Here is a 55,316-nt window from a genome sequence, read left to right as displayed (position 1 = left end):
GCACTTCCCGGACGAGCGAGCGCTTTTCACTGCCTGCACGGAGCATTGGATCGCCGACAACCCACTGCCCGATCCCTCACCGTGGACCCGAGTTGCGGATCCTGGAGAGCGGTTGAGGAGCGCACTGGCCGAGGTATACGCCTATCACAGCCGCACCGAACGGATGATAGCCAGGGTGATCCGTGACCGGCAGGTACATCCTCTAACGCGCGAGTTCAGCGAACCGTACTTCCAGCACTGGGAGAGGATGCGCGACGTTCTCTCCGTCGGATGGGGTGCGCAGGGCAAGCGGAGACAACTGCTACTCGCCGCCATAGCTCACGCGCTTGACTTCCAGACCTGGTACTCGCTCGTGCGCCAGCAGGGGCTCGATGACGAACAGGCGGTGGAGGTCATGGCGGGCATGGTGCGATGCCTGATGAATGATTGACTCTGTAGCGGTCTTTCTCGCGCCGAGACGTAGAGTATCTATAGAACCATAAAACATAACAACTACCTATCTGATCGTCTGGATCTTATGGCCTCCTGGTGTCCCCGGTTAGCCTCCGCTCGATCAGCGCTTTCATCGACCGCCGGCCGTACAGCCCTTTCACCGCCTGCCGCAGTCGGTCTGGCCGCAACCGGGAAGCGGGTAGCCTACTCCCGGCGCCCGCGACCTCGACGTGCCGGGCGACCTCGAGCTGGTCTCGTCCGAACGGTACGACGCAGACGGTCACCCCCCGCGCCAGAGCCTTCTGTGTGATGCCTATGCTCCCGCGGCAGAAGACGCAGACGGCGCGATCCAGCGCTGGACCGTGCGTCAGAATTTCACGAGCATCAGCCGCCCGGCCGGCTCCGGCCTCTCTAGCGCGAGCCTCTGCGCGACGAAACCTCCGAGCTGGGTCTTCAGGACGTGTGTCTTTCTGATGTGCAGATGTTCGAGCAACCCCGCCAGCTCCTTTGCCCCGCCGCTCATGGCCCGCTCACCGCGGGCGTCGAAGGTGATGTAGCTGCGGATCAGTCTCCAGTCGGGATGTCCCCGACGAGCACCCCGAGTTCGTCGAGCACCCAGCGCAGATCCTCAGGGTCTCGGCAGACCCGGAACGCCCCGGCCCGGATGAGCTCGTCCTCGCCGTAACCGCCGCTCAGGAGCCCGATGCCGAGCATCCCGGCCCTCCTCGCCGCTAGCAGGTCCCACACGGCGTCTCCGACCACGTAGCACTCTGCGCTCTCGACCCCGAGCCGCTTCTGGCAGGCGAGGAAGAGGTCCGGCTCCGGCTTTGCTCTTCTGACGTCCCCGCTGTGCACGACCACCGTCTCCGGCCCAACCTCGAGGGCCTCGAGGCTCGCGTCGATCTCAGGATGGCGCCCGGAGGTGGCAATGCCGTGCACCACCCCGTTCTCCCTCAGGTGCCTCAGCAGCTCGACAGCACCGGGTAGCGGCCTCCTCTCGGGCAAAAACTCCTCGAAGAGCTCCCCGTGACGCCGCTGCAGCGCCTCCACCTCCTCGGGGCTCATCCTGCGCCCTATCTCCCGCGCCACCGCCCGCGTGAAGAGCCCGCCGCTCATCCCTATCCGGCGGTGTATGCGCCACCCGTCGATCGCGATCCCCACCTCCGCAAACGCCCGCTGCCAGGCGAAGACGTGAGCATACACCGTGTCGACCAGCGTGCCGTCGAGGTCGAAGATCAGTGCTCGCAAATACGCTCCCTCCTTCTACACAACAACCTCTCACTATTCCTCCAGCCCCCTCCCGGAAACACCCTCTCAAACTATATTCTAAAAACACTTAGATGTACTATACATTCAGAACGGATGGAGATTCAAGGGCGGGGGATTGCAGGCTGCGAGTTTGACGTGGATTTACGCGGTCCCGGTAGTCGGGTATAAGAAAAAAGGTTGAGAGTCGACTCTTGCAGGGTGGTGAGAGATGAAGACGATAGACAGGGAGCGGTTGAAAGAGAAGATGGATCGGGGAGAGGAGATGGTGCTCCTCGAGGTTCTGGGCGAGCAGGCGTACAGGCAGGGGCATCTGCCTGGGGCCATAAGGTTTCAGGATGCGAAGGAAGCCCGGGACGTGATCCCCGACAAAGAGACCCTCGTCGTGGCCTACTGCTCGAACTACAACTGACACGCCTCGACGAGGATCGCCCGGGAGCTGGCGGCCATGGGCTACACCAACGTCTACGACTACGAGGGGGGCAAGCAGGACTGGGTCGAAGCCGGCTACCCGCTCGAGCGCGGCGGCTGAGAGTCAACGGCCAGAGCAGGTTCTGGTAAACTCATCCCTGACGGAGAGGTGTCCGAGTTGGCCTAAGGAGCGCGACTGGAAATCGCGTAGGCGGTGTAGAGCCGCCTCGAGGGTTCGAATCCCTCCCTCTCCGCTTCTTTCCTGGCTGCCTTTCTGAGTCGAGAAATTTTGGTGATGGGCGGAGTTCGTCTGCTAAACTTAAATGGCCGCGCTAAGCGGGGAGCTGGCGATGCCCTGTACCTGCGATCGCCTTAGCAGGGCCTAGATCCCCGCCCGAGGCGGCCCGGGTTCGGTGGAGGCCGGTGACTGCGGCGTCGATGGCCGGGTCCCGGGCAATGAGGCCCCGTGAACCGTGTCAGGGCCGGGAGGCAGCAGCACTAAGCGGGTAACCTCATGTGCTACGGGGCGGCCCGACCGGAGCCAGCGGCCGGATGCTCGCCGGGTCTGAGTCCGTCGACGGCGGGGTGCGCGGCATTTTATTTTGCCCTCTTGCGGGGGCACACCTCCTTATATACTAGGAGCATGGAGGAATCCTTCTTCGAGGCTTCTTGCCGGTGAGCCGGGCCGCACTATATCGCAGGTGGCGCCCGCGTCGTTTCAGCGAGATCGCCGGGCAGGAGCCGGTGGTCCGCACGCTGGTACGCGCGATAGAGACCGACAGGGTCGCGCACGCCTATCTCTTCTCCGGCCCGCGCGGGACGGGGAAGACCTCGACGGCCAAGGTGCTCGCCATGGGGCTCAACTGCGTCCACGGGCCGACGCCCGAGCCGTGCGGCGGGTGCGAGAGCTGCCGGGGGATCATCGAGGGTTCCTCGCTCGACGTGGTCGAGATGGACGCGGCCTCCAACCGGGGGATAGACGAGATCCGGGACCTCCGGGACCGGGTTAACCTCTCACCCGCGCAGGGGCGGATGAAGGTCTACATCATAGACGAGGTCCACATGCTCACTGCGGAGGCATTCAACGCTCTCCTGAAGATGCTCGAGGAACCTCCCTCCCACGTAGTCTTCGTCCTGGCGACCACCGAGAAGCACAGGGTCCTGCCGACGATAGTGAGCCGCTGTCAGAGCTTCGAGTTCCGCAGGCCAGGCGTGAGGATGCTCGCGCGTAAGCTCGAGGAGATCGCGGCCGCCGAAGGCATAGAGGCCGAACCGGAGGCGCTCATGCTCCTCGCGCGCCGGGCCGGGGGATCTTTCAGGGACGCCGAGGGCCTGCTCGACCAGCTCTCCTCCTTTGCCGAGGGCCCCATCACCACGGCGATGGTGCGCGAGCTCCTCGGGAGCGTCGGTTCGGAGGTGTTGCGGGAGATCTGCAGCTCCCTGTGTGGCGGGAGGGCGGCGGACGCCCTGCGGGCGCTCGACCGTCTCGCGAACGAGGGCAAGGATCTCGGGCAGCTCGCCGAGGAGCTCACTGTACACCTCAGGACGCTCCTGCTGCTGCAGAATGCTCCGGAGGTCGCCCTCTCCGAGATAGGCGATCAGGAGCGCGAGCCGCTCGAGGAGCAGGCCGACGAGATCCCCGGCGCGGAACTCCTGCGGATGATAGAGGAGATCGGCCAGACGCGCGGCCGCATCCGACGCGGTTCCGACGCCCGGCTCGAGCTGGAGCTCGCCTTCGTCCGGCTCTCGCGCGGCTACGCCGAGCCCGACCTCGACGATCTCATGGCCCGAATCGAACGCCTGGAGAAGGCGATCTCGAAGGGGGCGGTGGCATCGTCCCGGGGTGCTTCGCCGGAGGGGGCCAAGGAGAGGATGGAGGAAAATCCCCCGGAGGTTTCACCTCCCGAAGAGGACGAGGTTGAAGAGGAGCCCGTGCAGGAGGATGCCTCGGACGATCTCGGGGATACCTCGGACGATCTCGGGGCTAAGATCGCCTCCGCGTGGCCCGGGATGGTGCAGGAGCTCAAGGCGAAGCGCAAGGCTCTCGCCGCGGCGGTCTACGAGAACGCTCGCGTCGAGCGTTTCGACGGGGAGGTTCTCGAGCTCTCCTTCCCGGAGCGCTTCTTCGTCGGCGAGGCTACGAAGAAGAAAAACCTCGAACCTCTGCTGGAGGCGATAGAAGGCCGCTTCGGGAGGCGGCCGCGTCTCGAGGCCCGGGTCGGGGGGAAAAGAGGGGACGATGAGGTCCCACCTCCTGCCGGGGGGGCTCCGGAGGAGCCCGAAAGCCCCGCTCCCCGCTCCGTCGGTGAGGCTTCGGAAGGGGCAGGGGGGGATGGTAGAATCCGCAGCGAGCAGGAAGTCTTCGAGCTGGCGCGGGAGTATTTCGGACGGCAGGATCACGACGGAGGGAGCTAGGGAGTTGAGCAAACGCCGCAACGTGAACAAGATGATGCAGCAGGTCCAGAAGATGCAGCAGGAGATGCAGCAGGTCCAGGAGGACCTCAAGAAGGAGACCGTGACCGCCTCGGCCGGGGGAGGTGCCGTCAAGGCCACGGTCACGGGGGGGCTTGAGGTCGTCTCGGTCGAGATAGACCCCGGCGTCGTGGACCCCGAGGATATCGAGATGCTGCAGGACATGGTGGTCGCGGCCGTGAACGAGGCGCTAAACAGCGCGCAGGAGATGGCTTCGAAGAAGCTCGGCGGGATCACCGGCGGGCTCGGCGACCTCGGGCTGGGTCTGCCGGGACTGTAGGGGGCTGCCCTGGCGAGCTACGCGCGCCCCGTCGAGCGGCTCATCTCGGAGCTCTCGAAGCTCCCCTCCATCGGTCCCAGGAGCGCCCAGCGCATCGCCTTCCATATCATCAGGGAGCGCAGGGAAGATGCCCTGGCGCTGGCCGGCGCCATAAGGGAGGTCAGGGAGCGCATAAAGCCCTGCCGCCGGTGCTTCAACCTCGCCGAGGAGGAGGAGTGTGAGATCTGCCGCGATCCCCGGCGGGACGCCTCGGTGATCTGCGTGGTCGAGGATCCCTACGACATCGGCCCCATAGAGCGCACCGGCGAATACCGGGGGCTCTACCACGTCCTCGGCGGGGCGCTCTCCCCGCTGGACGGCGTGGAGCCGGAGGATCTGCGCATATCGGAGCTCGTCGAGAGGGTCAGGCGTGAGGGGACGAAGGAGCTTATCCTGGCGACCAACCCGAACACGACCGGGGAGGCCACGGCCCTCTACATAGCGCAGGAGGTGGAGGGGCTGCCGGTGCGGGTGACGGCGCTCGCGAGCGGGCTCCCGGTCGGCGGGGATCTGGAGTACGCCGACGAGGTGACGCTCGGGAGGGCGTTCGCCGGGCGGCGTGAGATCTAGGAGGAGCAGGCTGCGGGAGGCGCCGGGCGCGGAGGATCTGCGCCTGGCGGAGTCCCTGGGGACCGTCGTCGCCTCGCTCCCGCCGCGCAGGCCCAGCTTCGCCGGGATGCCCTCCCTTCCTCCTGAGCTCGAGGAGGCGCTCGGGAGGCTCGGGGTGAGCGCACTCTATTCGCACCAGCGGGAGGCCTACGACGGGCTCTTGCGCGGCGAGAACGTCATCGTCTCCACCGCCACCGCGAGCGGCAAGTCTCTCTGCTACGAGATCCCGGCGTTCGAGAACGCCCTCACCGACCCTTCGAGCCGGGCGCTCTTCCTCTACCCGACGAAGGCGCTCGCCCAGGACCAGCTCGGCAAGATAGGAGAGTTCGCCCTGCGCGGGGTGCGGGCCGCGACCTACGACGGCGACACCCCGCAGGCGTTGCGCGCCGACGTCCGGCGCCGGGCGAACATAGTGCTCACCAACCCGGACATGCTGAGCGTCGGGATCCTGCCGCACCACGACGGGTGGGGGCACTTCTTCCGGAACTTGCGGCTGGTGGCGGTGGACGAGGCGCACGTGCTGCGCGGGGTCTTCGGCTCGCACGCGGCGATGGTCCTGAGGCGGCTCAGGCGGGTGGCTGCGCTGCACGGGGCCGATCCCCGCTTCGTGCTCACCAGCGCCACCGTCGCCAACCCGCAGGAGCTCGCCGAGAGCCTCACCGGGCTGCCGTTCTCGCTCGTGGACGAGGACGGGGCATCCTCCGGCGGCAGGCGCGTGGTCTTCCGCAACCCGCCGCTTCTGGACGAGAGCCGAGGGGAGCGCAGGAGCCTGCTCGTCGAGGGGGCTCTGGTCTTCGCCGGGCTCGTCTCCAGAGGGGTGAGGACGATCGCCTTCGCCAAGACCCGCAGGGGGGCGGAACTCGTCTACCGCTACGCCGCCGACCGGTTGGGGATCGAGACAGCCCGGCGCATCTCGCCCTACCGGGCGGGTTATACCGCGCGCGAGCGGCGCGAGATAGAGGGACGGCTCTTCCGCGGGGAGCTGCTCGGGGTGGTATCGACCAACGCGCTCGAGCTCGGGGTGGACGTCGGGGAGCTCGACGCGGTGGTCTGCTGCGGGTATCCGGGGAGCATCGCCTCGATCTGGCAGCAGTGGGGCCGGGCGGGACGGGGGGAGAGGCCCGCGCTCTCGGTCTACATCGCCGGGCGCGACGCGCTCGACCAGTTCATCTTCGAGAACCCGAAGAGGGTGCTCGGACGCCGGGTCGAGGCGGCCCGGGTGACGGTCGAGAACCCCTACATCCTCGCCCCACACCTGCTGGCCGCGGCCCACGAGAGCCCGCTCGAGGAGTCCGACGAAGAGTTCTTCGGCCCGGCGTTCCGCCGGGTCGCGGGGGAGCTGGCGGAGGAGGGAGCGCTGAGGAGGAGCGGAGGGCGACTGCTCTACACGGGGGGAGGGCATCCGGCGCAGGACATCTCGTTGCGCTCGGCCTCCGCGGAGCGGGTCGCGGTCGTCGATGCGGACGGCGAGGTGATAGGGAGCTCCGAGGCGACCCGCGCGCCGGGGGAGCTCCATCCCGGCGCGACCTACCTGCACCGCGGCCGGGCCTACGAGGTGGAGGAGCTCGACCTCGCCGCCCGCAGGGCTGTCGTACGCCGGGTCCCGGACCGCTACTACACCAGACCGCGCGTCGAGACCGACGTCGAGGTGATCGAGGAGGCCGGCAGCCGGCCTCTCGCGAACGGTGCCACGCTGCACCGGGGACGGGTGAGGACGAGCGAGAGGGTCACCCACTACAAGAAGGTGCGGGTCGCGGACGATCGGGAGGTCGGCGTATACCCGCTCGACCTGCCGGAGGTTGTGCTCGAGACGCAGGCCTTCTGGGTGACGCTGCCGCCTCCCCCGGAGGGGGCGAAGCCGAGCTTCGAGCGCTTCGGGGGCGCGCTGCACGCGGCCGAGCACGGCATGATCGGGCTTTTGCCGCTCTTCGCGATGTGCGACCGGGCCGATCTCGGGGGGCTCTCTACGCCGGTGCACCGACAGACGCATCTGCCCACCATCTTCGTCTACGACGGATACCCCGGCGGCGTGGGGATCTCCGAACGCGGCTACGAGGCGTTCGCCTCGCTCGCGCGCGACACGTTGGGCGTGATCGTGCGCTGCCCCTGCGAGCGGGGGTGCCCGGCGTGCATCCAGTCCCCGAAGTGCGGCAACTGGAACGAGCCGCTGAACAAGGAGGGGGCCGTCGCGCTGCTGCGCTACCTGCTCGGGCAGATAGACCAGCACCCTGCGCTGTGAGGGGGCCTTACATAGCGGTGATCGGTGCGGGAGACGCCCGCGGCGAGCTCTACGAGCGGGCGCGCAGGGTCGGAGCGCTCGTCGCGCGGCGCGGCGGGGTGGTAATCTGCGGCGGGCTCGGCGGGGTGATGGAGGCAGCCGCACGCGGGGCTGTGGAGTCGGGTGGGGTGGCGATCGGGCTTCTGCCGGACGAGGACCGCGGGCGGGCGAACCCCTACCTCTCGTACGCGATTCCCACGGGGATGGGGCAGGCCCGCAACCTGGCGGTGGTCTGCGCGGGGGACGCGGTGATCGCGGTCGGCGGCGGGTACGGGACGCTCTCGGAGATGGGGCTCGCCCGCAAGGTGGGTCGCCGGGTCGTCTCGCTGGGGAGCTGGGACCTCGGGGAGCACACCCTGCATGCCGCCTCGCCCGAGGAGGCGGTGGAGATGGCCTTCGCGGCTGCCCGCCGGGTGCCGTGAAGATCCTCCCCGGGAGCCCGGTGTCTTCAGGTCAGGATCAGATGCAGGTCGCCGAACTCGTGCCAGAGGTAGCCTTCCGCGAGCGCCGCGGCGTAGGCTGCCTCGAGGTGCTCCCTGCCCGCCAGGGCCTCGAGCATCGCCAGGTGCGAGGAGCGGGGCTCGTGCCAGCCGGTGATCATGGCGTCCGCGGCCCGGATGGGGCGCTCGGGCGTCACCACCAGCCCGGTCCATCCCTCGCCCGGGTAGACCGTTCCGTCTTCCTCCGCGACCGTCTCGAGCGCCCGCACGACGGTGGTTCCGACCGCGACCACACGACGTCCGGCTCTCCTCGCCGCGTTCACCAGCCGGGCGCTCTCGGGCGGGATACGGTAGTACTCCTCGCAGGGTGGCTCGCCGTCCTCCGGGCTGGAGACGCCGGTGTGGAGGAGGAGCGGCGCGAACTGCACCCCGCGGGAGACGAGGTGCGTTATGAGCCGGGGGGTGAAGGCTCTCCCCGCCGAGGGCATCTCGGCGCTGCCTTTCTCGGTGGCGTAGATGGTCTGGTAGCAGCCGGACGGCCAGCTCTCTGGGACGTGGCGGTAGCGGATCGGGGCTCCATTCTCATCGAGGTACTCCTCGAGCGGGCGGGGGAGGTCCAGGGTCGCGACCCACAGCCGCGGGCTTCCGGGATAGCGGGCGTGCAGGGTGGCCTCTCCCCCTTCGGGGAGAGCCAGGTGCTCTCCCGGCTCACCTCCCCGGAAGGGTTCCGTGGCGACCCCGTCGGGGCGGCGCAGCTCGACGGTCCACAGGTTCGCGGGCAGGCGGGTCGAGAGGTGGAGCACCAGGGGCGCGCCGTCGGCGCGTTTTGCGGCGAGCGCGGCGTTCATGGTGCCGCTGGTGTTTATGGCGAGCACGTCTCCTGACCGGAGGAAGCGCGGCAGTTCCCGGAAGCGGGCGTGGACGATGCGGCCGTCCGGGCGACGGGAGACGAGCAGCCGCACCTCGTCGCGCGAGAGGCCCCGCGCTTCGGGCGGCTCTGCGGCCTCGAGCTTTCGCGGCAGCTCGAAGTCGAGCGGGTGAGGGAGCATTGCCGGTGTCGAAGAGCGTGTGGTGTGGGGGTTCATCCCTTCTCCCTTCCTGAGGGGAGCAGCGTGCGGGCCTCGTAGCGGCCGCCCGGGTGGTCGCCCTCCAGGAGCTCGACCAGCGCCGGCGCGACCTCTTCCGGGAGCGGCCGGTCGCTTATGTCCTCCTCCGGGAAGGCCTCCTGGTGCATCCGGGTGCGCATGTCCCCCGGGTCCAGCAGGTAGATGCGCAGGGAGGGGTTCTCGGCGGCGAGGATGTTCGTGAGCTGTTCCAGGGCCGCCTTGCTCGAGCCGTAGCCTCCCCAGCCGGGGTAGGGCTCGCGGGCCGCGTCGCTGGTGACGTTCACTATCCTGGACCCCGGCTTCAGGGTGTCCCGCGCGGCCTGGATGAGCCCGAGCGGGGCGATGACGTTCACCCGGTAGACCTCCTCCAGCACCGCCAGCGGATAGTTCAGGAGCGACGGCTGCGGGCTCGGGCCGAGGATGCTCGCGTTGTTGACGAGGGCGTCCAGCCCTCCAAGTTCTCGGGCCGCAGCGGCGAGCGCCCGGCGGTGCTCCGGGTCCGAGACGTCGCCCGCGAGGGCGACGACCCCCTCCTGCGTCAGCGCCGAGAGCTCCTCCCGGGCTTCCCGGAGGGCCTCTGGTTCACGGGCGTCCACGACGAGCGACCAGCCGCTTCCGGCGAGCTCACGGGCGAGCGCGAACCCGAGGCCGCGAGAGGCCCCGGTGATGAGAGCCGTTCTGGGCATGATCTCCTCCTTCATGCTTTTTCGGGTGCTCGATCAGGCGGCCCGCGGACCGCCGCGCCTCCCGGTGGAGGGTCTGGAGCATCCACCGTTGACGGTGCTCTTTTTGCTCCCTCGCCGGTCGGTACGTCTCCGCCTCCGCGAGCATCTCCGCGTGGCGCTGGCGATAGATCTCGTAGTGGATGTCGTACATGGCACTCCCTTCTCGGGACGTCTTCCTCTCGGAGGGTATGGTGCCTCCTCGGGGGGGATCTGCCATCGTGCGGTGGGACGGTTTCCCGATCTGTACGAGAGTACGGGTTCCCGGCGTCAGGGAGAGGAGATCAGACCGCGCCGGGCTGCGATCCTGGCAGCCTCGGTGCGGTTTCGGGCGCCGAGCTTGGAGAGGATGGAGGAGACGTGGAACTTGACGGTGCGCTCGCTGATGTAGAGTTCTTGTGCGATCCCGGCGTTCGAGAGGCCCCTGGCCAGGAGCCCCAGCACCTCAAGCTCGCGCGGGGTGAGCCCTTCGGCTTCGCCCGGGCCGCCGCGTTCCAGGACGAACCTGGCTGCCTCCGGACCGAGCAGGGTACCGCCCGCGTGTACGGTGCGGACGGCGTCGAAGATCTCCTGCCGGGAGGCGCCTTTGAGCAGGTAGCCCCCAGCCCCGGCCCTGAGAGCGCCGGCGATGCGCTCGTCCGTGTCATAGGCGGTGAAGACGAGAGCCCGGGTGCCGGGGTTGCGCTCCTTTAGGGTGCGCAGCACGGCCACCCCGTCCAGCTTTGGCATCTCGAGGTCGAGCAGGACGATGTCCGGTCGGAGACGCTGCGCCTGGCGCAGCGTCTCCTCGCCGTCCTGTGCCTCGCCGACGACCTCGAACTCCGGGCGGGTGGAGAGCACGGCGATGAGCCCCTCGCGCAGCATCGGGTGATCGTCGGCGACGAGGATGCGGATCTTCTCCAACCTCAGCCCTCCTTCAGCGGGACGCCCGCCCTCACGGTCGTACCCCGGCCTCTCGCGCTCTCTATCTCCAGCGTGCCACCGACCGAGGCGGCGCGCTCGCGCATCCCCGTGATGCCGTAGTGACCCTCCGGGACGCGGCAGGGATCGAAGCCCACCCCGTCGTCCTCGACCGAGAGGAGCGCCCGCTCCGGCGTGACCGTCAGCCGGACGGTCGCGCGGTCCGCCCGGGCGTGGCGGGCGACGTTGGAGAGCGCCTCCTGGCAGATGCGGTAGAGCGCGACCTCCACGCGTGGGGGGAGGGGGCTCGCCCCGTTCACCGTCTTGAGGCGGGCGGCCATCCCGCTCTCCTCCTCCCAGCGGTCCACGAGCACCCGCAGGGCCTGTGCGAGCGGGCGCCCTTCGAGCGGCGTGGCACGCAGGTCCTGCACCGAGCGGCGGGCTTCCTCGAGGTTCTGGCGGGTGAGGGAGAGGGCGCGGCCGAGGGCCTCGCGGGCCGCCTCCGGGCGAGAGTCCTCCAGCAGCGCCTCGGCGGATTCGAGCTGCAGGGCGGTGGCGGAGAGGGTCTGGGCGATGGTGTCGTGTATCTCGCGGGCGAGGCGGTTGCGTTCTTCCATCATGCCGAGGTGCGCGCTGCGGTCGAAGAGACGGGAGCGCTCGATCGCGATGGCTAGCAGGTCCCCGATGGTGTAGAGCAGCCGCAGCTCCTCCCCCGAGAGGCTCCTCCAGCCGGGGCTCGCCAGGTTCATCACCCCGAGTTTCTTCGGCCCGGCGTACAGCGGGATCGAGGCGTGGTATCTGAGGCCGCCGGTGCCGCCGACGAGGTCTGCGAGCCGGCTGCAGGCCAAAACGTTCACGTTCGCCGCGCCGTCGAGGTCGCCGCGGCGGTAGGTGTCCAGGCAGTAGCAGTAGCTCGATCCGTCCATGCGGCGCGGGTCCGCGGCGAGGCCGGGAGGGAGGCTGCGGGTCGCGGCGAGGTAGGGCTCGCCGGAGGGTTCGTCGAGGAGCCAGATCCAGCCGGTCTCGAGTTCGAGGAGCTCTGCAACCTGCGAGAGGGTGAACTCCAGCGCCTCGTCCAGCCGCACCGAGCGGTTGAGCTCGCGGGCGGTGGCGTTGAGGACCGAGAGCTCGTGGTTGCGGCGTTCGAGTCCTTCGGTCGTACTCTGCTTCTCTTCCGGCATCACACCCTCCTTCGCGGAGGAGAGTGTAGCAGCCTGCTACCCTTCCCGATGTCTCCTGCGGCGGTAGACGTAGAGGGCGAGGACGATCAGGACGAGGGCGACGAAGACGTAGCCGGCGGACTTCGCCACGGAGAGCAGAACGCTCCAGTACTCGCCGAAGGCGTAACCGACGAGGGTGTAGGCGACGGCCCAGACGGCGACGCCGGCCATATTGTACGGGAGGAAGCGGCGGTAGCTCATACGGCTTACGCCGGAGAAGAGCGGCGTCATGCTCCTCAGGCCGGGCCCGAAACGGCCCATGAAGACGGATTTGCCGCCGTGGGCGGCGAAGAACTTCTCGACCTTCGAGAGGTTCTTCTGGCTTATGATGAGCCCGAGGAGGCGCACCCGCGAGGCGCGCTCGACCAGCGGGCGGCCGCCGGCGCGTCCGATCCAGTACATCGCGTTGTCCGAGACGAGGGCGCCGCCGAAGCCCGAGGCCATCACCAGGGGGAGCTTTATCCGGCCTTCGTTCGAGATCCAACCGCCCGCGAAGAGCACCACGTCTCCGGAGGCCGGCAGCCCGAAGTTGTCCAGCGCCGCCCCCACGAAGACCACCAGGTACCCGTAGGTGGCCATGAGGGTGGTGATGAGCTCGAGAAGTCCTCGCGGGGAGCTCGGGATGGACTGGATGAGGGTCAGAACCTGGTGCATCGAGTGCAGGTTATATCACGCGGGCGGCTCCGAGCGCAGGAAGTCCTCCCTGCGGAGCCCGTACCAGACTTCCTCGACCTCTTTCCTGCCGGGGTACATGGGGTAGGTGCCCCTCCGCTCGAATCGCAGCCCCGCCTTCTGCATGACCCGCACCGAGGCCGGGTTCTCGACCAGGGCTATCGCGACGACGTGCTCGACGCCGAGTTCGGTGAAGCCTTTCTCTACGAGCGCCCGGGCACCCTCCGTGGCGTATCCTTTTCCCCAGGCGCTCCTCTTGAGCCGGTAGCCGAGCTCCGTCTTCTCCGGGTCCTCGTCGAACGGCCTGAACTCGAACCACCCTAGAAATTCGCCGCTCGACTTCTCTATGGCTGCCCAATACCCGAATTTGCCGCTGGTCCTCTCGTACCAGGAGAGGATGCGCGGGAGGACCTCGCGCGTGATCTCCTCGCGGGTGCGCGTCTTCCCGCCGGGGTTGGCGTAGCGCACGACCTCCGGGTCCGAGTCGAGCTCGAAGAGGTTCTGTACGTCGTCCCGGGTGAAGCGGCGCAGGAGCAGGCGTTCGGTCTGCAGGTATGTATCCATGGGCCGGGAGATTATATAGAATCCCGGAGGCGAGCATGGAGTGCGAAGGACGAACGAGCCGCCTCGACCGGGAGCGGGTGGAGCGTCTGGGGAGCCCGCTCGCCCGGCGGGTGGAACTCTACGCCGAGGTTTCCTCGACCCAGGAGCGGGCGCGGGAGCTCGCGCGAGAGGGTGCGCCGCACGGGACGCTCGTCGTCGCCGGGGTGCAGACGGGAGGCAGGGGACGCCTGGGCCGGGCCTGGTCCTCTCCCGCCGGCGGGCTGTGGATGTCGTTGGTCCTGCGGCCGGAGATCCCGGCCACCCACGCGCCCAGGATCACGCTGGCCGCCGCGGTCGGGGTGGCGAAGGCGCTGCGAGAGATGGGGGTGGAGGCGGAGATAAAGTGGCCGAACGACCTGCTCGTTGGCGGGAGGAAGGTGTGCGGGATACTCGCCGAGGCCGGTTTCGGGCGTTCGGGGGAGCTCGAGTTCGCGGTGCTCGGCGTCGGGATCAACGCAAACGTGGACCCGGCGTCGGTGGAGGGGCTGGGGGGAACCTCGCTTCGGGCGGAGCTTGGCCGCGAGGTGGACCTCGTACGGCTCCTCGCCGCGATGCTCGGAGGGCTGGAGGTGGAGCTGGCGCGCCTTAACGACTTCGAGGCCATAGCCTCCGACTGGCGGTCGCTGAGCTGCACGCTCGGGCGGCGGGTCAGGGTGCGTCGGGCCGGAGGCGTGGTTGAGGGGCTCGCGGTGGACCTCGGGCCGGACGGGGAGCTCGTGCTCGAGACCGGCGACGGACGGGTGGCGCTCTTCGAGGGGGAGGTGGAGAGGTTGCGTTAGGGCTGATCTCCCTGGTGTATCAGCCGGAGCATCCTGCGCAGTTCCTCCGCGTCTGGCTGACCTGGCGCGGAGGCCGCACCGGCAGTGCCGAAGGTGGCCGCAGAACCGAAGACGCCGCCGAAGAACCTCGATGCCAGCCCGAGACGTCCCATCGCCATCGTGATCAGGGGGCGGTCGGCGTAGCGCTCGTGCATCGTCAGCGTGGCGTCGAGCAGCACGAGCACGTCTCGGGCGGAGCGCGGCATGACGGCGACCTTGCAGACGTCCGCCCCCAGACCCTGCATCCGGCGCAGCCTGGAGACGATCTCGTCTTTCTCCGGCGTCCCGGAGAAGTCGTGGCTGGAGACCACGACCGGTATTCCCCGCGAATGGGCCGACCCGATCAAAACCCCCAGGGCATCCGGACCGAACCGGTACTCGAGATCCACCATGTCCGCCGCACCGGCCTCGATGATCCGGGCGTTGAGACGGACGTACTCTTCCTCCGGGATCCCGGCCTCCCCACCCTCTTCCTCCGTCCGGCAGGTGAAGAGCAGCGGTCTCCCTCCCGCGAGCGCGGAGATCTCCCGGGCCGTGGCGACGACCCGCGAGGGGTCCCCGAGCCCTTCGAAGAAATCCACCCGCCACTCGACGATGTCCGCGTGGTGTTCACCAAGCGCACCGGCCCGTTCTTTAAGCCGCTCCGGGCTCCCGTCGGTGAGCGGTACGATGACCTTTGGGGACCCCTCCCCGATCCGCACCCCCCGAACACAGACTGCCCTGATCATCTCATCTCCAGATCTTCTTCGAAACAGAAGACGATCCCCCACCTCCGCCGCGGGAGGGAACACCAGAAAATAAAGTGCGCCTGGAAGGATTCGAACCTCCGACACGGGGTTTAGGAAACCCCTGCTCTATCCCCTGAGCTACAGGCGCACGACGAACCAACGCCCTCCGACGAAGCATTTTACCCCACGCTGGCGGCTGAGCAACCCCGGGAGTACGCTACTCTTCGTAGTAGGCGTAGATGGCACGCTGCTGGGCCTCGTCTGGTGCCTCCGCCTGATCGAAGAGCGGGGATTTCTTTATCTTTTCGAAGTCCAGCGCCAGGACCACGCCCTCGCTGCCCTTCACGTCGCTGATCTTCTCGAAGGGGATTATGAAGTGGCGCTTCGGTGAGCCCAGAAGCCCCCCACCCGAGCTCACGTTCAGAAAGCGCGCCTCTCCCTCCCGGTCCACGTAGAGGTCTTCTACCTTTCCCACCTGCTCTCCGCTCCTGTCGTAGACCTTGTGTCCCCGGACGTCCCGGAAGGGATCCTTCAGCGTGGCCTCCTCCACGCTAAGCCTGCCCAGCTCCGTCGTCTTCTTCTGCCGGCCCTCTTCGTACATGTCGCTCCTTCCCTGCTCTCTTCCCGAAGGTTAACGCCCGGTGACGTCTTCCGGCAACCTTGCAAACATAGCAACGAATAATATTTCCTAACTAAAAATTCCTTGAATCGAGTGGGTGAGACGGTACCATTAACCACTCATACACGCCGGGAGCGGTCTTCTCTCGTTCTGCAGGGCTGGCTGACCGGCGGGATGCCGTGGGCTGAGGGTGCTCCCGGCAGGCAACTGGCGGCTATCGAAGGAGCTGACCACGGAAGGTAGCGTAACCGGAAACGAGGCGGTGATCCGGGCGGAGGGGTTGACCAAGGTCTTCGGCCGTGGGGCTTCCGAGGCGCTGAGGCTGCGCCGGGAGGGCAGGAGCAAGGCGGAGATAGAGAAGGCTACCGGGGCCACGATCGGGGTCCTGGAGGCGAATTTCGAGGTTTATCCCGGTGAGATCTTCGTTATCATCGGGCTTTCGGGTAGCGGGAAGTCCACGCTTCTGAGGCTGCTGAACCGCCTCATAGAGCCGACGGAAGGTGAGGTCTATCTGGACGGCAGGCCGACCTCCCGGATGAGCGCCCGGCAGATAAGGGATCTCAGGCGCAAAAAGATGGGGATGGTCTTCCAGCATTTCGGGCTTCTGCCGAACCGCAGCGTGCTGGGCAACGTGGTCTTCGGGCTGGAAGTGCAGGGGATCTCCGCGTCGGAGAGGGAGAGGCGTGGCAGGCAGGCCCTCGAGATGGTCGGGCTCGAAGGGCAGGGAGAGAAGAGGATAACCGAGCTCTCCGGCGGGATGCAGCAGCGGGTGGGGCTCGCGCGGGCGCTCGCGACCGAGCAGGAGATCCTGTTGATGGACGAGCCTTTCAGCGCGCTCGACCCGCTGATAAGGCGGGAGATGCAGAACCTCTTCCTGGACATCCAGGGGGAGATAAAGCGCACGGTGGTCTTCGTGACCCACGATCTCGACGAGGCGCTGAGACTGGGGCACCGGGTTGCGATCATGCGTGATGGGGAGATCGTCCAGATGGGCAATCCCGAGGAGATCCTGACCAACCCGGCCAACGAGTACGTCGAGCGCTTCATAGAGGACGTGGACTACACCAAGGTGCGAAAGGTGGAGGTCGCGATGGTCGACCCCAAGGAGGTCGCCTACCGGAGCGAGGGGCCGCGGGTGGTACTGAGGAGGATGCAGAAGGCGGGCCTCTCGACGATCTTCGTGCTGGATTCTGAGAGGAAGCTCGTGGGATTGTGCGAGGCGGAGGCGGTCTCTAGGCTCGCGCAGAGGGGAGAGGGTTCGCTGGAGAGCGCGATAGATCGGGACGTCTGCCGGGTCGAGCTCGGCACCCCGCTGCGCAAGGTTCTGCCGCTGTTCGTCGGGGGCAACCTGCCGGTGGCGGTCACCGACGGGCAGGAGCGCCTGGTGGGCGTGGTGGTCAAAGGTTCCCTCATAGCCGCGCTCACCACCGAGAGCGAGGTGGAGGAGGCTCAGGAAGAGGTGGCTTCCGAGGGCGGTGATTCTGCCGGGCTCTCGTCTTCGGCGGCCGCCGAGGAGGGGGCTTCCCGCTGATGATCGCCTTACTGCAGCAGGGGGTGCACAACTACGTGCCACGCATCCCGATAGGCGGCTGGGTCTCGGACTTCGTCAACTACATAACCGACAACTTCAGCGGGTTCTTCGACGGGCTCTCCACCATTCTCGGGGGGCTGGTCGGCGCCTTCGACTTCGTCCTGAACATCCTTCCGCCCTGGGCGATGGTCCTCATCTTCATGGCCATCGCGCTGTGGCTCGGCGGGTGGCGGGTGATGCTGCTGACGCTCATTGGTTTCGGGCTCATCCTCGGGATGAACCTCTGGGACGATGCGATGACGACGCTCGCGCTGGTGATCGCGTCGACGGCCGTGGCGCTGCTCATAGGCATCCCGGTCGGGATACTCTCGGCGCAGTACAGGACCGTTGAGACCATAGTCAGGCCGATCCTGGACTTCATGCAGACGCTGCCGGCCTTCGTTTATCTGGTGCCCGCGATCATCCTGCTCGGTCTCGGCAACGCGCCGGGGCTGCTCTCGGTCGTGATCTTCGCGATGCCGCCGGCGGTGAGGCTCACGCTGCTTGGGCTGCAGCAGGTTCCGAAAGAGACGATAGAGGCCGCGAAGGCTTTCGGTTCGACCCGCTGGCAGACGCTGGTGAAGGTGGAGCTGCCACAGGCGTTCACCACGATCATGGCCGGGGTCAACCAGGTGATCATGCTCGCGCTCTCGATGGTCGTGATAGCCGCCCTGATCGGGGCCGGGGGCCTCGGGACCGTGGTCTACAAGGGCCTGAGCACGCTCGATGTGGGCACCAGCTTCGAGGGCGGGCTCGGAATCGTGATAATAGCGATCATCCTCGACCGCATCACCCGGAACATCGGGAGGGGGCGGCAGAAGCCCGGCGGCAAGGGCGGACTCGCCTGAGGCGCAGGTCTGCAGGAGGATCTGGAGAACCCGGAGGCGCCCGCCCGTGATCTGTACAGACAAAACGGAGTCGGGATTGTATATTTGTCTATGTTTTGAGTAGAGTTAATCTCGCTCTGGTGTAGTGGTCCAAAGGAAGGGGTGTTCTGCGTGACCCGGAAGCTTTCGGATAGGCTGTTGAGCCGCAGAGAGGTGCTCGGTCTTGGTGCGGCGGGGGTCGGGGTCGTCCTGCTTGGTGGCTGCGGTGGGGCGGGTTCGTCTGGGGAGGCGTCGAGTTCTGCCGGAGCGGGGCAGGTGTCGGGTTCGAACAAGGACAAGAAGATCACCTTCGGTAGTATAGGCTGGACGGAGGACGTGGCGGTCTCGAACCTTTCCAAGGTCGTGATGGAGAAGGACCTCGGCTACGGTGGTGTGGACATCAAGGGGCCGCTCGAGTTGGGGCCGCTGTTCCTCGGTGTGGCCGGTGAGGAGCTGACGGCGTTCCAGGACGTCTGGATGCCGAACAACAAGAGCTATCTCAACAGCGCCAAGGTCAAGCCCAAGGTCGAGCTTCTGCCGCCCTGGTTCGAGGGGCAGACCAAGTACGGGCTCGCGGTGCCCATGTACATGAAGAAGAAGGGTATAGTGAGCATCGCGGACCTCAACAGGGCGGGGACGAACGTGATCACCGGTATCGAGCCGAGCGCCTCTTTCATGCCGGTGATCCGGAACAAGGTGATCCCCGGCTACAACCTGCACATGAAACTCGTCACCTCGAGCACCGCGGCGATGCTCGCCGAGCTGCAGAAGAAGTACAGCGCGAAGCAGCCGATCGTGATCCCGGCCTGGTCGCCGCACTGGATGAACAAGAAGTACGACCTCTGGTACCTCAAGGATCCCAAAGGGCTGGAGAAGCCCTTCAGCAACTCCTCGAAGCTGCAGACGGTCGTCAGTGAGAACCTGAAGAACGACGACCCCGTGACCTACGCCTTCCTCAAGGCCATAAAGCTCACCGAGGATCAGGTCAACTCTCTCGAACTGGAGATAAACAAGGCCGGAGAGGACAACCCGGTAAAGGGCGTGAACAACTGGCTCGAGGGTAACCGCAATGTCGTCGAGCCCTGGATAAGGGCTGCAAGGAAGGCTTCCAGGCAGTCCTGAAGCGGCGATCACGCAGCGGGCGTCCGGGGATGATCATCCCCGGACGCCTTTTCTCGTCGTGGAGGCGGACACGAGGGGGTAGTGCATGGTGGGTGAGAAGAGCTTCAGCCGCCGGGAGTTCCTCGGGCTCGGGACGGCCGGAGCCGGGGCGGTTCTCCTCGGGGGCTGCGGGGCGGCCTCCGGTGGAGCCGGCAAGACCCTCAAGGTGGGCAACATCGGCTGGGACGAGGATGTTGCGGTCGCGAACCTGACCAGAATCCTGCTGCAGGAGCACCTGAACTACGGTGAGGTGACGCTGAAGACGCTCGAAGCCGGGGCGCTGTTTCAGGGGGTCGCGGGCGGAGACCTCGATACCTTCCAGGATGTGTGGCTGCCGAAGACCCACGCCAGCTACTGGAAGAAGTTCGGCGATGAGGTGACCCGGCTCCAATCCTGGTACGAGGGGGCCGGCACGCTCGGCCTCGCCGTCCCGGATTACGTCGAGGCCAAGAGCATCGCCGACCTGAACAGATACAGGAGCCGGTTCGGTGGCAGGATCACCGGCATAGAGTCCGGGGCGGGGGAGATGTCCATCGTGCAGAACAGGGTCATCCCCGCCTACGGCCTGAACTACAGGCTCGTGGCCTCGAGTACCCCCGCGATGCTCTCGGCGCTCAAGAAGGCCATAGCGGCCAAAAAGCCCATCGTCGTGACCCTCTGGAAGCCGCACTGGGCCTTCACCGACTTCCCGATAAGGTACCTGGAAGACCCGAAGGACGCTTTCGGGAAGCCGGACCACATCTACACGATAGTCCGCAAGGGGCTGAATAAAGACCAGCCAGAAGCCTACGCGTTGCTCGACGCGATAAAGCTCTCTTCCGAACAGCTAGGCAAGCTGGAGCTCTCCATCCGCAAGCACGGCCGGAACACGCCGGCGAAGGGCGTCAGAGCGTGGCTCGAGGACAACCGCCGCGTCGTCGACCCCTGGATGAAGGCGGCGAAGAAGGCCGGGAAGGGCTCCTGAGCGAGGGAGGGGCGAACCCCTCCCTACCCGATATCCGCCACAACCGTCTTCAGCTCGGTGAAGATCTCCATCGGGTGGCGTCCGCCCACCCTCCCTATCCCCGAGCGCGAGCCGGACCTCCCCCCGAAGGGTAGGTGGCTCTCCCAGTGGTTCGAGGAGGCATTGATGTTGACCCAGCCGGTGCGCACCGCCTCGGCGAAGCGCAGCCCCCGGGCGAGGTCCCGGGTCCACACCGAGGAGAGGAGCCCGTAAGGCGAGCGGTTGACGACGTCGAGCGCCTCCGACTCGTGGGTTATCGTCGCGACCGGGACGACCGGGCCGAAGGTCTCCTCGCGGGCTATCTGCATCTCTTGCGTGACGCCGTCGAGCACGGTCGGCCGGTAGTAGAGCCGTGTCGGAAACCCTTCGGCGCGGCCGCCGCCGCAGAGCAGCCGGGCGCCCTTCTCCAGCGCGTCCGCGATGTGACGGTCGGTCTTCTGCGCGGTGGACTCGTTGTTGAGCGGGCCCATGGTCGTCGCCGGGTCGAACGGATCGCCGAGCCTGACCTTTCGTGTGATCTCTGCTTCGAGCCTCTCCAGGAACTCCTCGCGCACCCGCTCGTGGACGAGGAAGAGCTCCCCGGCGGTGCAGCTCTGCCCGGCGCACAGGAACGCCGAGAGGATGCTCTCCCGGGCGGCTCGTTCGAGGTCGGCGTCCTCCAGCACGACGACGGGACCGTTGCCACCCATCTCCAGGAGCAGCGCCTTCCCGGCGGCGCGGCGCGCGACCCGCTCGCCGGTCGCGATCGAACCGATGAACGCGACGGCGTCGGTGCCGGGGTTCGCCGCGACCTCGTCGCCGACGACCGGGCCGTAGCCGGTCACGAGGTTGAACAGCCCCGGCGGCAGCCCCGCCTCGACGATGCATTCGGCGAGCCTGACGGCGCAGATGGACGTGGAGGGGGCCGGGGTCCACACGACGGCGTTGCCGGAGGCGAGGGCCGGGGCTATGACCTCGGCGGGCATGGTGTAGGGCCAGTTCCAGGGGGTTATCGTCCCGACGACCCCGCGCGGGACGCGGTAGAGGAAGATGCGCTTGTTACCGTCGACCGAGGGTGGCATCGCGCCGTCGAGCCGGGTCGCGTCCGCGGCGGCCATCCTGAAGTAGACGACGAGCTCGTCCACCTCGTCGTACGCCTCGGCCTCGAGCGGCTTGCCCTGGTCGAGGGCGAGTGTATAGGCGAGCTCCTGCCGGCGCTCCTCGATGGTATCTGCGATCCTCTCCATCGCCCGCGCCCGCTCGAAGGCGGAGCGTGCGGCCCAGATGGGCCACGCCTTTTGGGCCGCCTCGACTGCCCGGCGCACGTCCTCGCGGGTCCCCTCGGGGACGGTGCCTGTCTCCTCGCCGGTCGCGGGGCTCGTGGCGGGGATGCGGGATTCGGTGGCCCCGCCGGTCCACTCTCCCGCGACGTACATCCGGTAGTCTTTCGGCTGGGTGTACATCATTCCCTCCCGGAGAACGCCCGGCGGTAGATCTCCTCGTAGTCGGAGACGTCGAGCTCGCGTGGGTTGCCGATCGTCTGGGGGTCTTCGTGGGCTATCTGCGCGAGCATCGGGATCTCGTCCTCCGAGAAGCCCATCTGCTGCAGTGTGGGGATCCCCACCGCCTCGGTGAGCCGGTAGATCTCCTCGACCCCGGCGCGGGCGGCCTCTTCCTCGGTGAGGCCGTCCGTCTTCACGCCGAGCGCCCGGGCGATCCTGGCGTAGCGTCCGGGCGCGGCTTCGGCGTTGTACTCGCAGACGGGTCCTAGCACCCGGGCTGTGAGCGCGCCGTGCGGGCACTCGTGGACGCCGCCCGCGGACTGGCTCATCGCGTGGGCGGCGCCGGCGCTCTCGGTCCCGTAGGCGAGCCCGCCGAAGTTGGCCGCGTAGGCCATCCCGGTGCGGGCCTCGAGGTCTTCTCCCTCACGGTAGGCTTTCTCCAGCCAGCGGGCGCACAGTTCGATCCCGGCGATGCAGAAAGAGTCGGTGAAGGGCTGGTGGTAGTCGCAGGTGTAGCACTCGATGCAGTGTGAGAGCGCATCCATCCCGGTCGCCGCGGTGATCGCGGGCGGGAGCCCGAGCGTGAGCTCGGGGTCGACGACCGCCACGTGCGCCCCGATGAGCGGGGTGCCTCCGACGTTGAACTTTATCTTCCTCTTGTGGTCGGTTATGACCGCCCACAGCGTGACCTCGCTCCCGGTCCCGGCGGTGGTCGGGACGGTGACGAGCGGCGGGATGCGGCGGGTGATTGGTTTTCTGCCGTACTCGTAGTCGAGGATGGAGTCTGCCCCGTGGGCGAGCAGGACGCCCGCGGCCTTCGCCGTGTCCATCGAACTCCCGCCACCCAGAGCGACCATTCCGTCGCAGCCTTCCTCCCGGAAGGCGTCCCTCGCCTCCGCGACGAGCTCCACGTCGGGGTTCGCCCTTACCCTCTCGAAGAGGAATGCATCCTGGAGGTGCTCGAGTGCCCTCTCGGCGAGCCCGGCCGAGACGACGCCGGGGTCGGTGACGAGCATCGGTCGCCTCGTCCCGAGCTCCCGCACCAGCGCGCCGAGCTCTCCGATGGCCCCGGGGCCGTGCACGATCCTGGTCGGCACCTCCACGGACCTCACCTGCCCTACCTCTACGCTCATCCTGCCTCCTTGCTGATGACTGCCGGGTATCTGCCGCCGGTGTACTTCTCGAGCACCGCCCGTCGGGGGGCGAGGTGCTTCTCGGGGGTGCCCTGCTCCTCCAGGAACTCTATCGCCCGGGCGAGGAGATGCGTGCCCTCTCCGGTCTTCGTCTCCCAGATGTTGTGCCGCTCCGCCGGGTCCTGCGCCAGGTCGTAGAGCTCCGGGGTCTCCTGCGGGCCGCCGACGAGGAGCGAGCGCTCCCGGGTGGTCACGGTGAGCGGCATGTAGCTCGAGATGCGCCGGGGCCGCGAGTCTACGGCGACTGTGATCTCACCTTCGGCGAAGTACAGCGGCCACGAGCTCACCACGAATGGCCGGTGCTCGTCCTCTTCTCCCTCGATCACGTCGAGGAACGAGAGCCCCCGCATCGAGGATGGCTTCTCCACGCCGACGAGATCGAGGATGGTCGGCGCGAGGTCCGGGGCGCAGGTGAGCGCGCTCCTCCTGCCCTGCTCGACCCCGGGGATGCGCACGATGAGCGGGATGCGCGTGATCTCGCCGTAGAGCGGCGACCAGCCGACCGTGAGCAGCCACGACTCCCTGAGCCAGCCGGGAAGCCTTGCCCCCTCCGAGACTTCGGCCTCCGGAGCGTGCACCCACTCGGCCTTACCGAAGTAGCCGTGCTCTCCGAAGTAGAAGCCGTGGTCGGAGAGGAAGAAGACGACCGTCTTCTCCGCGATGCCCAGCACCTCGAGCTTCTCGAGCAGCCACCCCACCCACCTGTCTACCATCGTGACCTCGCCGCAGTAGGTGGCGTGCGCGAGCGCGACGTCGTCCTCTGTCAGCCCGGCCTCGCGCCACCTGCCGTAGGCCGGGTAGATCTTCTTCCCGTCGTAACCCGGACGGTAGAGCCGGGTGTAGTACTCCGGAGCGTCCCACGGCTCGTGCGGGTCCCAGGTGTCCACGTACAAAAAGAACGGCTCCTCGTAATGCCGCTCCAGCCACCGCTCGGCCTCGGTAATCGTGCGCGCCACCATCCGGTCCGACTCGCGGCGCCACGTCCTGCGCGCGTCGGCCCTCTCCTCGGGTCGGGTGTCGTCCCCCTGCCCCCGCACCCAGATGAAGTCGTCGAAGCCCCGGTCGTACCCGTAGCCGCCCCGGATGAAGAAGGGCGTGTCGACCACCGCCATCGTCGTGTACCCGGCACGCGAGAGCACCTCCGGGAGCGTCGGCAGGTGATGCGGCAGCGGCTCCCACCCCATGTGCGTGCACGAAAAGGTCCCGGTCAGGATGTCCGCCCGCGCCGGCATCGTCGGGAAGGAGGCCACCAGATGGTTCTCGAAGACCACGCCCGAGCGCGCCAGGGCATCGAGGTGCGGCGTGCGGATGAACGCGTTGCCGTAGGCGCCCAGATGGTCCCTGCGGAAGGTGTCCGAGACCACCACGAGTATGTTCGGATGGGCCTGCATGGCTTCGTCCTCCGGATCTTGAATTCGGGTTTCCCTGCAAAGCGTTTTTCAGGATCCACGCCCGGAGGGCGGCGCCCGACGTCCGGCACGATACTGGCCACCTTCGAGTTCCCCCCGGCTCCCGAGCGCTCCGAAAGACCACCACAGAAGGCCGACGAACAGCCCGAGCAGAAAGAGACGCATCGTCTGCTGCGCAGAGCGGCGCCGGAAGACCAGCCTGCCCGGTGAAACCCGGCCCTCACCGTACCGGATGACCGCCCGGCTCCCCAAACGCTCCGGACTCCCCCGGAGAATCCTCCCCCAGATCGTCTCCCGCCTTGCCACTTCGTTGCGCATTACGCTATCCTTTCTTGATGATGAAACAAATAGCACAGATACGGGTGGGGTGCAAACGGGCTCTGAAGTCGGGCTGTCCTGTCTGTATACTGCGGCGGAAGCATTCCCGACGCATGGTGAGGTGGTTACGCTGTTCAGACCCGTTGTAGTGTATAGTACAAGGGTCGCATGCCTGTTGATGGAGAGCTGGCTGCGAGAGGCGAGAGGAGATGGGTGAGATCCGAGCCGGGGTGGTAGAGGAGGCGCTGCGCGTGGTCGAGGAGGCCGGGCGCGGGGGGCCGGAGCTCAGGGTGCTCGGGGGGGTGGCGGTCAGGCTGCGGGCGCGAGACGGGTTTGCGGCGGCGTTCGAGCGGGAGTATGCGGATCTCGACTTCATCGTACCGAAGGGGACCTCTGCGGAGGCGCAACGTTTCTTCGAGGGGCAGGGCTACAGGCCGCAGCGGCGCTTCAACACCATCTATGGCAAGGAGCGGCTGTTGTTCTTCGACGAGGAGCACGGGCGGCAGGTGGACGTGCTCGTCGGGAGGTTCCGGATGTGTCACGAGATCCCGCTCGGGGAGAGGATGACGCTCGAGCCCTTGACGATCCCGCTCGCCGAGCTCCTGTTGACCAAGCTCCAGATCGTGGAGCTCAACGAGAAGGACGTTCGGGACGCGCTCGCGCTGCTCTTCGGGCACCCGGTGGAGGACGAGGACGGCGATGCCATAAACGGTGCTCAGGTGGCGCGGCTGTGCGCCGCCGACTGGGGGCTCTGGCGCACCATCACGGCCAACCTCGAGGCGATCAGAACCCATCTCGGGCGCTACGGGCTCCCCGAAGAGGCCGAGGAGAGGATCGTCCGGCGCATCCGGCGGCTCGAGGAGAGGATAGAAGAGGAGCCGAAGACCCTCGGCTGGAGGATGCGCGCCAGGATCGGGGAGCGCAAGCGCTGGTATGACCTTCCGGAAGAGGTAGCAGGAGGCCCCTGAGAAACGATGATATCCAGGTTGTTTTCCAGGAACCCGACGACCAGGATCTTCTTCGCCACCGACATCCACGGCTCTGAGGTATGCTGGAGGAAGTTCCTCAACGCGGCGAAGCACTACAAGGCCGACGTGCTGGTTCTGGGGGGAGACATGACCGGCAAGGCGCTCGTTCCGGTGGTCCAGGAGGACGGGCGCTGGCGTGCCACGCTGCTCGAGAACAGACGCGAGTTCGAGAGCGAGGAAGAGGTGGAAGAGTTCGAGCGGCTGGTGCGCAGGAGAGGCTACTACCCGTTTCGCACCACCCCGGAGGAGGTGGCCCGGCTCGAGGCCGACGACACGCTGCGCGAGAGGCTGTTCCACGAGCAGATGCTCGGGACGATCGAGCGCTGGATGCGCCTCGCCGACGAGCGGCTCGCGCAGGAGGGCGTGGAGTGCTTCGTCTGTCCGGGCAACGACGACCAGTTCGAGGTCGACGAGATCATCGCTTCCGCGGAGAAGGTCCACCTGGCCGAGGGGAGGGTGGTCGATTTCGGGGATTTTCAGATGGTCTCGACCGGCTGGTCCAACCGCACGCCGTGGGACACGTACCGCGAGGAGGACGAGGAGGCTCTGGCGAAGAGGCTGCGCGAGATGATCTCGCAACTCGAGGTGCCGCCGGAGAGGGCGATCTACAACTTCCACTGCCCGCCCTATCACTCGGGGCTCGACGACGCGCCGGAGCTCACCGAAGACATGAGGCCCAAAGACGCCGGGCGCTCCACGGTGCCGGTCGGATCGCGGGCGGTGCGCGAGGCGATAGAAGAGGGGCAGCCCGCGCTCTCGCTGCACGGGCACATTCACGAGGCCCGGGGTAACACCCGCATAGGGAGGACGCTGTGCATCAACCCCGGCAGCTCCTACGAGCAGGGGCAGCTCCTTGGCGCGGTCGTCGACCTCGACGGGGGGAAGAAAGTAAAGCGGTTCGTGCTGACCAGCGGATAAGAAAGGATCTTGAGAGATGGCTAGCGAAGACACCGCCAAGCCGCAGACCTCGGGCGATCTCTTCCAGCGGAGGGCCACGGGTCTTTTGCGCGGCTGGTCCGTGTGGGACGCGTTCATCTACTCGGCGTTCTCGATCAACCTGATCACACTCGGGCTCTACATCTTCTCCTCGGCCCCGTTCATCCCCGGGGGCGGTTTGATCTGGGCGATAGTACTCTCGGGTCTCTATCTGGTGTTCCAGGCGATAACCTACGCCTCGCTGATCGCGGTGATGCCGCGGGCGGGCGGCGACTACGTGTGGACGAGCCGCATCCTCGGGGGCGGTCCCGGGTTCGTGCTCGCGGTGACGGGATGGTGGTTCATCCTCTGGCACTGGGTGCCGATCTACGCGAACATCCTCAACATCGAGGTGTTCATCCCGCTCTCGACGATCCTCGGGCTCGGCGGGGTCGCGGGGTTCTTCGCCACCAAGACCGGGCTCTTCGTGGCCTCGCTCATCGTCGCCGCGCTCGCCTCGCTCTACATCTCGCTCGGGATGCGCACCTACGCCCGCATCCAGAAGTACTGCTTCTACGGCGGTCTCGTCGGGCTCGCGGTGATGATGCTCGTCCTGCTCTTCCACTCGCACGCGGACTTCGTCTCGACGTTCAACGCGCAGGCCAGGCAGCTCTACGGGGCCTCCGGGGACGCCTACCAGAAGACGCTTTCCGCCGGGAAGGTGCCGGGGGCCTCGCCGGGCGGCTCGGCGTTCTACCCGACGCTCCTCCTCATCCCGATGATTGCCTTTTTCAACCTCTGGTCCAACTGGGGGGCGACGCTCTACGGCGAGGTGCGCGGGGCCTCGGACTTCCGCAAGAACATCTACGCTATGGGCGGGGCGCTGCTCGCGACGACGGTCGCGGCGGTCGTGCTGCTCCTGCTGTTCGCCAAGACCTTCGGGTGGGGTTTCTACTACGCGGCCAACAGCGCCTACTGGTCCGGCAAGGGGCCCGTCTCCGACTGGCCCTACCCGGGGATGCTCGCGGCGTTCTTCTTCGACAACCCGGTGTTGCAGTTTATCCTGGTCGGGCTTCTGGCGCTGTGGTTCTTCGGCTGGGTGGGGACGGTGTTCCTCTCCTCGACCCGCGTCGTCTTCGCCACCGCTTTCGACCGGTTGCTTCCGGAGGCGGTCGCCAGGACCTCGCGCAACGGCGTGCCCTACGTGGCGCTGCTGCTGATGCTCGTCCCCTCGATCGTGGTGAGCTACTTCTACGCCTTCGGGAAGAACTTCGCCGGCTACACCCTGGACGCGACGCTCGTGATCTCCATAACCTTCCTCGGCTCCGCGGTCGCGGCGGCGATTTTGCCCTGGCGCAGACCCGAGATCTACAACGCCTCCCCGATAGCCCGCTACAGGATCTTCGGGATCCCCCTCATCACGGTCTCGGCCACGGCGTTCGCGGTCTTCCTGCTCTTCTGCCTCTACGAGTGGGTGGTCCGACCGGTCTACGCCGTGAACAGCACCTCGTCCATCATCTACATGCTCATCCTCTACGCCGTCGCGCTCGTGCTCTACGTGGGGTTCCGCATCTACCGCCGCTCGCAGGGGATAGACATGAGCATGGTCTACAGTGAGATCCCGGAGGACTGATGCCGTTCAGGGTATCGGAAGGGTGAGGCCGCCGTCGATGCGGATGGTCTGGCCCCGGATCATCTCGGCCTCCTTCGAGCAGAGGAAGAGCGCCAGGTTCGCCACGTCGTCCGCGGTGAGCATCCGGTGGTAGGGGAGCCGGCGCTCTATCTCGGCCCATTGCTCCTCTATACCGGGGAAGTGCTTGTGGGCGTCGGTGGCTATCGCCCCGGCGGAGATGGCGTTCGCGTTGATGTTGCGCTCCGCGAGCTCGACCGCGAGGTAGCGCACGAGCGACTCCACGGCCGCCTTGCTCGGCCCGACGCTCCCGTAGTTCGGGAAGACCCGCTCCGAGCCGAAGGAGGAGAGCGCCAGGATCGCCCCGCCCTCTTCGGGCATGAGCCTCGAGGCGTGCTGGGCCCCGAGCAGGAGCGCCCGGGTGTTGACGTTCATCGTCCAGTCGAAGCCTTTGGCGTCTATCTCGCTCACGGGCCGGTTGCGCCCGGAGGCGGCGTTGTGGACGAAGACGTCGAGCCGGCCGAAACCTTCCCCGACCTGCTCGAAGAGATGCTCTATCTGTTCTTCCCTGGAGAGGTTCGCCCGCACGAGCAGCGCCCTGCGACCGAGTCTCTCGACCTCCGCGGCGACCCCGCGGGCCTCCTTCGCGCTCCTGAAGTAGTGAACGACGACGTCCGCGCCCTCCCCGGCGAACCGGACGGCGAGCCGGCTCCCGATCCCGCGCGAGCTTCCCGTAACCAGGACGACCTTCCCAGCGTAGCGCTCCACTCTACACCTCCGGCCTGATCACGACGCGCCCCGTGCGCCCCGGCTGGCGAAAGACCTCCTCTATCTCCGCGAGCGGGCGCACCTCCGCGACCATCGCCTCCAGCAGGGCGGGCTCTATCCGCCCCGAGCCCGCCCACCCGACCAGCGTCCTCGCGTCCTCGACGGTCGCGGCGTAGCTTCCGGCGACCACGATCCCCCGCCTCACCCAGTGCGAGATGGGGGGGAGGGGGCCTCCTCCCTCGTCCTCCATCCCGACGACGCAGAGCCTCCCGCCCGGCCGCAGGAGCCCCATCGCGAGCCCGACGCTCCGCACGCTCCCGGCCGTATCCAGGACGACGTCCACCCCGCCGCCGGACCACCGCCGGACCTCGCGTACGAGAGAGCGCTCCGTCCCCTCCGCGGTGCTCCACAGCTCCTGCGCCCCGAGGCGTTCCGCGAGCCCGCGCAGGACCCCATCCGGTTCCCTGCGGGTGACGAGGGCCGTGGCCCCGGCCCCCATCGCCCGGGCGCCCAGGAGCGCACCGAGCCCGAGCCCGCCGCCCCCGACGACGGCGACGCTCTCGCCCGCCTCGAGGTGCACGACCGAGCGCAGGGCGTGAAACGGGGTCGCCACCGCGTCCATGAGGAGCCCGGCGACGAGGAGCGGGACGTCCTGCGGCAGCGGGATCACCCGGTCCTCCGGCACCGCGACCCGCTCGGCGTAGCCCCCAGGGCGGTGGTAGCCTATGACCTGCTGCGCCAGGCACAGGCTCTCCTGGCCGGACGAGCACAGCCGGCAGGAGCCGCACGGTACGATCGGGAAGACCGCGACCGGCCTGCCGTCGACGTATCCCGAGATCTCGTGCCCGAAGACCGCGGGGAAGACGGTCCCGGCAGGAGCCGTCGCCCCGGCGGCGATCTGACGGTCCGACCCGCAGACCCCGCAGCCGGCGACCTCGACGACGATTTCCCCCTCGTCCGGTTCGGGTTCGGGTACCTCCCCGAGCCGGAATCCTCCCTCGGGGTCGAAGAGGGCCGCCCTCACCGGCTCTCTTCGCGCTCGCGGCGGCGCGCCTCGGCGAGGAGCCGCTCCGCGATCGTCATCTTCTGCATCTCCGCCGTCCCCTCCTCGAACCACAGCGAGCGGGCGTCGCGGTAGAGGCGCTCCACCGGGCTGCCGGAGAGGTAGCCCACGCCGCCGAAGGTCATGAGCGCGCCGTCGGTCACCCTGCCGACCATCTCTATCGCGTAGGCCTTCGCCCGCGCGGCCTCCCGGGCTATCTCCTCCCCCGCGTCGAACTTCCTGGCGGCCTCCAGGCACAGGAGGCGTCCGGCGGCGACCGCGACGTCCATCTCCGCCAGGCGCATCTGGATCGCCTGCCGGCTCGCTATCGCCTTGCCGAAGGTCCTGCGCCGGCGGGCGTATGAGACCGCCCGGTCGAGCGCCTCCTGCGCGAGCCCGACCGCGCTCTGGGCGATGCACGCCCGGCTCTGGTCCAGAAAGCCCCTGACAGCGACCTCGAAGCCGCCGCCGACCTCGCCGAGGACGGCCTCCTCCGGAACGGCGCACTCTTCGAAGGTGATCACGGCGTGGTCGCAGCCGTGGTCGCCCATCATCTCGGGCATCTCCTCGATGCGCATCCCCGGCTGGTCCCTGGGGACGAGGAAGGCGGTGAGACCCGCCCTGCCGACCTCGGCGTCGGTCTTCGCGACGACGGCGAAGACGCTCGCACGCCGGGCGAAGGTGATGAGGTGCTTTTTGCCCCGCAGGACGTAGCGGCCGTTCTCGTATGTGGCGGTCGTCTTCAGGTCTATCCCGGTCCCGGCGTCGGGTTCGGTGAGCGCGAAGGCGACGAGCTTCTCGCCGCGGGCTATCTGCGGGAGCCACTTTCGCCGCTGCTCCTCGCGGCCCTGGCCCACCGTGCGCCAGATGCTGTTGAACGCGTGGCAGGCCATCCGGATCGCGCCGTGGCAGCGTGAGATCTCCTCCAGGATGGGGAAGTAGAGCGAGAGCGGAAGCCCCTCCCCGCCGGCCCACCGCGGCTGGGTGAGGCTGAAGAAGCCAAGCTCCCTGAGCCTCTCCCACAGCCCGTCGGGGATCTCACCGGTGCGCTCTATCTCCTCGCCCCACGCCTCGGCCTCCCCGAGCCGGAAGGCCCTGGCCCGCTCGCGCAGCTCCCCGGCCCGCCGGGCGAGGTCTTCGGTGGCCGCCTGGCTCAACGGCTGCCCGCCTCCACCACGAGCGGCATCTGCCTGAGGTCCTTGCGTTTGGTCTTGCCGGAGTGGGTCATGGGGAACTCCTCCATGAAGACGAGCCCGTCGGGGAGCTGGAAGCGCGCTAGGCCCCGTTCCCTCAGGAACTCGTGCAGTTCCTCGAGCGAGAACTCCTCCGCGCCCTCGTTCAGGATCACGCACGCCACCGTGCGCTGCCCGAGCGTGGGGTCCGGCGCGCCGACGACGACGGCCTGGTCTATGGCCTCGTGCTCGCCGAGGACGTCCTCTATCTGCTTGGGGTCTATCTTGGTCCCGCCGCGGTTGATGATGTCGTCCGCGCGGCCCATGAAGGTGTAGCGGCCCTCCTCGTCCTTGCGCAAAAGATCCCCGGAGTGGAACCAGCCCTCCGAATCCCACCGCTCGGCGGCGGCCTTCGGGTTGTTGTAGTAGCCGGCGCAGAAGGAGGGGCCGCGGCAGAGCATCTCGCCCGGCTCTCCGACGGGCACCTCGTTGCCGTCGTCGTCCACCAGCCGCACCTCCATCCCCGGCAGCGGCCGCCCGACGGTCTTGCTTATCGCCTCTATCGGGTCGTCGGGGAGGGTGACGGACATCCCGAGCCCTTCGGTCCAGCCGAACATGCAGCTCACCGTGATCCCGGAGTCCTCCTGCAGACGCCGCAGGATGGGGCTCGGCACCGGCCCGCCGGCGTAGATGAACAGCCGTGCGTTCGTGGTGTCTATCTCCTTGAGGCGCGGGGCGTTGGCGACGTGGATGACGTGCGGCGGCGCCCCGACGAGATAGGTCGGCTTCTCCTCCTCCATCCAGCGCATCACCCGCGAGGCTGCGAAGTGCTCCATCAGGAGCATCCTGCCCCCGGTGTAGACCGGGAGGTTCACCCCGACGAGCATCCCGGTCTGGTGGCTTATCGGGGCGAGACACAGCGTCGCCTCACCGGCTTTGTGCCCGTAGAGCTTCTCGTAGGAGCGGTCGCCGTAGATGTAGTTGGCGTGCAGGTGCAGCGTCTCCTTCGGCGAGCCGGTCGTCCCGGAGGTGAAGACCATTACGAACGGGTCGAGCGCCTCCGGCCGGTTGGCCCGCTCGACGTCCTCCGGCGGCCGCTCGCCGGAGCGGCGTACCTCCTCGAAGGAGAGGACGTCCTTCGGGTAGTCCTCTCCGCCCTGCACGATGACGTGTTCGAGCGTGGGGCTGGCGTCGCGGATCGCCCGGGCGTTCTCGGCCGTCGGCTCCCCGCGGTAGTTCTCGGTGACGACGAGCACCCTCGCCCCGGCCTTCTCGATGCTCTGGGCGACGGCATCCCGGCTTAGGTCCACCTGCAGCTGCACCCCGACCGCCCCGATCCTGACGGCCCCGTAGAGCGCGACGACGTAGTCGAGGCTCGTCGGCAGCTGCAGCGCGACCCGGTCGCCTTTTCGCACCCCGAGCTCGAGCAGCTTCGCCGCGACCGCCCCGGCCTCCTCCCACAGCTCCCGGTAGGTGAGGGTGCGCCACTCGTCGCGGTGGACGAGATCGGGGTACTCGCGCGCGTTGCGCTCCATCTTCTCGGCGAAGGTCTCCTCCGTCCAGTACCCGGCTTTCTGGTACTCCCGGATCCTCTCCTCGGTCAGGACCATCCCGGGGAAGCGCTCTACCATCTGCAAACCACCCCCTTGCGTCCTTACTGGAGCTGGGACTCTACGTAGTCCGCGACCCGCGAGACCGTCATCACCCGGTTGAACTCCGACTCGGGGATCTCGATCCCGAACTCCTCCTCGAGCGCGGCCGCGAGCTCGGTGAGGTCGAGCGAGTCCGCCCCGAGGTCGTAGACGAAGTTGTCCTCGTCTTTGACCTCGTCGGCCGCGACCTGCAGGTTCACCCCCACCACCTCGCGGACCTTCTTCTCGATCCAGGCCCGATCCGGCCTCTGCTTCTCCTGTGCCAAGATGAACCTACCTCCTGCTTCGGCTCGTGCCCGTGGAGGACCTGGCGGCCCTCCACCGTATTGAAGCAGATTACACCGGCGGGGAGCGGGGCACAAACGCCCTAGCCGCGCCCGACCCCGTACTCGAGCCCGTCGACGAGCGCCTGCCAGCTCGCCTCGATGATGTTCTCTCCGACCCCGACGGCGCCCCAGACCCGCTTGCCGTCGGTCGAGTCGATCAGGACGCGCGTGGTGGCGGCGGTCGCCCGGTGCTCGTCCAGGATGCGCACCTTGTAGTTGGAGAGGTGTATGCCCGCGAGCTGCGGGTAGTGGGGCTCTATCGCCTGCCGCAGCGCCCGGTCGAGCGCGTTGACCGGCCCGTTGCCCTCGGCGGTCGAGATGACCCGCTCCCCTCCGACGCGGAGCTTTATCGTCGCCTCGACGGTGGTCTCCCCGTCGGCGCGCCTCTCGGAGATGATCCTGAAGCTCTCCAGCTCGAAGAGCGGCTCGTGCTTCCCGGAGGCCCGCTCTATGAGCAGGGCGAGCGAGGCATCGGCGGCCTCGTAGTGGTACCCCGCGTGCTCCCGGCGTTTTATCTCGGCGAGAACCGCAGAGACGTCCCCAACCTCGAGCCCGAGCTCTTTCGCCTTCGCCCGCAGCGAGTTCTTCCCGGCCAGCTCCCCGACCGGGGTGCGCCTGCGGTTGCCGACCACCTCGGGAGGGACGTGCTCGTAGGTCGAAGGATCCCGCGAGACGCCGTCCACGTGCAGCCCGCCCTTGTGCGCGAAGGCGCTGTGGCCCACGTACGGCCGGTGGGCGTCCGGGGTGAGGTTCATGACCTCCGAGACGAAGTTCGAGACCTCGGTGAGCCGGGACAGGTTCTCCGGCGGGAGCACCCCGAGCCCCATCTTGAGCTGCAGGTCGGCTATCGTGGTGATGAGGTCGCAGTTGCCGCAGCGCTCCCCGACCCCGTTTATCGTGCCCTGCACCTGCGTCGCCCCGGCCTCGACCGCAAGTAGCGCGTTCGCCACCCCACAGCCGGCGTCGTTGTGGGTGTGGATGCCTATCTCGACGTCGGAAAACTCCTTTACGGTGCGCGATACGATCGCCTTTAGCTCGGTCGGGAGCGTCCCGCCGTTGGTGTCGCACAAGACGAGCGAGGAGGCCCCGGCCTCGGCCGCCGCCCGGAGCACCGAGAGCGCGTGTTCGGGATCGTCGCGGAACCCGTCGAAGTAGTGCTCGGCGTCGAAGATGACCTCCTTGCCCGCCTCGACGAGGTAGGAGACGGTGTCCCTGATCGCCTCCAGGTTCTCCTCCGGCGTGATCCCGAGCACCTTCTCCACGTGCAGCCGCCAGCTCTTGGCGACGATGCACGCCGCCGGGGCGGAGAGGCGCGGCAGGAGCGAGACCGCCGGGTCGTCCTTGGCCCGGCTGCTGGCCCGGCGGGTGCGGGTGAAGGCGACGAGCCTCGCGTTCTCGAGCTCTGCGGCGTCGAAGTTCTCGAAGAGCTCCAGGTCCTTGGGGTTCGAGGCGGGAAAGCCGGCCTCTATGTAGTGGATGCCCAAAGAGTCCAGGACGCGCGCGATGCGCAGCTTGTCCTCGCTGGTGAGGCTCACCCCCTCGCGCTGGGTGCCGTCGCGCAGCGTCGTGTCGAAGAGCTTTATGCTCATCGTGCCACCGCCTGCTTCAGGTGCCGGATCACGGCCTCCTTCGCCTCCTGCGTCGTCGCCTGCCCGCCGAGATCGGCCGTGAGCGCGCCCCCCTCCATCGCGGAGCGGACCGCTCCCTCGATCGCCCCGGCCGCCTCGGGGCTCCCGAGCGAGTAGCGGAGCATCATCGCCGCCGAGAGGATCGTCGCGTAGGGGTTCGCCCTGCCGGTCCCGGCGATGTCCGGGGCCGAACCGTGCACCGGCTCGAAGAGCCCCGGCGAGCCCTCCTCGCCCAGGGAGGCGCTCGGGAGCATCCCCATCGATCCGGGCAGCACCGCCGCCTCGTCGGAGAGGATGTCGCCGAACATGTTCTCGGTCAGGATCACGTCGAAGCGGGAGGGCTCGCGCACCAGGAACATCGCCGCCGCGTCGACGAGCAGGTTGTCGAGCTCCACGTCCGGGTATTCTTTCCCGACCTCCGCGACCACCCAACGCCACATCCGGCTCGTGGCGAGTACGTTCGCCTTGTCGACCGAGGTCACGCGCCCCTTTCGCAGCCTCGCAGCCTCGAATGCGACCCGCGCGACCCGCTCGACCTCCTCCCGGCTGTAGAGGCACAGGTCGCTCGCCCTCTCGGTCCCCTCCTCTTTCTCGCCGAAGTAGATCCCGCCGGTCAGCTCCCGGACGATGAGGAGGTCCACCCCCTCGACCAGCTCCGGCTTGAGCGGCGAGGAGGACAGCAGGGAGGGGAGGGCCGAGACGGGCCTGAGGTTCGCGAAGACGCCGAGCTCCCGACGCAGCGCGAGGAGCCCCGCCTCCGGACGTACCTCGGCCCCGTCGAAGTCCGGGTGACCCACCGCGCCGAGCAGCACCGCGTCGGACTCGCGCGCCAGACGGGCGGTCTCTTCGGGCAGGGGCTCCCCGGACGAGCGGATCGCGGCCGCCCCGATCTCACCCTCCTCGAAGGCGAGCTCCAGGCCGAAGGCTGAGGATGCCGCCTCGAGCACCTCGCGGGCCGCTCCGACGACCTCGGGGCCTATCCCGTCCCCGGGCAGCAGCAGTACGCGCCTCACCTCGCCGCCCATTCCGCCCCCACCCGGCTCGCCGCGTGGACGTTGACCGCCCGCACGTACGCCTTCGCCGCGCCCTCAACCACGTCCTGCGAGAGCCCGCGGCCCGAGTACTCGGAGCCGTCGATCTCCACCGTGACCCGCACCTCGCCGAGGGCGTCCTTCCCGCCGGTCACGGCGTCTATCCGGAACTCCTTCAGGCGGCCCCGGATCCCGGTCGCCGCGTCTATCGCCCTGAAGACCGCGTCGACCGGCCCCTCACCCTCGGCCTCGGCCTCGAAGATGCCCTCGTCCTCGTGCGAGATCTTCACCGCCGCCCGGCTCTGGCGCCCGGTGGCCGCGACGACCCGCATCGACTCCAGGACGAACTTGCCGGTGAAGGAGCCCACCTCGTCCGCCGCTATCGCCTCGAGGTCGGCGGCCGTGACGGTCTTCTTGTGGTCGGCGACCTCCTTGAAGCGCTCGAAGGCCCGCTTGAGCGCCTCACCCTCGAGGGTGTAGCCGAGCTCGGCGAGCGCCTCCTTGAGGGCGTGCCGGCCGGAGTGCTTGCCGAGGAAGATGTTGTTCCCCTGGATCCCGATGTCCTGGGGTTTCATGATCTCGAAGGTCCTGCGGTCCTTGAGCACGCCGTCCTGGTGTATCCCCGACTCGTGCAGAAACGCGTTGCGCCCGACCACGGCCTTGTTCGGCGGCACCTCGTAGCCGGTTATGTTCGAGACCATCCGGCTGGTGTTGGCGAGCTGGCGCGTCTCCACCCCGACCTCGACGCCGTAGTGGTCGCGCCGGGTCACGAGCGCCATCACCACCTCCTCGAGCGAGGTGTTGCCAGCCCGCTCCCCGATCCCGTTGACCGCGACTTCGACCTGCGTCGCCCCGGCCTCGACCCCGGCGAGCGAGTTGGCCACGGCCATCCCGAGGTCGTCGTGGCAGTGCACCGAGAGGACCCTCTCCTCGAGATGCGGTACCCGCCGCCTGAGCTCGGTGAGGAAGGTCGCGAACTCCGGCGGGGTGGTGTAGCCGACGGTGTCGGCGATGTTTATCACGTCGGCCCCGGCCTCCACGGCCGCCGCGACCACCTCGGAGAGGTAGCCGATGTCCGTGCGGGTGGCGTCCATCGGGGAGAACTCGACCTCGGGGCAGAGGGACTTCGCGAGCTCGACGGCCTCGGCGGCGCGGCGCAGGATCTCCTCACGACTCGAGCGCATCTGGTGCTCTATGTGCAGGTCGGAGGTTCCGACGAACGTGTGCACCCGCGGCCTCCCGGCCCACCGCACGGCCTCCCAGGCTCGCTCGATGTCCGCCTGATGGATGCGGGCGAGCCCGGCTATCACGGGGCCTCTGACCTCCGAGGCGATCCGGCTCACCGCCTCGAAATCCCCCTCCGAGGTGATGGGAAAGCCGGCCTCTATCACGTCTACCCTGAGACGCCCGAGCTGGTGGGCGATCTCTACCTTCTCCTCGACGGAGAGCGAGATCCCGGGCGACTGCTCGCCGTCCCTGAGGGTGGTGTCGAAGATCTGTATGCGGCGCATCTCTTTCGCCTCCTGCTCTTTCGCTGGATCATCCTTGGTTCCTGTCGGGGGCTCGTCGGTGGAGGGTGGCCGCCTGCGCCCCCTTCTTCGGGGTGCCCGGCCCTAGCAGCCGGGGCTGGTAATTCGCCCGGCGGCCACCCTGGTTAGTCGCCGTAGGATGTGGAAAGAGATGCCCAAGAAATCTCCCTCTAGCGGTGGCCTCTCATCTGGCGGCCCCGTGCACGACCTCGACCGGCACGGTCCAGCCCTCGTACTCGGGCCACTCGCCCCGGGCGGCCCGGAAGTACATCTCCTGCAGCCTCTCCACCACGGGGCCGACCCGTCCGCTCCCGATGGGGTGGTCGTCTATCTCGACGACCGGGGCTATCTGGAAGCCGGTGCCGGTGAAGAAGACCTCCTCCGCAGCGTAGAGCTCGGTGCGCCCGACGTCGCGCTCGACGACCGGCATCCCGAGCTCCTTCTCGGCGAGCTCCATCACCGCCGCCCGCGTTATCCCCTCCAGAATGTCCGCGGTGGGCGGCGGGGTGATGAGGTTCCCCTTGCGCACGAGGAAGATGTTCGCCGCGCTCGCCTCCGAGACGTAGCCGCTCTGGGTGAGGAAGATCGCCTCGTCGTATCCCGCCCGGTGGGCTGCGTCCACCGCGAGCGCCGTGTTGATGTACGAGCCGGTGGTCTTGGCGCGCGGCGGGATCGCGTTGTCCGAGACCCGCCTCCAGGAGGAGACGCAGCACCTGAGCCCGGTGAGCTCGACGTAGTTCGCCATCGGGGCCGTGAAGATCGAGAGCTCCGATGGCAGCGCGAGCTTCACCCCGATCGACTCCGCCGCCTTGTACGCCAGCGGCCTTATGTAGGTGTCCTCGCGCGGGGCGTTGCGCCGCAGGATCTCGAGCGTGATCTCGCAGAGCTCCTCTACCGTGTGACCGCAGTCTATGTGCAGCAGCTCGCAGGAGTTGAGGAAGCGCTCGTAGTGCTCGCGCAGCTTGAGGACCTGCAGCGTCCCCCGACTCTCGTTCCAGTAAGCCCGGATGCCCTCGAAGACCCCCGTGCCGTAGTTGAGCGCGTGGGTGGCGGGGGAGAGCCGGACTTCACCCAGGCGCACGAACTCCCCGCCGTGGTAGATCCACTGCTCGTCCGAGACCTCGAACCCTTTCCTGCTCATCCCTTCTCACCCCCCGGCGCCCCGGTTCCTTCGGCGGCGAGCGCTCTCAACTGTGCCCCCACCTTCTCGACCTGCGAGGCCGCCTCCCGCCGGCGCATCGCGAGGAAGCTCGGGGTGCCGGCCTGGTTCTCGAGCACCCACTGCTTGGCGAAGCGCCCGCTCTGGATGTCGGAGAGGATCTCGCGCATCCTCTCCTTCACCGACTCGTCTATGAGCCTCGGCCCCGCGGTGTAGTCGCCGTACTCGGCGGTGTTGGATATAGAATAGCGCATCCGGGCGAGCCCGCCCTCGTAGATGAGGTCGGTGATGAGCTTGAGCTCGTTGACGCACTCGTAGTAGGCGAGCTCGGGCTGGTAGCCGGCCTCTACCAGCGTCTCGAAGCCGGCCTTGAGTAGCGCCGAGAGCCCGCCGCAGAGCACCGCCTGCTCCCCGAAGAGGTCGGTCTCGGTCTCCTCGGCGAAGGTGGTCTCCAAAACCCCGGCCCGCGCGCACCCGATGCCCTTGGCGTAGGAGAGTACGAGATCGCGTGCTGTCCCGCTCGCGTCGTTGGCGACGGCGAAGAGCGCCGGCAGGCCCTTGCCCTCGGTGTAGAGCTGCCTCAGGACGTGACCGGGGCCTTTGGGCGCGACGAGCCCGAGGTCCACCTCGGGCGGTACCGAGACCTGGTTGAAGTGTACGTTGAAGCCGTGGGCGAAGAGCATCAGGTTCCCCTCTTCGAGGTTCGGCGCGACCTCGCTCTCGAAGACCCTGGGCTGCTTCTCGTCGGGTAGCAGGATCATCACGACGTCCGCCCAGCGGGTCGCCTCGGCGACGGAGGCCACCTTGAGCCCGTCGGCCTCGGCCTTCTTCCAGCTTCCAGAGCCCTCGTACAGCCCGACGGTCACCTCGCAGCCAGAGTCTTTGAGGTTCAGCGCGTGGGCATGCCCCTGGCTTCCGTAGCCCAGGACCGCGATGCGGCGGCGCCTTATCTCGTCCCCGATGTCCCCTTCACGGTATACGCGAGCCATCTGTACCTCCTCCCGGCCGGACCAGCGGACCGACCCTCAACACGACCTCTCCTCCACTCTTCCTGTCCTTGAGCCAGGACTCGACGCTCTGCGGTGTCCCGCAGGCGAGGACCAGCTCCCCGCAACTCGTGTGGGTTATGCCCTCCGCTGCGGGGCCGATCCCGCCGGAAGCCACGACCACCTCCACGGTCTCCCCGGCTACCGTCGCCTCCTCGACGTCCTCGAGCCCCGAGAGCAGCACGGCGTAGCGACGGGCCGCCTCCTCTCCGCAACCCAAAGAGAGCGCGGCGTGCGTCCTGCCCTCCCCGTCGCGGGCGAGGGTGAGGCTTCTGAGCGGCATCCTCTTGCCGGTTATCGTCGTGATAAGCCGCGAGATCGGGTAGACCCCGGCGGCGAGCCGGACCTCGAGGACGGTCTCTTCCTCAGGAGGCGTCATCTTCCTCGATCATCTCGGCGACGCTCATGCCGGCGGGGATCATCGGGTAGACGTTGGCCTCGGGGTCTATGTGGAAGTCGAGCACCACGCAACCTTCCTGTTCCTGCGCCCACCGGACGGCCTCCTCGACGTCGTCCCCCTCGCGCACCGTCCTGCCGGCGATGCCGTAGGCCCGGGCGAGGTGCTCGTAGTCGGGGCCGGTGATAGGGGTCTCCGAGTAGCGGCGGTCGTGGAAGAACTCCTGCCACTGGCGCACCATGCCGAGGTAGCCGTTGTTCATGATGGCGACCTTGATGTCGAGCCCGAGGTCGCGGATGGTCGCGAGCTCCTGCAGGTTCATCTGGAAGCCGCCGTCTCCGGCGACGACCCACACCGGTTCGCCGGGGCAGCCGAGCGCCACCCCCATCGCCGCCGGAAGCGCGAACCCCATCGTCCCGAGCCCCCCGCTCGTTATGTGGCTGTTGTGTCGGGTGAACTCGAAGAAGCGGGCGGCCCACATCTGGTGCTGGCCCACGTCGGTGACGAGCCGCACCTCCTCCCCGGCGGCCCGCTTTATGGCGCGCAGGATCCTGATCGGCCCGAACTTTTCGCTGGCCTCCTCCTCCCGCGCCCTCTCCGGCCGCTGGCTCTCTTCTATCTCCTCGCGCCAGCGCGCCCGCTCGCGGAACCTCTCGTCGGGGATCTCGCGCAGGTGCGAGAGGACGCCGCGCAGCGCGAGCTTCGCGTCGGCGGTGATGCCCACCGTGGGCCTTATGACCTTGCCCATCTCCGAAGGGTCTATGTCGACGTGGACGACCTTCGCGTTCGGCGCGAACCGCTTCGGGTCGCCCGTGATCCTGTCGTCGAAGCGCATCCCCACCGCGAACAGCAGATCCGCGCGGTCTATCGCCCGGTTGACGCTCGCCGCCCCGTGCATCCCGGGCCACCCGATGTAGAGCGGATGGTCCTCGGGGATGGCGCTGATCCCGAGCAGGGTCGTCACGACCGGGGCGCCGGTGCGCTCGGCGAGCAGCATCAGCTCCCTCTCCGCCCCGGAGAGGATGACGCCGTGCCCGGCCAGGATGATCGGCCGGCGGGCGTTGCGCAGCAGGAGCGCGGCGGCCTCGAGTGCGGGCTCCGTGATCGGCGGCGGCGCCTCCCGCAGCCGGCGGTACCAGTTGCCGCCCCCGCAGGTGGCGAGCTGCACGTCCTTCGGCACGTCGACCAGGACCGGCCCGGGCCGCCCGGAGCGGGCTATGGCGAAGGCCCGCCGGATCGTCTCGTAGAGCTCTTCGGGTTCCTCGACCAGAAAACAGTGCTTGGTGAAGGGCATCGCCATGCCCATCACGTTGGTCTCCTGGAAGGAGTCTTTGCCCATCGCCCCCCGGCCGACCTGCCCGGTTATCGCCACCACCGGCACCGAGTCCATCTGCGCCGTCGCGAGCCCGGTGACCAGGTTGGTCGCTCCGGGGCCGCTGGTCGCCACGCACACCCCGACCCTCCCCGTCGCCCGCGCGTAGCCGTCGGCAGCGTGCGCGGCGGCCTGCTCGTGACGCACCAGCACGTGCCTGAGCGGGTACTCAGGGAGCGCGTCGTAGAACGGCATGATCGCCCCGCCCGGGTACCCGAAGAGATGCTCGACCCCCTCGTCGAGCAGCGCCTCACACATCGCCTCGCTGCCGGTGCGAGGCCTGTACTCTATCTGATGGGCGGTATTCTCCACGGTGCTCCTGTTCTCTTTCGTTTTCTCGGCCTTGCTCGTTGGTTTTGGGGGACCTTTCGGCCGGAAGTTGGAGCGGGATGCTCCTCGCCGGCTCTCTAGGCGGACCGGAGTACACCGCTCCGGCCCGCCCGGATAATTAGTCGTAGGGCGGACGGAGCGGACACCGTGGATACTCGGGGATGGATGGGCGGGGCGAGCCAGAAGACGGAGGCGGGCCTGTGCCCCTCCGCCGCCTGCAACCTTCGAGTCGTTTCGCTCAAGGTATCCCTTCGCTCGCCTGCAACACTCTCGTAAGCTGTGCGAAGGATAGAACAGCTTGTAGCAGTTTGTCAAGCGACCGGGGTGTGTCTGGAGAAGAAGAGATGGCCGGGCGGGGGAGGGTAGCATCCCGGCCACCTTCTGAGCGTAATGTTACGGCGTGGCGGGGCTTTTCACATCCCCCGACCGGGGGATATTCTGGAATTCGTGATCTACCGGACAGCCCTCATTCTACGGCACGGGTTCGAGCACGGGGGAGCCTACCTCGCCCGGGGGTTCCACCCGGGCTCCGGCGAGGTCCACCTCAAGCGCCCACGCCCGTGCTTCGACGCCTCTTTTGCCGAAGGCCGCGCGCATCGCGGAGGCCACCCGCGCGGCCACCTCCTCCGCGACGAAGGCTATGACGGTCGGTCCCGAGCCGGAGAGGGAGGCGCCGTAGGCCCCGGCTTCGAGGGCGGCTTCGATGACCTCCTCGAGCCCCGGGATGAGGTGCGCGCGGTAGGGCTGGTGCAGCCGGTCCTGCATCGCGACCCGTAGCAGGTGGTACTCTCCGGTGGCGAGCGCCCCGAGCAGCAGCCCGGAGCGCCCGACGTTGAAGACCGCGTCGCGGTGGGGGACCATCTCCGGGAGGGCCCGGCGGGCGGCGGTCGTCGAGACGGTGAAATCCGGCACCGCGACGGCCGCCCGGAGGCCTTCGGGCTCGAGCCGGACGCTCTTTACCCCCTCGGCGGTGAGGGTGCCGATGACGAGCCCGCCGAGCAGCGCGGGCGCGGCGTTGTCCGGGTGGCCGTCGAGCTCGCAGACCAGGTTCAGGAGGTCCGGGGCGGCGAGCGCCCGCCCGAGCAGGTCGTTCGCCGCCACCGCCCCACCGACGAGCGCCGCGGCGCTCCCGCCGAGCCCCCGCGAGGGTGGGATGTCGTTGTGCTGTACGAGGTGGAAGTGCAGCTCGGCCTCGTCGGCCATCTCGGCGACGAAGCGGGCCGCGCGGTAGGCCGGGTGCTCGGTGCCCTGCGGGATCATCCACGCTCCCTCCCCGTGCACCTCGACGACCGGCTCGGGGGAGATGTCCAGGCTGATCCTGGTGCCCAAAGAGAGCGCGAGCCCCACCGCGTCGAAGGCCGGGCCCAGGTTGGCCGAGGTCGCGGGTACCCGGACCGAGATCACGCGAGCACCCTCCCCACGCGCCGGACGACGGCCTCGAAGCTCGCCGCCACGGGCTCCGGGAACCGCGCCCGCTCGACCACCGCCTGCGGGTCCTTGAGGCCGTGGCCGGTCAGCACGCAGACGACGGTCCCCTCCGGGGCGCGTCCCTCGCGGGCCAGCTTGAGGAGGCCCGCCACCCCCGCCGCCGAGGCCGGCTCGCAGAAGACGCCCTCCTCGCGGGCGACGAGGCTCTGGGCAGAGAGGATCTCCTCGTCCGTGACGCTCTCGATCGCCCCTCCGGACTCCCGCGCCGCCGCGAGCGCCCCCTCACGGCTCGCTGGGGAGCCGATCCTGATCGCGCTCGCCACCGTCTCCGGGCTCTCAACGTCGTGCCCCAGGACGAGCGGGGCCGCTCCGGCAGCCTGGAAGCCGATCATCCTCGGGGTCTTCTCCGACCGGCCCGCCTCGCGCCACTCGACGAAGCCCTTCCAGTAGGCGGTGATGTTGCCTGCGTTCCCGACCGGAAGCGCGAGCGCGTCCGGCACCCGGCCCAGCGCCCGCGCGATCTCGAAGGCCGCCGTCTTCTGACCCTCGATGCGGTCGGGGTTCACCGAGTTGACCAGCGCGATCTCCTCCACCTCCTGCGCGAGGCGGCGGCAGATGGCGAGCGCCGCGTCGAAGTTCCCCTCGATCTGGATGATCCGTGCCCCGTGCGCCAGGATCTGGACGGACTTGCCCGAGGCTATCTTCCCGGCCGGGACGACGACGAAGCACGCCATGCCCGCCCTCCCCGCGTAGGCCGCCGCGGAGGCCGCCGTGTTGCCCGTCGAGGCGCAGACGCAGGCCTCTCTCCCGGCTGCCTTCGCCCGGCTCATCGCCACGGTCATCCCGCGGTCCTTGAACGAGCCCGTCGGGTTCGTCCCCTCGAACTTGAGGTAGACCTTAGCCCCGACCCGCTCCGAGAGACGCGTCGCCGGGATCAGGGGGGTCTCCCCCTCGCCCAGCGTGACCACCGCCTCGTCCGGTATCTCCGGCAGCCAGCCGCGCCACGCGGCGATCACGCCGCCTCTTCTGCCGGATTCTCTCTCGATGCTCAAGTGTTCCCCGCCTTTCCGAGATGATGAAACCTCACGCAGCCGCTCGTCCGGGTGTCCCAAGTGGACATCGTCCGGGGCCCGTGGTAGTTCGCAGGTTGAGGACGGGGAGCATACGACCGGGAAAGTAGCATACCGGGAGAACCCCTTTCAAGGTGTGCCGGGGCTGCGAGAGAGCCGCCCGTGCGCTAGCATGGGCGGCCATGGAGGTGTACGGTTGAAAGGCATAATCCTGGCCGGGGGATCGGGGACCAGGCTCTACCCGCTGACTCACGTCGTCAGCAAGCAGCTTCTGCCGGTCTACGACAAGCCTCTCGTCTACTACCCTCTCAGTACGCTGATGCTCGCAGGGATAAGGGAGATCCTCGTGATCTCGACCCCGCAGGACCTGCCGCGCTTCCGCCAGCTCCTCGGGGACGGCTCGCAGTGGGGCATCACGCTCAGCTACGCCGAGCAGCCCCGTCCGGAGGGGCTCGCGCAGGCGTTCATCATCGGGCGCGGGTTCGTCGGGGACGGGCCGGTCGCGCTCATCCTCGGGGACAACATCTTCTACGGGCAGGGTTTCGGGAGCACGCTGCGCGAGGCGGCCTCGAGGGAGGAGGGGGCGACCGTCTTCGGCTACTACGTGCGCGACCCGGAACGCTACGGGGTGATCGAATTCGACGAGGAGCGGCGGGTGGTGAGCATCGAGGAGAAGCCGGAGAGACCCCGCTCGCACTACGCGGTGACCGGGCTCTACTTCTACGACAACCAGGTCCTGGACATCGCCGCGAACCTGAAGCCCTCGGCGCGGGGGGAGCTTGAGATCACCGACGTCAACGTCGAGTACCTCAGGCGCGGGCAGCTCAGGGTCGAGCTTCTGGGGCGGGGGATGGCGTGGCTGGATACCGGCACCCACGAGACGCTGCAGCAGGCGACGAACTTCATCGAGACCATCGAGCACCGGCAGGGGCTGAAGATCGGATGCCCGGAGGAGGTGGCCTACCGCATGGGGTACATATCCGCGGAGGATCTCGTCCGGCTGGCCGAACCCATGAGGAAGAACAGCTACGGGCGCTACCTGCTCGACATAGCCGGGGAGGAACCTCTCGCGTGAGGGTCGTGGAGACGCCGCTTCCGGGCGTGTTGATAGTCGAACCAGACGTCTTCGGGGACGAGCGCGGGTTCTTCATGGAGACCTGGAGCCGCCGCCGCTACGAGGAGGCTGGCCTGCCGGGCGTCTTCGTCCAGGACAACCTCTCCTTCTCGCGCCGCGGCGTGCTGCGCGGGCTGCACTACCAGAACCCGGACCAGCAGGGCAAGCTGGTCTACGTCCTTGCCGGGGAGGTTTTCGACGTGGCGGTGGACATCCGCCGGGGCTCGCCTTACTTCGGGCGCTGGACCGGGGTGGTGCTCTCCTCGGAGAACAGGCGCCAGCTCTGGGTGCCGGAGGGCTTCGCCCACGGTTTCGTGGTGCTGAGCGAGACGGCGCTCTTCGCGTACAAGTGCACCGCACCCTACAACCGGGAGGCCGAGGGCTCCGTTCTCTGGAACGACCCGGAGATCGGGATAGACTGGCCCCTCGAAGACCCCATCCTCTCCGAGAAAGACGCCGCTGCCCCGCCGCTCTCCGGGGTTCCTGCGGGGAGGCTGCCCGTCTACTCGCCCTGAGGCCGGAGCGTACCCGCCAGCCGCACCCCCGCCCGGGCGCACAGCCCGAGCAGGACGAGCAGGTCGTAGATCCCGAAGGGACCGTGCGGGCCGTGCTTGCGGTGGTAGAGAAAGGCGCTCTTGTGCAGCCTCAGGATCGCGCGGGTCCTGTCGCCGCTGCTCGCCCCGGTGTGGTGGACGACCTGCACCCGGGGCAGGTAGAAGACCTTCCAGCCCGCCTGACGGGCGCGGCGGCAGAGGTCGGCGTCCTCGAAGTACATGAAGAACCGTTCGTCGAAGCCTCCCAGCTCCTCCAGCACCTCCCGCCTCGCTGCCAGGCAGGCCCCGGAGACCCAGTCGACCGCGACCGGGGCCCCGGGCTCCCCGGCCGCCGGGAACATCCGCCGCACGAGGCGGCTTTTGGGAAACGCGCGAGTCAGGAGGGAGGTGCGACCGAGGAGTCCGGAGGCGAGGTTCACCTCCCGGCGGGCCGAGAGCTGCAGGGTGCCCGTGCCGTCGACGATCCTGGGCCCCACGACCCCGGCCTGCGGGGCGCAGCGGAAGAACTCACCGAGGCGCTCGAAGAAGTCCCGCTCGACGATGACGTCGGGGTTCACGAACACCACGATCTCGCCGCTCGAGGTGCGGAGGCCCCGGTTGCAGGCGCGGGCGAAGCCGAGGTTCTCGGGGTTTCGCAGGAGGCGTACCCCTTCCGGGAGCCCCGGTGGCTCCTCGCGGTCGTTGTCCACCACTACGATCTCCGGGTCCCCCGCCCCGAGCAGGCTCTCGACGCACCGCAGGGTGTGCAGCCAGGAGGCGTAGTTGACGATCACCGCCGAGAACCTCATCCGCCGATCCCCGACAACACCCGGTCCTTCGCCCGGCGCAGCAGGCTCCTGCGGGCCTCCCGCGAGGACGCCTCGAGCAACCTTTCCACGTACTCCACCTCCACCCGGCGCAGTTTCTGCACCCTGCGGCGCTTGCGCAGCATCGCGGGGACCATCGCGGGCACCTCCGAGAGCCCGGCCAGGTGCGCCGACAGGGTCCCCGTGGCCGCGGAGGTAGCGAGGCGGAGCATCTGCCCGGCGAGGAATGCGGGCAGCGTCGCGGGGACGAGCGGTGCCGGCAGGTCCTTCACGAGCAGCAGGATGCTGTTGCGGGTGCCCAGGCGGGTCGCGGTCGGGCTGCGTCCCCCGCCGCTCGAGGCCCCGCCGGCGTGATAGACCACGGCGTCCGGCACGTAGAGGCAGCGATAGCCGGCGAGCTGCGCCCGGAACGAGAGGTCCCCGTCCTCACAGTAGGCGAAGAAGTCCTCGTCGAAGAGCCCGACCTCCTCGAGCATCCTGCGGCGGTAGAGGGCGGCGGCGGCGCACGCCCCGAAGACGTAGCGTTTTACGGAGTACTGCCCGCGGTCCACCTCGCCGTGGCCGACGCGGTAGGGGAGCCCGCTCGCGCGCAGCGCATCCCCCGCGCCGTCGAGGACGCGGCGGTCGTGGAGCGAGAGCATCCTGCTCGCGAACATCCCCGCCTCCGGGTGGGCGTCGGAGGCTGCGACGAGCGCCGAGAGCCACCCGACGTCCTGCTCGGTGTCGCTGTTGAGCAGGGCGACGAGCTCCGAGTCCGTGGCCTCGATGCCGGCGTTCGCCGCCCCGGAGAACCCCCGGTTCTCACCGAGGGCCACCACCCGCGCCTCCGGGAAATCCTGCTCCACCATCTCCACCGAGCCGTCGGTTGAGCCGCTGTCGACGACCACCACCTCGAAGTCCCGGAAACTCTGGCGGCGCAGCGAGGCCAGGCAAGCCTGCAGGAGGCCGCGGGTGTTCCAGCTCGGGACGACGACCGAAACCCTGGGCATCGTCCTCTAAGAGGCGCTGCGGCGGGCCAGGCTGTGGACGGCCACCTCGGTCGGCAGGTGGAAGAGGCCCGGGATCTGACGTCGCTCCTGCGGTTTCCCGACCTCGAAGACCGCCGCGACGTCCACCCAGTCCAGGAAGACGTGCCCCCCGGCAGGCGGGGAGACGAAGGCGCCCACGCTGTAGAGCCCCGGTCTCAGGGCAGGCTGGAAAGAGAAATCCGCGATGAGACGCTCCCCCTTTGCTTTTGGTCCGATCTTCCGTCCCTCCAGCGCGGTGGAGGTCGAGAAGACGTCGAGGCCGCTGTTGTTGCGCAGCGTGATCCCGACCGCGCTCGCCGGCACCGGCTGCTCGTACTCCACGTGCACCCGGACCGTCACCCGCTCCTCCGGGCTCACCTCCTCCGTAGGCCGGCCCTGTTCGTCCAGGACCTCGACGTGTGAGATCCTCGCCTCACCCGTGCCGTGGCGCAGACGCTTCGCCCGGCGGGCGAGATCCGGGTTCTCCTTGAAGCTCGGGGCGAAGTCGTTCTCCTCTTCCTGCAGCCGGTAGCCGTCCTGTGCCCCGCCCTTCTCCGAGGCCCGGATGCTCGCGAGGAGCGCCTGGTAACGATCGGCCACCTCCGCGACGTCTCCGTGGGCTATCATCCTGCCCTCGTGCAGCAGCACGCCCTTCTCGCAGAAGTCCTTTATCTGGGAGGTGCTGTGCGAGACGAAGAGGATGGTCGTCCCCCGGTCGCGCAGCTCGCGCATCTTCTGCAGCCCCTTCGCTTTGAAGAGGGCGTCGCCGACCGAGAGGCTCTCGTCGACGATCAGGATGTCCGGCTCGACGTTGACCGCTACCGCGAACCCCAGCCGCGAGCGCATGCCGCTCGAGTAGTTTTTCACCGGCTGGTCCATGAAATCTCCGAGGTCGGCGAACTCCTCGATCTCGTCGAAGCGCTCGAGCATCTTCTTGCGGTCTATGCCGAGGATGAGCCCGGTGAGCATCACGTTCTCCCGGCCGGTGAACTGCGGGTTGATCCCGGCTCCTATCTGCAAAAGGACTATCTGGCCGTTTGTTTCCACCGTGCCGGCGGTCGGCTGCAGGATACCGGCGACGATCTCGAGCATCGTGCTCTTGCCGGCTCCGTTGCGCCCCAGGATGCCCAGAGAGGTGCCCGCCTCCACGTCGAGGTTTATATCCCTGAGCGCCCAGAAGTCCCGGCTGTAGCGGAGTCTGCCGAAGGTGATCGCCTCGAGGATGCGCTCGCGCTGCCTCGGGTAGATCCGGAAGCTCTTGGAGACGTTCCTGAGTCTTACCGCCAGGCTCATATCAGGTCGGGGAAGCGATGCTTGGTGCGGACGAAGAGCATCAGGCCCCCGGCGAAGAGGAGGATCGAGAACACCGTGAACCCGAGCGTCGAGATCGCACCAGGGAGGGTGCGGGAGATTATGAGGTCCCGGTAGGCCTCGACGAAGTAGGCTATCGGGTTTAGGGAGACTATGTAGTGAAAGACGCCCTTGGCCCTGTCTGCCGGCCAGATCACCGGGGTGACGAAGAACGAGGCCCTGACGATCGAGCGCACCGTCTCCTTGATGTCCGGCAGGTACGCCCCTATCACCGAGAACAGATAGCTCAGTCCCAGGATGAACAGGAGCTGTATGACGAAGATGGCTGGCAGCAGCACTATCGTCCAGCCCGGCGGGTGTCCGAAGGCGACCAGGAGCGCGAGCAGCACCACCAGCTCGAAGAGGCGCTCGGCGAGCGTCGAGGTGGCCGAGACGAACGGCAGTATCTCCGTCGGGAAGACCATCTTCTTCACCAGCATCGAGTTGCCCTGGATGATGCCCGTGGCCGAGTTGAGGGTGCTGGCGTACATCTGGTAGGGGATGAGCCCGCAGTAGAGGTATAGCCCGAAGTTGAGCGAAGGGTCTCCCGCCACCTGCCGGAAGCGGAACCCGAGTATCTTCGAGAAGACTATCGTGTAGAGCGCTATCAAGAGCAGCGGCCCAAGGAAGGCCCAGGCGAACCCGAGCACCGAACCCTGGTAGGACTTGGAGACGTCGCGCTGGATCATGTACCAGAGCAGCCAGCGGCGCTCGTAGAGCGTGCGCAGGGCCTCGAGGGTGGAGCCTAGTATCCCGGGGGGGTCTTTCAGTGTCTCCGCCACAAACAACGCAATCTATCTGTCCTGACTTTCCTTCCTCTGAACCCGGCTAGTTTAACGCAGGCTACCGGTGGCGACCAAGCGCGGGGGCGTTCGCCGCGGGCTGTTTGCTCTTCTCACCGGCGGGGTATGGTGCACAGCACATATGGCACCAGGGCGTGGGGCACGAGAATGGAGGATGGTTTACCGTGTTGCTTGAGGATCGAACATATCACCGGCGGAACGTGCCTGCTCCGGCGTGTGGCTCCGGGGACAGGTCTCCGGATGCCGGTGGCCGCGGGAGGTGAGAGAGGTGGCAGGCAGGCTGAAGACGCTGGAGATCGTCAAGCAGACGATCAAGGAGGTCGGCGAGGACCATGTGATGGCCTTCGCGGGCAACCTGACCTACAGGATCTTCTTCGCGCTGTTCCCCTTCTTCGTCTTCCTGCTCTCCCTGCTCGGGATATTCGGGGCGGAGGATCTGGTGAACACCCTGATCAGGAGCGTCTCAGGGGTGATGCCTGCCTCGGCGACCCAGCTCATAAAGACCCAGCTCCTCTCGATAGCGCAGAGCAAGGCGAGCGGGGCGTTCACCTTCGGGGCCATTGTCTCGGTGCTTCTGGCCCTGTGGGGCGTCTCCGGCGCCTTTCGCTCGGTGATGGAGGCGATGAACGTGATGTACGGGGTGGACGAGAACCGCCCCTTCTGGAAGGTGTACGGGATCTCGATCTTCATCTCGCTCGCCGTGATCGTCCTTCTGGTGGTGGCGCTCGGCATCGTGGTCTTCGGGGCCTCCGTGGGGGGCGGGCTCGCGGGGCTGGTCGGCCTGAACGGGGTCTTCCAGACGGTTTGGTCCGTGATCCAGTGGCCGATCCTCGCCTGTTTCGTGCTATTGGCTTTCGCGCTCGTCTACTATTATGCCCCGGCCGTGACGCAGAGGTGGCGCTGGATCAGTCCGGGATCGGTGATGGCGCTGGTTTTCTGGGTGGGATTCTCGCTGCTCTTCTCCGTCTATGTCTCCACCTTCGGATCCTACAACGCCACCTACGGCTCCTTCGCGGGGATCATCATCCTTCTGCTCTACATCTACTACTCGACGGTGATCGTCCTGGTGGGAGCCGAGCTGAACCAGGTGATCGAATGGAGACATCCCGAGGGCAAGGACGAGGGGGAGCGCAAGCCAAAGGATGAGGGTGGGAAGTCGAACGACCCAAAAGGGGAGAAGATATGAGCTCGAACGGCGGAGACGGAATCTACCGGGATGAGGGTGCTGCTGGATGGGACCCGGTGACCAGCGGCGTGGAGCGTGATGCCTCCCGGCTCCTGGGCGCCATCTACGATCTGGCGGGCGGAAGACCGAACGCGCCGGTACTACTGGGTGGGGAAGGGGTGCCCCAGGAGAGGGGGGCGGCGACCCGTGCGGGTCTCGAACCTTCATCCCCGGCGTGCGCCGTCGCCGTGAGGTATCTGCTCGACAAGGGGTATATAAAGCGGGATGAGGATTCTTCCCGTGAGGCCTACACGCTCGGCGCGCCAGGCATCGAAGAGGTGCTGAGGCAGCGGGGAGAGAAAGGTCCGGAGACCGGGGAGGTGCACGGTATGAGCGACAAGATGCAGCGAAGGCTGGTCACCATACTGGCTTTGGGGCTGGCCATGGGCCTCAGCCGGCCGGTGAACCGCTACATAGATCGGCGAATCCCGGAGAGGAGGGGTATAAGGGACGATCTCACCGAAGCCGCGCTGCAGGGAGCGGTCAGGATGAGCGCACTCCTCGGAGCTTCGGTCATCGTCCGTCGGCTCGCCCGTCGGCGCCGCGGGTTCTGAGGCTGCGGGATGATCCGAACGCCGCCTGCAACCGTTCGAATAAACGGAGTATGTTGTTTGCTCTTGGGCACCGGACGGGATATATAGGGGTGTAAGAACCCTCTCTACGGAAAGGCCGCGGGTGCGACAGGAGGTAGCAGGGCATCTTGCTTGAGGAGAAGACGCTGATTTCAGGGCGTTACGAGGTTGAACGCTACCTCGGGGGTGGCGGGATGGGCGAGGTCTACGCCGCTCGTGACCGTCTTCTGAACCGTCAGGTTGCGATCAAGGTGCTCAAGGAACCCTACGCGCGGGATCCCAGGTTCGTGGCCCGTTTCCGTCAGGAGGCCCTGGCCGCGGCGTCGCTCGAGCATCCGGGGGTGGTGGAGATATACGATGCTCCCCGCGAAGGCGAGCTGCCCTGCATCGTGATGGAGTACGTGGAGGGAGGCACGCTCAGGGACCTCATCCTGCGCCGGGGTCGCCTGGAATGGCGCGAAGCGGCCAGCATCGCCGCCGGGATAGCCCGGGCCCTCGATGCGGCCCATTCTCAGGGCGTCGTCCATCGCGACGTGAAGCCGCAGAACGTTCTGCTCACCCCCTCCGGGGAACCAAAGCTCGCGGACTTCGGTATCGCCCGGGCGGCAGACGCCACGCGGGTGACAGCGCCGGGGACAATTCTGGGCTCGGTCTACTACATCTCGCCGGAGCAGGCCCTCGGAGAACAGACGGGTCCCAAGAGCGACCTCTACTCTCTCGGCGTCACGCTCTACGAGATGCTCACCGGAGAGGTCCCCTTCGAGGCTGAAAACCCGATAGCGGTCGCGATGATGCATGTCAGAGAACACATCGCCCCACCCTCTTCGAAGAACCCCTCGGTTCCCAGGGGGCTCGACCTGATCCTCGGACGCCTCCTTTCCAAGGATCCCGCCGGGCGGCATCCCGACGCTGGAGCCCTGGCCGCGGACCTGGAGGATCTCATCGCCTCCGGTGGGCGCCGTGCGGGCCGCAGACACCGCATCCTGGCCGGAGGCGCGCCGGTTTCCCGCAGGCGCCACGGCGCACCCGGACATCCCGGCAGGCGCGGCCTGCGCAACGGTGCGGCGGCGATACTGACACTCGTGGCGCTCGTTGCCTGTGCCGGCTGGTGGATCCTCGAGGGCTCTTCTCGAGGAGGTGCCACGGGCAGTATCCGGGCGGCCGCGGAGCCGTCCGCTCCCTCGATAGCACCCATCAGGAGCTCCGCCGGGGAGCACCGCAGCGGTGGGAAGACCGGACGGAGGTCCGTCCCGCCGATGGCCGAGGCCGCGACGCGGTCGTCCTTCGGTGCGCCCACTGCAGCCCCCACGTCGCAGAGCGGTGGTGAATCACTCTCAACGTCCGCGGCCTCCCCACCTCAGGGTGCCTCCGCCACTACACAACCGGCCGCAGACGCCCTGCAGCGTCAACCCTCGTCCGCGGCGCGCCAATCCTCTGCACCCGGTAGTCCGGCCTCCGGTGACACACCCGGTTCCGCCTCGGGTACCCCAGGTCCGGCGTCCTCTTCCAGAGCCACTCCCACGCCGTCCCGGCCGCCACACATCCAGCTACCCGATCTCCCGGACGTCAAGAAGATCATCCGTGAGAGCGGCGCATCCCAGAGGAGCAACACCGTCTCCTCCCGTCAGAGCCAGAGCGTGACGGAACTCTCCTCCCAGGGAAGCCCGGCCGGAGGAACCACCGCGCCCTGAGATCACCCCTTCCCTCTCATAAACGGGAGGGCCTCCAAACCGGCGCGGTACCCCCGCCTAGAACCCGATCCTCTTCTTCTCCTCTTTCTTCTCGCTGGACGTCCCGGATGTCTCCTCGCCGGACTCCTCCAGATACTCGACGCCGCCGACCAGCACCCGCGGATCCACGCTGAGCGCAGCCGCCAGCTTGTGCACCGTCTTCGGATACGCCCTCCTCTGCCCGTTCTCCAGCTTCGAGATCGTATCCCGCGCCACCCCACTCCTCTGCGCCAGCTGCTCCTGGCTCATCACCGCCCGACGTCGTAACTCCCTCAGATGCGGAAGGTCCATATCCCGTCACCCCCTGAATGCCACATAAAACTTGCAAAAACACTACAACAATGTTACTCTCCGGGAGTATATTACGCGGACGAGAAGGAGGTTGGCGGCATGGCGGGTTCTGGGGCGGGGCTGGTGGTACCGTACGTGACGGAGCGGGGGCCGTGGGGCGAGCGATCGATGGACGTCTACTCGCGGCTTCTTAAGGACAGGATCGTCTTCCTCGGGACGCCGGTGGACGATCAGGTGGCGAATGCCATCATCGCGCAGCTTCTGTATCTGGATGCTGAGGATCCGGAGAGGGACATCAACGTGTACATAAACTCTCCGGGAGGGAGTGCGACGGCGATGCTCGCGATGTACGACACGATGCGGCAGGTGAGCTGTGATGTCGCCACGACCGCAATAGGGCTTGCGGCCTCGGCCGGGGCTTTCCTGCTCGCGGCCGGGACGCCGGGCAAGCGTGCCGCGCTGCCGAACACGCGGGTACTGCTGCATCAGGGCGCCATACACGGGGACGGTCTCGGCGGGCAGGTCTCGGACATCGAGATCCACGCCAGGGAGCTCGTCCGCAGCAAGCGGCGGGTCAACGAGATCCTGGCCGGGGTCACGGGGCAGCCTTTCGAGAAGATAGAGCGCGACACCGACCGCGACTTCTGGATGGGGGCCGAGGAGGCCTGTGAGTACGGTGTGGTGGACCGGGTGATCTACGCCCGGGAGAAGTTGGCGCCTGCCGGGTGAGGGGGACGTATCCGGATGTATTCGCGGGTTGCTTTGATCTCGGACATCCACGGCAACCTGCTCGCGCTCGAGATGGTGCTGGAGGACGTCGAGCGCGAGGGTGTGGACGGCGTCGTATGCCTGGGTGATGTGGCCGCCACCGAGCCCTGGCCCAGCGAGACGGTCGATCGCCTGCACTCCCTCGATTGCCCGGTCGTCATGGGCAATGCCGACGACGAACTGCTACGTCCGGGGGGCCTGCCGGAGGACGAGGGTTCGCGCCGGATCGCGGAGATAGACCGGTGGTGCGCCGGGCGGCTCTCGGCCGATCAGCTCGACTGGGTGTGCGGGTTCCACCAGACGCTGGAGGTAACGCTCCGGGGAGGGAGGACGCTCCTGTGCTTCCACGGATCGCCGCGCTCGTTCGACGAGGGCGTAACGCCCGAAACACCCGCGGAAGATCTGGCCCGGATGTTCTCTGGCCACCACGCAGACGTGATGGCGGGCACACCCACGAGCAGTTCCTGCGTCGGTACCGCGAGGCGATCGTACTCAATCCGGGCAGCGTCGGCCTCAACCCTCCGGGTGCAGAGTATGCGATCGTATCCTCCGGGGACGACGGTCGGATGGAGGTGATTCTGCGCCACCTGCCGCTCTTTGGCCATGAGGTGGCGCGGGCCGCTCTCGATAGCGTGATGCCACACGCCGGATGGTACTCGAGCTTCTGGAGGTAAGACCCTGAGCCTCACCCGCGAGTACATCCACCAGAGCCGGGGGTACCGCCTCGGGACGGGCTGCTGCCTGGTGCGCATCTACCGTGGAGATCCCGGTGACGCCCCGGTGGTCCTCTTCGAGGATTTGCCCCTCGAACAGCGCTTCGAAGCCGCGGAAAATACCGGATGCCTCGCCGCGGAGGTTCTCGAGGAGCTCGGACCGGACAGCCTCCCCGCCCTCCCCCGGCCGGTGCTCTGGATCGAACACCGCCCCGCCCGCAGACACGGTCCCGGGCGATACTTC

The 55,316-nt window shown here is 67.7% G+C and carries 55 protein-coding genes, 2 tRNA genes, 1 other RNA gene and 1 pseudogene (1 of these 59 running past the window's edge); 25 read left to right on the top strand and 34 right to left on the bottom strand.

The window, feature by feature from the left end; all coding sequences use genetic code 11:
* Window positions 1-430 carry the 3' portion of a TetR/AcrR family transcriptional regulator gene (locus PJB24_RS05425; protein WP_273843515.1) on the top strand. 164 nt of this gene lie to the left of the window's left edge, so 430 of the gene's 594 nt are visible here — the last part of the coding sequence; the start codon falls outside the window, past its left edge; its stop codon occupies window positions 428-430.
* Window positions 431-799: 369 nt separating this feature from the next.
* Here PJB24_RS05425 and PJB24_RS05420 read toward each other — a convergent pair whose 3' ends face one another.
* Window positions 800-955: an alpha/beta fold hydrolase gene (locus PJB24_RS05420; protein WP_273843512.1), complete on the bottom strand. Its 156-nt coding sequence runs from the start codon at window positions 953-955 to the stop codon at window positions 800-802.
* 41 nt (window positions 956-996) lie between these two features.
* Complete coding sequence (locus PJB24_RS05415; RefSeq protein ID WP_273843510.1) at window positions 997-1,680, bottom strand: HAD family hydrolase; 684 nt, start codon at window positions 1,678-1,680, stop codon at window positions 997-999.
* Between the two features lie 229 nt (window positions 1,681-1,909).
* On the opposite strand from PJB24_RS05415, the gene PJB24_RS05410 reads away from it, so the two are divergent.
* The 8 genes from PJB24_RS05410 (at window position 1,910) to PJB24_RS05375 (ending at window position 8,209) form a co-directional block, all read left to right on the top strand.
* A complete protein-coding gene (locus PJB24_RS05410) occupies window positions 1,910-2,110 on the top strand; it encodes a rhodanese-like domain-containing protein (protein ID WP_273843507.1) in 201 nt (66 codons plus the stop codon).
* 162 nt (window positions 2,111-2,272) lie between these two features.
* Window positions 2,273-2,363: transfer RNA gene (locus PJB24_RS05405), tRNA-Ser, on the top strand.
* 73 nt (window positions 2,364-2,436) lie between these two features.
* Window positions 2,437-2,702, top strand: an RNA gene (gene ffs, locus PJB24_RS05400) — signal recognition particle sRNA large type.
* Between the two features lie 82 nt (window positions 2,703-2,784).
* Window positions 2,785-4,524 carry a DNA polymerase III subunit gamma/tau gene (gene dnaX / locus PJB24_RS05395; protein ID WP_273843505.1) on the top strand — a complete coding sequence of 580 codons (1,740 nt, stop codon included), beginning with the start codon at window positions 2,785-2,787 and terminating at the stop codon, window positions 4,522-4,524.
* 4 nt (window positions 4,525-4,528) lie between these two features.
* Window positions 4,529-4,861 (top strand): YbaB/EbfC family nucleoid-associated protein, encoded by a 333-nt coding sequence (locus PJB24_RS05390; protein WP_273843500.1) that lies wholly within the window; start codon window positions 4,529-4,531, stop codon window positions 4,859-4,861.
* 9 nt (window positions 4,862-4,870) lie between these two features.
* The gene (gene recR / locus PJB24_RS05385) at window positions 4,871-5,470 is read left to right on the top strand and encodes a recombination mediator RecR (RefSeq protein WP_337959007.1); all 600 of its coding nucleotides are present in this window, start codon (window positions 4,871-4,873) and stop codon (window positions 5,468-5,470) included.
* Complete coding sequence (locus tag PJB24_RS05380) at window positions 5,460-7,748, top strand: DEAD/DEAH box helicase (protein ID WP_273843498.1); 2,289 nt, start codon at window positions 5,460-5,462, stop codon at window positions 7,746-7,748. The genes recR and PJB24_RS05380 overlap by 11 nt, the downstream gene beginning before the upstream one ends.
* Before the next feature lie 17 nt (window positions 7,749-7,765).
* Window positions 7,766-8,209, top strand: a complete 444-nt coding sequence (locus PJB24_RS05375) for a TIGR00725 family protein (RefSeq protein WP_273843496.1) — start codon at window positions 7,766-7,768, stop codon at window positions 8,207-8,209.
* 26 nt (window positions 8,210-8,235) lie between these two features.
* Here PJB24_RS05375 and PJB24_RS05370 read toward each other — a convergent pair whose 3' ends face one another.
* The 6 genes from PJB24_RS05370 to PJB24_RS05345 all read right to left on the bottom strand — a co-directional run bounded on the left by PJB24_RS05370 (window position 8,236) and on the right by PJB24_RS05345 (window position 13,411).
* A complete protein-coding gene (locus PJB24_RS05370; protein ID WP_273843494.1) occupies window positions 8,236-9,312 on the bottom strand; it encodes an S-adenosylmethionine:tRNA ribosyltransferase-isomerase in 1,077 nt (358 codons plus the stop codon).
* Window positions 9,309-10,019 carry an SDR family oxidoreductase gene (locus PJB24_RS05365; RefSeq protein ID WP_273843493.1) on the bottom strand — a complete coding sequence of 237 codons (711 nt, stop codon included), beginning with the start codon at window positions 10,017-10,019 and terminating at the stop codon, window positions 9,309-9,311. Before PJB24_RS05365 ends, PJB24_RS05370 begins: the two co-directional genes overlap by 4 nt.
* Before the next feature lie 306 nt (window positions 10,020-10,325).
* Window positions 10,326-10,958 carry a response regulator gene (locus tag PJB24_RS05360; protein WP_273843491.1) on the bottom strand — a complete coding sequence of 211 codons (633 nt, stop codon included), beginning with the start codon at window positions 10,956-10,958 and terminating at the stop codon, window positions 10,326-10,328.
* A 2-nt stretch (window positions 10,959-10,960) separates the two neighbouring features.
* Window positions 10,961-12,136, bottom strand: coding sequence for a GAF domain-containing sensor histidine kinase (locus PJB24_RS05355; RefSeq protein ID WP_273843489.1), 1,176 nt, complete (start codon window positions 12,134-12,136; stop codon window positions 10,961-10,963).
* A 36-nt stretch (window positions 12,137-12,172) separates the two neighbouring features.
* Window positions 12,173-12,829: a DedA family protein gene (locus PJB24_RS05350; protein WP_273843488.1), complete on the bottom strand. Its 657-nt coding sequence runs from the start codon at window positions 12,827-12,829 to the stop codon at window positions 12,173-12,175.
* Between the two features lie 15 nt (window positions 12,830-12,844).
* On the bottom strand, window positions 12,845-13,411 hold the full coding sequence (locus PJB24_RS05345) for a GNAT family N-acetyltransferase (protein WP_273843487.1): 567 nt from the start codon (window positions 13,409-13,411) through the stop codon (window positions 12,845-12,847).
* Window positions 13,412-13,446: 35 nt separating this feature from the next.
* Between PJB24_RS05345 and PJB24_RS05340 the strand changes: the two genes are divergently transcribed.
* Window positions 13,447-14,229 (top strand): biotin--[acetyl-CoA-carboxylase] ligase, encoded by a 783-nt coding sequence (locus PJB24_RS05340; protein WP_273843484.1) that lies wholly within the window; start codon window positions 13,447-13,449, stop codon window positions 14,227-14,229.
* On the opposite strand, the gene aroD is transcribed toward PJB24_RS05340, so the two are convergent.
* The 3 genes from aroD to PJB24_RS05325 form a co-directional block, all read right to left on the bottom strand.
* Complete coding sequence (gene aroD, locus PJB24_RS05335; protein WP_273843482.1) at window positions 14,226-14,996, bottom strand: type I 3-dehydroquinate dehydratase; 771 nt, start codon at window positions 14,994-14,996, stop codon at window positions 14,226-14,228. The two genes, PJB24_RS05340 and aroD, sit on opposite strands and share 4 nt — an antisense overlap.
* Window positions 14,997-15,071: 75 nt before the next feature.
* Window positions 15,072-15,144: transfer RNA gene (locus PJB24_RS05330), tRNA-Arg, on the bottom strand.
* Window positions 15,145-15,213: 69 nt separating this feature from the next.
* The gene (locus tag PJB24_RS05325) at window positions 15,214-15,597 is read right to left on the bottom strand and encodes a PRC-barrel domain-containing protein (RefSeq protein WP_273843480.1); all 384 of its coding nucleotides are present in this window, start codon (window positions 15,595-15,597) and stop codon (window positions 15,214-15,216) included.
* 244 nt (window positions 15,598-15,841) lie between these two features.
* Here PJB24_RS05325 and PJB24_RS05320 point away from each other — a divergent pair, with 244 nt between their 5' ends.
* From PJB24_RS05320 to PJB24_RS05305, 4 genes are all read left to right on the top strand, one after another.
* Window positions 15,842-17,146, top strand: a complete 1,305-nt coding sequence (locus PJB24_RS05320; protein WP_420541894.1) for a quaternary amine ABC transporter ATP-binding protein — start codon at window positions 15,842-15,844, stop codon at window positions 17,144-17,146.
* Window positions 17,146-18,033, top strand: a complete 888-nt coding sequence (locus tag PJB24_RS05315) for an ABC transporter permease (RefSeq protein WP_273843476.1) — start codon at window positions 17,146-17,148, stop codon at window positions 18,031-18,033. The genes PJB24_RS05320 and PJB24_RS05315 overlap by 1 nt, the downstream gene beginning before the upstream one ends.
* 177 nt (window positions 18,034-18,210) lie before the next feature.
* Window positions 18,211-19,173: a glycine betaine ABC transporter substrate-binding protein gene (locus tag PJB24_RS05310; protein WP_273843474.1), complete on the top strand. Its 963-nt coding sequence runs from the start codon at window positions 18,211-18,213 to the stop codon at window positions 19,171-19,173.
* Between the two features lie 85 nt (window positions 19,174-19,258).
* Complete coding sequence (locus tag PJB24_RS05305; protein WP_273843472.1) at window positions 19,259-20,176, top strand: glycine betaine ABC transporter substrate-binding protein; 918 nt, start codon at window positions 19,259-19,261, stop codon at window positions 20,174-20,176.
* Between the two features lie 23 nt (window positions 20,177-20,199).
* On the opposite strand, the gene PJB24_RS05300 is transcribed toward PJB24_RS05305, so the two are convergent.
* From PJB24_RS05300 to PJB24_RS05285, 4 genes are read right to left on the bottom strand one after another with little or no spacing between them, the layout of a single operon-like run.
* Window positions 20,200-21,657: an aldehyde dehydrogenase family protein gene (locus PJB24_RS05300; protein WP_273843470.1), complete on the bottom strand. Its 1,458-nt coding sequence runs from the start codon at window positions 21,655-21,657 to the stop codon at window positions 20,200-20,202.
* The gene (locus tag PJB24_RS05295; protein WP_273843467.1) at window positions 21,657-22,829 is read right to left on the bottom strand and encodes an iron-containing alcohol dehydrogenase; all 1,173 of its coding nucleotides are present in this window, start codon (window positions 22,827-22,829) and stop codon (window positions 21,657-21,659) included. The genes PJB24_RS05300 and PJB24_RS05295 overlap by 1 nt, the downstream gene beginning before the upstream one ends.
* Window positions 22,826-24,280, bottom strand: a complete 1,455-nt coding sequence (locus PJB24_RS05290; RefSeq protein WP_273843466.1) for a sulfatase — start codon at window positions 24,278-24,280, stop codon at window positions 22,826-22,828. Before PJB24_RS05290 ends, PJB24_RS05295 begins: the two co-directional genes overlap by 4 nt.
* Before the next feature lie 48 nt (window positions 24,281-24,328).
* Window positions 24,329-24,616 carry a hypothetical protein gene (locus PJB24_RS05285; RefSeq protein WP_273843464.1) on the bottom strand — a complete coding sequence of 96 codons (288 nt, stop codon included), beginning with the start codon at window positions 24,614-24,616 and terminating at the stop codon, window positions 24,329-24,331.
* 209 nt (window positions 24,617-24,825) lie between these two features.
* On the opposite strand from PJB24_RS05285, the gene PJB24_RS05280 reads away from it, so the two are divergent.
* Genes PJB24_RS05280 through PJB24_RS05270 form a run of 3 tightly spaced genes read left to right on the top strand, consistent with a single transcriptional unit; the run spans window position 24,826 to window position 28,192 of the window.
* Window positions 24,826-25,584: a hypothetical protein gene (locus tag PJB24_RS05280; protein ID WP_273843461.1), complete on the top strand. Its 759-nt coding sequence runs from the start codon at window positions 24,826-24,828 to the stop codon at window positions 25,582-25,584.
* Between the two features lie 6 nt (window positions 25,585-25,590).
* Complete coding sequence (locus PJB24_RS05275) at window positions 25,591-26,562, top strand: metallophosphoesterase family protein (RefSeq protein ID WP_273843459.1); 972 nt, start codon at window positions 25,591-25,593, stop codon at window positions 26,560-26,562.
* Between the two features lie 16 nt (window positions 26,563-26,578).
* Window positions 26,579-28,192 carry an APC family permease gene (locus PJB24_RS05270; protein ID WP_273843457.1) on the top strand — a complete coding sequence of 538 codons (1,614 nt, stop codon included), beginning with the start codon at window positions 26,579-26,581 and terminating at the stop codon, window positions 28,190-28,192.
* A 6-nt stretch (window positions 28,193-28,198) separates the two neighbouring features.
* Here the strand turns inward: PJB24_RS05270 and fabL are convergent, their stop codons facing one another.
* From fabL to thrC, 14 genes and pseudogenes are all read right to left on the bottom strand, one after another.
* Complete coding sequence (fabL, locus tag PJB24_RS05265) at window positions 28,199-28,957, bottom strand: enoyl-[acyl-carrier-protein] reductase FabL (RefSeq protein ID WP_273843455.1); 759 nt, start codon at window positions 28,955-28,957, stop codon at window positions 28,199-28,201.
* A 1-nt stretch (window position 28,958) separates the two neighbouring features.
* The gene (locus PJB24_RS05260) at window positions 28,959-29,981 is read right to left on the bottom strand and encodes an alcohol dehydrogenase catalytic domain-containing protein (RefSeq protein ID WP_273843452.1); all 1,023 of its coding nucleotides are present in this window, start codon (window positions 29,979-29,981) and stop codon (window positions 28,959-28,961) included.
* Window positions 29,978-31,156, bottom strand: a complete 1,179-nt coding sequence (locus PJB24_RS05255; protein WP_273843450.1) for an acyl-CoA dehydrogenase family protein — start codon at window positions 31,154-31,156, stop codon at window positions 29,978-29,980. Before PJB24_RS05255 ends, PJB24_RS05260 begins: the two co-directional genes overlap by 4 nt.
* The gene (locus PJB24_RS05250; RefSeq protein WP_273843807.1) at window positions 31,153-32,802 is read right to left on the bottom strand and encodes a class I adenylate-forming enzyme family protein; all 1,650 of its coding nucleotides are present in this window, start codon (window positions 32,800-32,802) and stop codon (window positions 31,153-31,155) included. The genes PJB24_RS05255 and PJB24_RS05250 overlap by 4 nt, the downstream gene beginning before the upstream one ends.
* A gap of 23 nt (window positions 32,803-32,825) precedes the next feature.
* Window positions 32,826-33,089, bottom strand: a complete 264-nt coding sequence (acpP, locus tag PJB24_RS05245; protein WP_337959006.1) for an acyl carrier protein — start codon at window positions 33,087-33,089, stop codon at window positions 32,826-32,828.
* A gap of 101 nt (window positions 33,090-33,190) precedes the next feature.
* The gene (gene cimA, locus PJB24_RS05240) at window positions 33,191-34,738 is read right to left on the bottom strand and encodes a citramalate synthase (protein WP_273843447.1); all 1,548 of its coding nucleotides are present in this window, start codon (window positions 34,736-34,738) and stop codon (window positions 33,191-33,193) included.
* Window positions 34,735-35,790: a 3-isopropylmalate dehydrogenase gene (leuB, locus tag PJB24_RS05235; protein ID WP_273843445.1), complete on the bottom strand. Its 1,056-nt coding sequence runs from the start codon at window positions 35,788-35,790 to the stop codon at window positions 34,735-34,737. Before leuB ends, cimA begins: the two co-directional genes overlap by 4 nt.
* Window positions 35,787-37,325 (bottom strand): annotated as a pseudogene (locus tag PJB24_RS05230) (2-isopropylmalate synthase); the annotation flags it as partial. The gene leuB and the pseudogene PJB24_RS05230, both read right to left, overlap by 4 nt.
* Before the next feature lie 196 nt (window positions 37,326-37,521).
* Complete coding sequence (locus tag PJB24_RS05225) at window positions 37,522-38,478, bottom strand: branched-chain amino acid transaminase (RefSeq protein ID WP_273843442.1); 957 nt, start codon at window positions 38,476-38,478, stop codon at window positions 37,522-37,524.
* Window positions 38,475-39,485 carry a ketol-acid reductoisomerase gene (ilvC, locus tag PJB24_RS05220; protein ID WP_273843440.1) on the bottom strand — a complete coding sequence of 337 codons (1,011 nt, stop codon included), beginning with the start codon at window positions 39,483-39,485 and terminating at the stop codon, window positions 38,475-38,477. Before ilvC ends, PJB24_RS05225 begins: the two co-directional genes overlap by 4 nt.
* Window positions 39,466-39,921 (bottom strand): hypothetical protein, encoded by a 456-nt coding sequence (locus PJB24_RS05215; protein ID WP_273843438.1) that lies wholly within the window; start codon window positions 39,919-39,921, stop codon window positions 39,466-39,468. The genes ilvC and PJB24_RS05215 overlap by 20 nt, the downstream gene beginning before the upstream one ends.
* Complete coding sequence (gene ilvB / locus PJB24_RS05210) at window positions 39,908-41,623, bottom strand: biosynthetic-type acetolactate synthase large subunit (RefSeq protein WP_273843437.1); 1,716 nt, start codon at window positions 41,621-41,623, stop codon at window positions 39,908-39,910. The genes PJB24_RS05215 and ilvB overlap by 14 nt, the downstream gene beginning before the upstream one ends.
* Window positions 41,624-42,112: 489 nt before the next feature.
* Window positions 42,113-43,045 carry a homoserine kinase gene (thrB, locus tag PJB24_RS05205; RefSeq protein ID WP_273843434.1) on the bottom strand — a complete coding sequence of 311 codons (933 nt, stop codon included), beginning with the start codon at window positions 43,043-43,045 and terminating at the stop codon, window positions 42,113-42,115.
* Complete coding sequence (thrC, locus tag PJB24_RS05200) at window positions 43,042-44,121, bottom strand: threonine synthase (protein ID WP_273843431.1); 1,080 nt, start codon at window positions 44,119-44,121, stop codon at window positions 43,042-43,044. Before thrC ends, thrB begins: the two co-directional genes overlap by 4 nt.
* 214 nt (window positions 44,122-44,335) lie before the next feature.
* Between thrC and rfbA the strand changes: the two genes are divergently transcribed.
* Both rfbA and rfbC read left to right on the top strand, forming a co-directional pair.
* Window positions 44,336-45,214, top strand: coding sequence for a glucose-1-phosphate thymidylyltransferase RfbA (gene rfbA / locus PJB24_RS05195; RefSeq protein WP_273843430.1), 879 nt, complete (start codon window positions 44,336-44,338; stop codon window positions 45,212-45,214).
* Window positions 45,211-45,768, top strand: coding sequence for a dTDP-4-dehydrorhamnose 3,5-epimerase (gene rfbC, locus PJB24_RS05190; protein ID WP_273843428.1), 558 nt, complete (start codon window positions 45,211-45,213; stop codon window positions 45,766-45,768). Before rfbA ends, rfbC begins: the two co-directional genes overlap by 4 nt.
* Here rfbC and PJB24_RS05185 read toward each other — a convergent pair.
* From PJB24_RS05185 to PJB24_RS05170, 4 genes are read right to left on the bottom strand one after another with little or no spacing between them, the layout of a single operon-like run.
* Complete coding sequence (locus tag PJB24_RS05185) at window positions 45,756-46,595, bottom strand: glycosyltransferase family 2 protein (protein WP_273843427.1); 840 nt, start codon at window positions 46,593-46,595, stop codon at window positions 45,756-45,758. The genes rfbC and PJB24_RS05185 overlap by 13 nt on opposite strands.
* Window positions 46,592-47,602: a glycosyltransferase family 2 protein gene (locus PJB24_RS05180; RefSeq protein WP_273843426.1), complete on the bottom strand. Its 1,011-nt coding sequence runs from the start codon at window positions 47,600-47,602 to the stop codon at window positions 46,592-46,594. The genes PJB24_RS05185 and PJB24_RS05180 overlap by 4 nt, the downstream gene beginning before the upstream one ends.
* Window positions 47,603-47,608: 6 nt before the next feature.
* On the bottom strand, window positions 47,609-48,913 hold the full coding sequence (locus PJB24_RS05175; RefSeq protein WP_273843425.1) for an ABC transporter ATP-binding protein: 1,305 nt from the start codon (window positions 48,911-48,913) through the stop codon (window positions 47,609-47,611).
* Window positions 48,910-49,752: an ABC transporter permease gene (locus tag PJB24_RS05170; protein ID WP_273843424.1), complete on the bottom strand. Its 843-nt coding sequence runs from the start codon at window positions 49,750-49,752 to the stop codon at window positions 48,910-48,912. The genes PJB24_RS05175 and PJB24_RS05170 overlap by 4 nt, the downstream gene beginning before the upstream one ends.
* A gap of 289 nt (window positions 49,753-50,041) precedes the next feature.
* Here PJB24_RS05170 and PJB24_RS05165 point away from each other — a divergent pair, with 289 nt between their 5' ends.
* The 3 genes from PJB24_RS05165 (at window position 50,042) to PJB24_RS05155 (ending at window position 53,261) form a co-directional block, all read left to right on the top strand.
* The gene (locus PJB24_RS05165; protein WP_273843423.1) at window positions 50,042-50,959 is read left to right on the top strand and encodes a YihY/virulence factor BrkB family protein; all 918 of its coding nucleotides are present in this window, start codon (window positions 50,042-50,044) and stop codon (window positions 50,957-50,959) included.
* Window positions 50,956-51,552 carry a hypothetical protein gene (locus PJB24_RS05160; protein WP_273843421.1) on the top strand — a complete coding sequence of 199 codons (597 nt, stop codon included), beginning with the start codon at window positions 50,956-50,958 and terminating at the stop codon, window positions 51,550-51,552. The genes PJB24_RS05165 and PJB24_RS05160 overlap by 4 nt, the downstream gene beginning before the upstream one ends.
* A gap of 146 nt (window positions 51,553-51,698) precedes the next feature.
* The gene (locus PJB24_RS05155; protein WP_273843420.1) at window positions 51,699-53,261 is read left to right on the top strand and encodes a protein kinase domain-containing protein; all 1,563 of its coding nucleotides are present in this window, start codon (window positions 51,699-51,701) and stop codon (window positions 53,259-53,261) included.
* Window positions 53,262-53,318: 57 nt separating this feature from the next.
* Here the strand turns inward: PJB24_RS05155 and PJB24_RS05150 are convergent, their stop codons facing one another.
* The gene (locus PJB24_RS05150) at window positions 53,319-53,591 is read right to left on the bottom strand and encodes a helix-turn-helix domain-containing protein (RefSeq protein ID WP_273843417.1); all 273 of its coding nucleotides are present in this window, start codon (window positions 53,589-53,591) and stop codon (window positions 53,319-53,321) included.
* A gap of 99 nt (window positions 53,592-53,690) precedes the next feature.
* Between PJB24_RS05150 and PJB24_RS05145 the strand changes: the two genes are divergently transcribed.
* From PJB24_RS05145 to PJB24_RS05135, 3 genes are all read left to right on the top strand, one after another.
* Entirely contained in the window at window positions 53,691-54,320 is a 630-nt protein-coding gene (locus tag PJB24_RS05145; protein ID WP_273843415.1) for an ATP-dependent Clp protease proteolytic subunit, read from the top strand.
* Between the two features lie 15 nt (window positions 54,321-54,335).
* A complete protein-coding gene (locus tag PJB24_RS05140) occupies window positions 54,336-54,935 on the top strand; it encodes a metallophosphoesterase family protein (RefSeq protein WP_273843413.1) in 600 nt (199 codons plus the stop codon).
* A gap of 168 nt (window positions 54,936-55,103) precedes the next feature.
* A partial coding sequence (locus tag PJB24_RS05135; RefSeq protein WP_273843412.1) for a hypothetical protein occupies window positions 55,104-55,316 on the top strand: 213 nt, incomplete at its 3' end.

The organism is Rubrobacter calidifluminis (genome assembly GCF_028617075.1).
GTDB lineage: Bacteria > Actinomycetota > Rubrobacteria > Rubrobacterales > Rubrobacteraceae > Rubrobacter_E > Rubrobacter_E calidifluminis.
The sequence above is the reverse complement of the archived record's forward strand: the minus strand, read 5'-3'. Positions and strand labels throughout refer to the sequence as shown.

Bases quoted from the DNA above. Each gene is read 5' to 3' on its own strand.
- PJB24_RS05420 (WP_273843512.1), bottom strand. From the start codon at position 955: ATGAGCGGCGGGGCAAAGGAGCTGGCGGGGTTGCTCGAACATCTGCAC.
- PJB24_RS05410 (WP_273843507.1), top strand. From the start codon at position 1,910: ATGAAGACGATAGACAGGGAGCGGTTGAAAGAGAAGATGGATCGGGGA.
- PJB24_RS05370 (WP_273843494.1), bottom strand. From the start codon at position 9,312: ATGAACCCCCACACCACACGCTCTTCGACACCGGCAATGCTCCCTCAC.
- PJB24_RS05365 (WP_273843493.1), bottom strand. From the start codon at position 10,019: ATGCCCAGAACGGCTCTCATCACCGGGGCCTCTCGCGGCCTCGGGTTC.
- PJB24_RS05355 (WP_273843489.1), bottom strand. From the start codon at position 12,136: ATGCCGGAAGAGAAGCAGAGTACGACCGAAGGACTCGAACGCCGCAAC.
- PJB24_RS05350 (WP_273843488.1), bottom strand. From the start codon at position 12,829: ATGCACCAGGTTCTGACCCTCATCCAGTCCATCCCGAGCTCCCCGCGA.
- PJB24_RS05345 (WP_273843487.1), bottom strand. From the start codon at position 13,411: ATGGATACATACCTGCAGACCGAACGCCTGCTCCTGCGCCGCTTCACC.
- PJB24_RS05340 (WP_273843484.1), top strand. From the start codon at position 13,447: ATGGAGTGCGAAGGACGAACGAGCCGCCTCGACCGGGAGCGGGTGGAG.
- aroD (WP_273843482.1), bottom strand. From the start codon at position 14,996: ATGATCAGGGCAGTCTGTGTTCGGGGGGTGCGGATCGGGGAGGGGTCC.
- PJB24_RS05325 (WP_273843480.1), bottom strand. From the start codon at position 15,597: ATGTACGAAGAGGGCCGGCAGAAGAAGACGACGGAGCTGGGCAGGCTT.
- PJB24_RS05315 (WP_273843476.1), top strand. From the start codon at position 17,146: ATGATCGCCTTACTGCAGCAGGGGGTGCACAACTACGTGCCACGCATC.
- PJB24_RS05305 (WP_273843472.1), top strand. From the start codon at position 19,259: ATGGTGGGTGAGAAGAGCTTCAGCCGCCGGGAGTTCCTCGGGCTCGGG.
- PJB24_RS05300 (WP_273843470.1), bottom strand. From the start codon at position 21,657: ATGTACACCCAGCCGAAAGACTACCGGATGTACGTCGCGGGAGAGTGG.
- PJB24_RS05295 (WP_273843467.1), bottom strand. From the start codon at position 22,829: ATGAGCGTAGAGGTAGGGCAGGTGAGGTCCGTGGAGGTGCCGACCAGG.
- PJB24_RS05290 (WP_273843466.1), bottom strand. From the start codon at position 24,280: ATGCAGGCCCATCCGAACATACTCGTGGTGGTCTCGGACACCTTCCGC.
- PJB24_RS05285 (WP_273843464.1), bottom strand. From the start codon at position 24,616: ATGCGCAACGAAGTGGCAAGGCGGGAGACGATCTGGGGGAGGATTCTC.
- PJB24_RS05280 (WP_273843461.1), top strand. From the start codon at position 24,826: ATGGGTGAGATCCGAGCCGGGGTGGTAGAGGAGGCGCTGCGCGTGGTC.
- PJB24_RS05275 (WP_273843459.1), top strand. From the start codon at position 25,591: ATGATATCCAGGTTGTTTTCCAGGAACCCGACGACCAGGATCTTCTTC.
- PJB24_RS05270 (WP_273843457.1), top strand. From the start codon at position 26,579: ATGGCTAGCGAAGACACCGCCAAGCCGCAGACCTCGGGCGATCTCTTC.
- PJB24_RS05250 (WP_273843807.1), bottom strand. From the start codon at position 32,802: ATGGTAGAGCGCTTCCCCGGGATGGTCCTGACCGAGGAGAGGATCCGG.
- cimA (WP_273843447.1), bottom strand. From the start codon at position 34,738: ATGAGCATAAAGCTCTTCGACACGACGCTGCGCGACGGCACCCAGCGC.
- PJB24_RS05225 (WP_273843442.1), bottom strand. From the start codon at position 38,478: ATGAGCAGGAAAGGGTTCGAGGTCTCGGACGAGCAGTGGATCTACCAC.
- ilvC (WP_273843440.1), bottom strand. From the start codon at position 39,485: ATGGCTCGCGTATACCGTGAAGGGGACATCGGGGACGAGATAAGGCGC.
- PJB24_RS05215 (WP_273843438.1), bottom strand. From the start codon at position 39,921: ATGACGCCTCCTGAGGAAGAGACCGTCCTCGAGGTCCGGCTCGCCGCC.
- PJB24_RS05185 (WP_273843427.1), bottom strand. From the start codon at position 46,595: ATGAGGTTCTCGGCGGTGATCGTCAACTACGCCTCCTGGCTGCACACC.
- PJB24_RS05180 (WP_273843426.1), bottom strand. From the start codon at position 47,602: ATGCCCAGGGTTTCGGTCGTCGTCCCGAGCTGGAACACCCGCGGCCTC.
- PJB24_RS05175 (WP_273843425.1), bottom strand. From the start codon at position 48,913: ATGAGCCTGGCGGTAAGACTCAGGAACGTCTCCAAGAGCTTCCGGATC.
- PJB24_RS05160 (WP_273843421.1), top strand. From the start codon at position 50,956: ATGAGCTCGAACGGCGGAGACGGAATCTACCGGGATGAGGGTGCTGCT.
- PJB24_RS05150 (WP_273843417.1), bottom strand. From the start codon at position 53,591: ATGGACCTTCCGCATCTGAGGGAGTTACGACGTCGGGCGGTGATGAGC.
- PJB24_RS05145 (WP_273843415.1), top strand. From the start codon at position 53,691: ATGGCGGGTTCTGGGGCGGGGCTGGTGGTACCGTACGTGACGGAGCGG.
- PJB24_RS05140 (WP_273843413.1), top strand. From the start codon at position 54,336: ATGTATTCGCGGGTTGCTTTGATCTCGGACATCCACGGCAACCTGCTC.